We start from the raw sequence: 57,671 nt of genomic DNA, 5'->3' as shown, positions 1-57,671 counted from the left end.
TAGGCGGTCTGGACCAGTTCGGGACGTTTACCGTCGTTGAGCGTGCGATCCCACTGCGCCTGTGTCTGTGCCTTGATGTCGTCGACCGTGTGCGCGGGCAACACGTGTCGGTAGTCGGTGTCGGTACCGGTGAGGACGTCGATCGTCACGGTGATGACCTCCTCCGGGTCGAACTGCTCGTGCGGAAAGGCCAGCTTGCTGTAGTCGTAGAGTCGCGTCGACGGGTCGTCGACCCACGACTTCCACTCCTCGAACATCGTGTCGTTGAATCCGGTGAGGAACGGTCCGGGATTGATGGTGGCAACCGTGACTCCGTACTCGGCGAGTTCCTGATCCAACGCATCGGCAAACGCTTCGACGGCGTGCTTCGAGCCCGCGTACGCACCGGTGAACGGGTCGACGGTGAGTCCTGCGACCGACGACATGAATACGATCTTGCCGCCACCCTTGGCCACCATCCGCTTGGCGATCGGCTGCGTCAGCAGGATCGGGCCGAAGACGTTCACCTCGAACTGCCTGCGGAGATTCTCGGCGGGAATGTCGACCGACGAACCGCCCTCGGAGATGCCCGCGTTGTTCAACAGCACGTCGACGTCCCACTGTGCAGCCTTCCGGCGATCCCCCTCATCGGTGACGTCGAGCTTCTCGACACGCAGTTCGACGCCGCGCTTCTTCGCCTCCGCGCGCAGCACGTTCACCTGCGCGATGATCTCGACACCGGCGATCACGTCGTGTCCCTGCTCCGCCATGCGTAGCGCGACCTCTTTTCCGAAGCCGCTTCCGGCACCGGTGATCAGATACGTCGTACTCATCACTTCTCTCCTTCATCGTCGATGACCGGCGGACCGGTCGTCATGTCACACGCCGCTGGATTGCGGCTCACAGTGCGGCCGACGCCTCACGGGCGACCGTCGTGTCCTGTTCACGGGAGCCGCCGCTGACACCGACAGCTCCCACCACCATGCCGTCGACGATCAGTGGGATGCCGCCCGCGAAAACCAGGACGCGGCCGTGACCACTCAACGCCATGCCCCAGAACTGTTCTCCTGGAAGCGAATCGGCGGCGAGATCGCCTGTTGGCGACTGGAAGAACACTGCGGTGTGCGCCTTGTCGATCGAGTGCTCGATACTTCCGAGCTGGGCGTCGTCCATCCGAACGTGAGCGACCAGGTTCCCGCCGTTGTCGACGACGGCGATGTTGCTCGGCGAGCCGATCCGTTCGGCCGCGGCGATCCCCGCGTCGATCATGCGTCGTGCGTCGGAGAGTCCGACCGTTGTCAAACTTCGCACTGCTGCCTCCTCAACTCATTGATCGGAGTGCGCCGCTGTCACTGTTCGAGCGCGTATCACCCACGCTAGGCAGACCCCCGACGCCGTGCCTGGTTCTGTCGGAACCAGGCGGGTCGGCAGCGACGGGGAATCGCCTCGACGTCGCCCTGCGCTATGCTGCACCCGCAGCTGGTTCGCCCGCCGGGAGTCGCGATGGAGCCCCTCCGTCCCGCGCGCGGCGTCGAATCCGTTCGTCGCGCAGCTGCGCGACCTCGGGTGAGAGGGAATCCGGTGAGAATCCGGAGCTGTCCCGCAGCGGTATGTCGGAACGACCGCCGTCACACGCACTGGGCGCATGCCCGGGAAGCGACGGCCAGTAGGAACATCGCCGATGGCGAGAGTGCCGACAAGCCCGAAGACCTGCCTCCTGTACCGGTCGCGCCGCGACCGGTGGCTCACCGCCTCGTGGACCGGGCGCAGGTCGATCAGCGTTTTGTGATGCCCGCGCATCACTCGGGGCTCGTCGACTCTCCCTGCATGGCGGTGAACCATCCGTATCGAATGCAGGAGTTCACGAACTCATGTCCATCAGCACTCCCGGCACCTCACCCGCCGGCCACACCTCGGGGCCCGTGGCCGCCCCGTTCACCACCACCGTTCCCGGTGCACCCCGTATCGGCCCGCGACGCGAGCTCAAGCGGGCGATCGAGGGCTACTGGGCCGGGCGCGTCAGCGCCACCGATCTGGAGCAGACGGCCGCCGACCTGCGACGGGATACCTCAGCACAGTTGGTCGCCGCCGGTTTCGACTCGATCCCGATCAACACCTTCTCCTACTACGACCAGATCCTCGACACCGCTGTGCTCGTGGGTGCCCTACCCGCCCGGTACGACGGCATCGCCGATCCGCTCGACCGCTACTTCGCCGCGGCTCGGGGTACCGGCGAGATCGCACCGCTGGAGATGACGAAGTGGTTCGACACCAATTACCACTACCTCGTCCCCGAGATCGGACCCGACACGACGTTCACGTGCTACCCCGACAAGGTGCTCGCCGAGGTCTCCGAGGCGCACGCGCAAGGGGTCGACGCCCGTCCCGTCGTCATCGGACCGATCACCTTCCTCGCCCTGTCGAAGCCCGTCGACGGCGCTGCGGCACCGCTGTCGCGGATCGACGACGCTGTCGCCGTGTATGTCGAGTTGCTCCGCAGGCTCGCGCAGGCCGGTGTGGGCTGGGTCCAGATCGACGAGCCTGTCCTCGTCACCGATTACGCCGACGACCTCCCCGCCCTCGCCGGCGCTGTGTACTCGACGCTCGCCGACGCCACGAGCCGTCCCGCGATCTTCGTCAACACCTACTTCGGCGATCCCGGGGATTCTCTTGCGGCACTGGCACGTACACCGGTCGAGGCGATCGGTGTCGACCTGGTGGAGGGTTCTGTCGACACCGTCGTCTCGGTACCCGAACTCGCCGACAAACTACTCGTCGCCGGTGTGGTGAACAGACGCAACATCTGGCGGACAGATCTCGACAAGGCGCTCGCCACACTCGGGACATTGCTGGGATCGGCACGGGCGCTTGCGGTCTCGACGTCATGCTCCACTCTGCACGTCCCCTACACCCTCGACGCCGAGACCGGAATCGACGACGATCTGCGCGGCTGGTTGGCGTTCGCGGCACAGAAGTACGACGAGGTCGGGGTGCTCTCCCGCGCGCTACGCAGCGGCCGTGAGTCCGAGGCCGCCGCCTTCGACGCGTCGTCGGCAGCACTGGCGACACGCGAGTCGGATCCCCGCGTCCACGTCGCCGCCGTGCAGGAACGGTTGGCAGCCATCACCGACGACGACGTGACACGCGGTGACGCGACCGAGCGGATCGCCACACAGAATGCGCGCCTGGGCCTCCCGACGCTACCGACGACCACTATCGGCTCCTATCCGCAGACCTCGGCGATCCGTCTCGCGCGGGCAGCACTGCGGTCCGGCGAGATCGACACCGCCGAGTACGAGCGGCGGATGCGCGCCGAGATCGACGACGTCATCGCGTTGCAGGAGAAGATCGGGCTCGACGTGCTCGTGCACGGCGAACCCGAGCGCAACGACATGGTGCAGTACTTCGCCGAACAACTCGACGGCTTCTTCGCCACAGCGAACGGCTGGGTGCAGTCCTACGGCACCCGCTGCGTTCGCCCGCCGATCCTGTACGGCGACGTGGTGCGCACACATCCGATGACCGTCGACTGGATCACCTATGCACAGTCGCTGACGAACAAGCCGGTCAAGGGCATGCTGACGGGACCGGTGACGATTCTGGCGTGGTCGTTCGTTCGCGACGACCAGCCGTTGTCGGTGTCCGCCGACCAGATCGCACTCGCCATCCGTGACGAGACGGTAGATCTGGAGAATGCCGGGATCCACATCATCCAGGTCGATGAGCCTGCACTGCGGGAACTGCTGCCACTGCGTGACGCCGACAAGAGGGCATACCTCGACTGGGCCGTGCGGGCGTTCCGGTTGGCCACGTCGGGCGTGTCCGACACGTCGCAGATCCACACGCACCTCTGCTACTCGGAGTTCGGCGAGGTCATCGATGCGATCGCAGACCTCGACGCGGACGTCACATCCATCGAAGCCGCCCGCTCGGCGATGGAAGCGCTCGACGACCTCAACGAAGTAGGTTTCTCCAACGGGGTCGGCCCGGGCGTATACGACATCCATTCACCGCGCGTCCCGGGTACGGCGGAGATCGAGAAGTCGCTCCGCGCAGCACTCACTGCCGTTGGGCCACAACGTCTCTGGGTGAACCCCGACTGTGGGCTCAAGACGCGAGCAACGCCCGAGGTCATCGCGTCGCTGACCAACCTGGTCACCGCCGCCGCGACGGTGCGCGGCGACGTCGAGGACTGATAATGCGCTGAATCCGCCCCCGATCCGTCGGGGGCGGATTCTGCGCGCCGATACGGAACGTCACCACGATTCGCCGGTCACCCCGGACGTCGAACTGCAACGTCCACATCGTCGATTCGTACTGGCGGCAAAACCGCCCACTTCCCGACGGTGCCACCCGTATCGTCTGGGTCATGGTCATCGACGCGCTGGTCCGCGAGATCCTCGACCTCGCGACCAGCCGCTCCCGAGTGGTCGTCGGCTTCACCGGCCCGCCAGGAGCGGGTAAGACCACCGTTGCCCGACGAGCTACGCGCGAACTCGCGGAGCGGGTCGGCGATGCTCACGTGGGTTATCTACCGATGGACGGCTTCCACCTCGCGACTCCGATGCTGCGTCTCCTGCACCGCGTCGACCGCCGCGGCGCTGAGGACACCTTTGACGTCGACGGATTCGTCGCGACGCTCCGTCGAGCTGCCACGCCGGGAACCGAGGTGTACACACCCGATTTCGACCACACTCTCGGCGAACCGATCGCAGCGGCGTCGCTCATCGCCACCACAGCGACAATCGTTGTGGTCGAGGGCAACTACCTCGGGTTCGGTGGCGCGTGGGCGCCTGTTCGCGGCATGCTCGACCAGCTCTGGTTCGTAGACCTTCCCGATGCGATCAGACAGCAACGACTCCTCGCCCGGCATGTGGCGACAGGACGGAGCGTCGACGATGCACTCGAATGGATCAGAACAGTCGACGACCCGAACGCCGCCCTGATCCGAACGACCCGTGACCGCTGCGACGGCACACTGGACTCGACAGTGATCGAGTGACCTGCCGATCTGATCCGTATGACCACTGGCCCGCACAACCGGGCTCTGCGTCATACGGATCTACGCCCGGCCGACATCTCGTCCGGATCAACAGGCCGTTGCGCGTCAACCGATCTCGATGAGCAGATCCCCCGGCGCGACCTGCTGCACCTGCGAGACCGCGACGCGCGCGACCTTGCCGCCGACCGGCGCGGTGATGGTCGCTTCCATCTTCATCGCCTCGATCGTGCCGATCGCCGCGCCCGCCGCGACCTCGTCGCCGACACCCACCGACAGCGAGACCACGCCCGCGAAGGGTGCACCCACGTGATTCGGGTTGGCCCGATCGGCCCGCTCAGCGGCAGCGACCTTGGAGTCGACGGAGCGATCACGCACCGCAACCGGACGCAACTGCCCGTTGAGCACGCACATCACCGTACGCATGCCCTTCTCGTCGGCTTCGCTGATCGCCTCGAGTCCGATGAGGAGCTCGACGCCCGGTTCGAGTTCGACGCGGTGCTCGTCGCCGTAGCGCAGCCCGTAGAAGAACTGGTTCGCCGACAACCGCGAGGTGTCGCCGTAGGTCTCCTGATGCTCCTCGAATTCTCTTGTCGGGCCGGGGAACAACAGCCTGTTGAGCGTTTCCTGGCGGCCGCGCCCCGCGATGTCGAGAGCCGCGGAGTCGGCGCTGGACAACTCTTCGACCGGTCGCGGTGCCGTGCGACCGGCGAGCGCTCGTGTTCGCAGCGGTTCGGGCCAGCCACCGGCGGGTTCGCCCAATTCGCCGCGGAGGAAACCGATCACCGAGTCGGGGATGTCGTAGGAACCGGGGTTGGCCGCGAAGTCTGCAGGTGCGATGCCCTGACCGACCAACGCGAGTGCCAGGTCACCGACGACCTTCGACGACGGCGTCACCTTGATGAGCCGTCCGAGCATCGCGTCCGCGGCGGCGTACGCCTCCTCGACGGCTTCGAAGCGGTTACCGAGCCCGAGCGCGATGGCCTGCTGACGCAGATTCGACAGCTGCCCGCCCGGGATCTCGTGCGAGTACACCCGGCCGGTCGGTGCGGGAACACCGGATTCGAAGGGGGCGTAAACCTTTCGCACGGCCTCCCAGTACGGTTCCAGATCGCAGACCGCGCCGAGGTCGAGGCCGGTGTCGCGCTCGGTGTGTGCGAAAACGGCGACGATCGCCGACAGCGGCGGCTGGCTGGTGGTACCTGCCAGCGGCGCCGACGCGCCGTCCACGGCGTCGGCACCGGCGTCGACCGCAGCGAGGTAGGTGGCCAACTGGCCGCCCGCCGTGTCGTGGGTGTGGACGTGGATCGGCAGATCGAACTCGCGCCGCAACGCCGACACCAGCAGTTCCGCCGCCGGTGCGCGCAGCAGGCCTGCCATGTCCTTGATGGCCAACACATGTGCGCCCGCGTCGACGATCTGCGCCGCCAGCCGCAGGTAGTAGTCGAGGGTGTAGAGCTTCTCGTCGGGGTTCGCGAGATCGCCGGTGTAGCTCATCGCCACCTCCGCGACGGCACGATCGGTCTCCAGCACGGCGTCGATCGCAGGCCGCATCGCGTCAATGTTGTTGAGCGCGTCGAAGATACGGAAGATGTCGATGCCGACGTCGGTGGCCTCGGCCACGAATGCCGTCGTGACCTTCTGCGGATACGGCGTGTAACCGACGGTGTTGGCGCCACGTAGCAACATCTGCAGGCAGATGTTGGGCATCGCCTCACGCAACTGCGCCAACCGATCCCACGGATCTTCCTTGAGGAACCGCAGTGCGACGTCGTAGGTGGCACCACCCCAGCACTCGACCGACAACAGCTCCGGCGTCATGGCCGCCACGTACGGTGCGACCGCGAGCATTCCGCTGGTCCGTACCCGTGTCGCCAACAGGGACTGGTGAGCGTCACGGAACGTGGTGTCGGTGACCCCGACGGCCGACCGCTGACGCAGATCACGAGCGAAACCGGTGGGGCCCAACGCCAGCAGACGTTGACGAGACCCGTCCGGCGGGGAAAGCAGGCGGGAGCGGTCGACGACGGGGAGCTTGTCGCGCGGATACACGGTGCTCGGACGCTCTCCATGCGGCTTGTTCACCGTGACGTCGGCGAGATACGACAGGATTCGCGTACCCCGGTCGGCTGATCCACGCGAGGTCAACAGCCACGGACGATCCTCGATGAACGACGTCGTCACGCGTCCTGCGGCGAAGTCCGGATCGTCGAGAACCGCCTGCAGGAACGGGATGTTGGTGGCGACCCCGCGGATGCGGAACTCCGCCAGCGCACGACGAGCGCGTCGTACCGCGGTGTCGAAGTCACGCCCCCGACAACTGAGCTTGACCAACATGGAATCGAAATGCCCGCTGATCTCGCCGCCGAGCACCGCGCTGCCGTCCAGACGGATACCGGCACCGCCCGGTGTGCGATAAGCTGTGATCCGTCCTACGTCGGGCCGGAATCCGTCGGCGGGGTCCTCGGTCGTGATGCGACACTGCAGGGCAGCGCCCCGAATCGAGATCGATTCCTGGTCGAGGCCCAACTCCTGCAGTGACTGTCCCGAGGCGACCCGCATCTGGGCGCCGACGAGATCGACGTCGGTGATCTCCTCGGTCACCGTGTGCTCCACCTGGATGCGCGGATTCATCTCGATGAAGACGTGGTTACCCTGCTCATCGACAAGGAACTCGACGGTTCCCGCGCAGGAGTAGCCGATCTGCCGCGCGAACGCCACGGCATCTGCGCAGATACGTTCGCGCAGTTGCGGATCCAGATTCGGCGCCGGTGCCAACTCGACGACCTTCTGATGCCGCCGCTGCACACTGCAGTCACGCTCGAACAGATGGATGACGTTGCCCCGGGTGTCGGCGAGGATCTGCACCTCGATGTGCCGCGGATTGATCACCGCCTGTTCGAGGAAGACCGTCGGATCACCGAACGCCGTGTCGGCCTCCCGCGATGCCGCTGAGATCGCTTCGGCCAGATCCTCACGCCTGGCCACGCGGCGCATGCCGCGGCCGCCACCACCGGCGACCGCCTTGACGAACAGCGGGAACGTCATGTCCGCGCTGGCCGCGACCAACTCGTCGACATCGGCCGAGGGCTCCGACGATGCCAACACCGGCAGGCCCGCATCCCTCGCCGCCGCGACGGCTTGCGCCTTGTTGCCCGTCAGCTCCAGAACATGAGCAGGTGGTCCGACGAAGGTGATGTCGTGTTCGGCACACGCCGCGGCCAACTCGGCGTTCTCGGACAGGAACCCGTAACCCGGATAGACAGCGTCGGCGCCCGAATGCAGCGCGGCTCCGATGATCTCGTCGACCGATAGGTACGCCCGTACCGGATGCCCGGGTACCCCGATCTGATACGACTCGTCGGCCTTCAAGCGGTGCAGTGAATTGCGATCCTCATACGGGAAGACCGCGACGGTGCCCGCACCGAGTTCGTATGCAGCGCGAAACGCTCGGATCGCGATCTCACCGCGATTGGCAACCAGGACTTTCTCAAACATCTCGGGTCACAACTTCCATTCGTCGAGGTCACACCGTCAAGGCCGTGTGTGGCCGTGACCCGCAACGGGTCCGGTAACAATCGTCGCGGTCCAACATATCCTAAAGTGAGGTCGTTGCCTCACTTTTGTCTCACGATGTGAGCTCGCGCTGCGCTGGACCGGTGTATCCGCTCAGCGGGCGAATCAACGCGTTCGACGCAGCTTGTTCCATGATGTGCGCAGTCCACCCCGTGATGCGGCTCATCACGAATATCGGGGTGAACGACCCGATGTCGAATCCCATCAGGTGGTAGGCGGGTCCGGTCGGAAAGTCGAGGTTGGGCAGGATTCCGGTTCGGTCGGCCATGAGGTGCTCGAGTTCTCCGTAGATCCGCACCCACCGGTCATCGCCGAGATGCTCGGACACCTCCACGAGCGCGTCGCGCATCGTCGGGACCCGCGAGTCCCCATTCTTGTACACGCGGTGACCGAACCCCATCACCTTGTCCTTGTTCGCGAGCTTGCCCTCGAGCCAGCCTCGTGCACGCTCAGGGCGATCGATCTCGATCATGTCGTACATGACGGCCTCATTGGCGCCGCCGTGCAGTGACCCCTTCAGTGCGCCGATGGCCGCGGTGACCGCGCTGTAGATGTCCGACTGCGTCGAGGTCACCACGCGGGCCGCGAAGGTCGAGGCATTGAAGCTGTGCTCGGCGTAGAGCACCATCGACTTCTCGAATGCCCGAACGATGACCGGATCGGGAAGCTCGCCGAAGCACATCGTCAGAAAGTTCTCGGCGTAGCCGAGCGCGTGATGTGGTCCGATCGGGTCGAGGCCACGTCGTCGACGCATGTCCGCGGCGACGATCGTCGGCAGTACGGCGAACATCCGCAGCGATTTGTCGAAGTTTGCAGTCGGATTGGCGTCGTCCTCGTCCGGGTCTTCGGTGCCGAGATAGCTGATCGCCGTCCGTACGACGTCCATCGGGTGGCAGTTCTCCGGGATTCGGGCGAGAACGGCCTGGGTCGAACGGTCGAGCCGACGGCTCGCACGCTCCCGCTGGGTGAACGCTGCCAACTCGTTGTCGGTCGGCAGCTCACCGTGCCACAGGAGGTAGGCGACCTGTTCGAAACTGCAGTGCGCAGCCAAATCCTGCACCGCGTATCCACGGTAGGTCAACGAGTTGGTCTCGGGGACCACCTTGGAGATCGCGGTGGTGTCGACGACGACGCCTGCCAGCCCTTTGTGAATGGTCTGGTCAACCGATGGTGCGCTCATGACATTGTCTCCGTGGTTGTCTCGCCGGGCAGTCGGAAGGTGAAGAGTTCGGAATCGAAGTCGTTGTAGTCGGCGTAGCGGAGCAGCTCGTACAGGCGGCTGCGATGCTGCATGCCGTCGAGAAGACCGACTTGCGTTCCCGCCGTTGCCAATTCGCGCAGTCCTGCTTCGACTGCACCCATCGCGATCCGCAGCGTGGTGACGGGATAGATGACGGCGTTGTATCCGACATCGGAAAGCTGACGGGCGGTGAGGAGTTCGGACTTGCCGAACTCGGTCATGTTGGCCAGCAACGGAACGTCCACCGCGGCGCGAAACGCCTCGAACTCCGACAGATCGCGCAGCGCCTCGGTGAAGATCAGATCGGCACCGGCGTCGGCGTAGGCCCTGGCGCGGTCGATCGCGGCGTCGAGTCCCTCGATCGCCCGTGCGTCGGTGCGCGCACAGATCACGAAGTTCTCGTCACGGCGCGCCGTCACGGCCGCGGCGAGACGCTTGAGCATGTCCGCCGTGGGCACGACGTCCTTGCCGTCGAGGTGGCCGCACCGCTTCGGGTTGACCTGATCCTCGAGGTGGCATCCGGACAACCCCGCGTCCTCGAGCGCTGCGACCGTCCGCGCCGCGCTCATCGGTTCACCGAAGCCGGTGTCGGCGTCGACGAGAGTGGGCAGATCCGTCGCACGTGCGATCTGCCCGCCCCGGTCAGCCACCTCGCTGAGGGTGGTCAGTCCGATGTCGGGCAGTCCGATATCTGCCGACAGGACGGCACCCGAGACGTAGACACCCTCGAAACCCACATCGGCAATGAGCTTGGCCGCCAGCGGTGAGAACGCGCCCGGCCACCGCTGCAGTTCGCCGCAGGCGAGACCGGTTCGCAGTGCGCGACGTTTGTCGGATGCCGACACCGCCGAGGAGAACAATCCTGCTGTCGTGTTGGTCGCGGACATCAGAAGATCCCCGACCCGATGGTGGGCGCCTTGTCGAGAACCACGGGCAGCACTCTGGGAACCAGGGCGTCGAGCCCATCCGAGCCGAGCTCGGCGAGCCCCCGGGCTGCGGTCAGGAAGCGCTGCTGGTCGGCTACGTCGATGACGCCGTCGGCCATGGTGGCGAACTTCGCTTCGTACTGCGCACGCGCGAAGGGACGCGCACCGAGCGGATGGGCGTCGGCGACGGCGAGTTCGTCGGTGATCACCTCGCCGCTGCGCAGCGTGACGACCGCCTTGGCGCCGAACGCCTTCTCGGCAGGGTCGGTCGAGTGGTAGCGCCGCGTCCACTCCGGGTCTTCGACGGTGGAGATCTTGCGCCACAGTTCGATGGTGTCGGGACGGTTGGCGCGCTCCGGCGCATACGAGGACTCGTGGTGCCAGGTGCCGTCCTGCAGCGCCACGGCGAAGATGTACATGACCGAGTGGTCGAGCGTTTCCCGGCTCGCGGAGGGATCGAATTTCTGCGGGTCGTTCGAGCCGGTGCCGATCACCACGTGGGTGTGGTGACTGGTGTGCAGCACGATCGATTCGATGTCGTCGATATTCGCGATCCGCTCGCGCATTCGGCGCGCGAGGTCGATCGGCGCCTGACTCTGGTATTCGGCCGAGTGCTCCTTGGTGTAGCTGTCGAGGATCGCGCGCTTGGCCTCGCCGGGACCGGGTAGCGGGATCTCGTAGACCTTGTCGGCTCCACCGAGCATCCACGCGATCACACCGTCCTCGCCCTCCCAGATCGGTGCGGGCGAGCCCTCCCCGCGCATCGCCCGGTCCACGGCCTCGATGGCGATCTTCCCCGCGTGGGCCGGCGCGTACGCCTTCCAACTCGAGATCAGTCCCTTTCGGGACTGTCGGGTGGCGGTGGTGAGGTGCAGCGCCTGACCGACCGCCTGGTAGATGGTCTCGGCGTCGAGGTGCAGCATGGTACCCAGTCCCGCGGCGACCGAAGGTCCGAGATGGGCGACGTGGTCGATCTTGTGCTCGTGCAACGACATTCCGCGGACGAGGTCGATCTGGATCTCGTATGCGGTGGCCAGGCCGCGGATCAGATCGGCGCCGGTCGCGCCCACATGCTGGGCGACAGCGACCAGCGGTGGGATGTTGTCGCCGGGATGTGAGTACTCCGCTGCCAGGAACGTGTCGTGGAAGTCGAGCTCACGAACGGCGACTCCATTGGCCCACGCGGCCCACTCGGGCGAGTACGAACCCCCGACCCCGAACACCCCGGCACCGTTCTTTCGGGCTGCCGGTGGGTGAGCGAGTGCTTGCGCACGCGCGGTTGTCACGGGTCGTCGGATCACCGACGCCGCGCTGACCGCAGCGTTGTCGATGATGCGGTTGATCACCATGTCCGTCGTGTCGACCGGTACCTCGACCGGGTCGGCGGCAACCTCGGCGATCTTCTGAGCGAGGTGCTCAGACTGTGGAAAAGTCTCCGCGCTGCGATGGGTACGCACGTTGTGAATGATCATGTTCGCACCGTACGCAGAAGGGGTTCACCCTCGAAAGTGCTGGACAGTGCGTATTTTTGCGGACTCTTGGTCCGAATTGTGCAAAGGTTGCGGATGGCGATGGCGCTACACTCCCGAGATGGCTGCTTCGACATCGAGACGACTGCTGGTCGGCGCTCGCCTGCGACGTCTCCGCGACGAGCACGGGCTGTCGCAGGCAGCGCTGGCACGCCGGATCGACAAGTCCACCAGCTACGTCAACCAACTCGAGAACGACCAACGCCCCATCACGGTCTCGGTCCTGCTCGCACTCACCCACGAGTTCGATCTCGACGCCGACTACTTCGCCGCGGACACCGACGCGCGACTCGTCGCCGACCTCGCCGAAGCGCTGTCCACGCATCCTGATGCCGGCGACGTCACGCGCGCGGAGATCACCGAGCTCGTCTCCAGGATGCCCGCGGTCGGCCGCACGATCTCGACGCTGCACCGCCGCCTCGCCGCGGCCGAATCCGAGCTCGAGACCTACCGGGGCAGCGCCTCGCACTCCGACGGCGCGTCGTCGATCCCGATGCCGTTCGAGGAGGTTCGCGACTTCTTCTACGACCGCAAGAACTACATCGACGTCCTCGACCGTGCCGCCGAGGACATGTTCGATCGGCACCACCTACACATCGGGGGCCTCGACCTCCAATTGGCGACACTCCTATCGCGCGAACACGGCATCTCGGTGTCGATCGCGCACGACGACGATCCCGCCGGGGCCGCGCGTCAACCCAAACGCGTCTACGACCCCGCGCAGCGTGTCGTCCATCTCGCCGGTCGACTCACGTCGGGGCAGCGTGCCTTCCAGCTCGCGACGCAACTGGCACTGATCACGCAAGGCGACGTGGTCGACGCCGTCATCGCCGAGGCGACAGAACTCAGCAAGGAGTCGCAGTCTGTCGCCCGGATCGGCCTGGCCAACTACTTCGCCGGCGCATTGTTGCTGCCGTACGGGCGTTTCCGCGCAGCTGCGGAGGATGCGCGGTACGACATCGAATTGCTCTGTGTCGGGTTCGACGTCGGTTTCGAGACCGTGTGCCATCGGTTGTCGACGCTGCAGCGCCAGGGACACCGGGGCATACCGTTCATCTTCGTGCGGACCGACCGAGCCGGGAACATCTCGAAACGGCAGTCCGCCACAGCGTTTCACTTCTCGAGGGCTGGCGGGAGTTGCCCGCTGTGGGTCGTTCACGACGCCTTCGCGTCTCCCAGCCGCATAGTCACCCAGGTCTCGCAGATGCCCGACGGCAGGTCGTACTTCTGGCTGGCACGCAGCACCGACGAGGGACAGGGTTATCTCACGCAGCACAAGTCCTTCGCGATCGGACTCGGCTGTGACCTCGCACACGCCGACCGCCTGATCTACTCCACAGGTGTCGACCTCGCCGAAGACCGTCGAACCGTGCCGATCGGCGCCGGATGCAAGGTGTGCCCGAGATCCGCGTGTCCACAGCGGGCGTTTCCCCAGATCGGCCGACCGATCGACGTCGATGTGACCGTGAGCGATTCCATTCCGTACCGTCCTGCGCGCGGCCGGTGACCTCCCCGAGCACGCCCGCTACCCACGCACCCGGTGTCTGCACCGACACGGGTAGGAACTGCCTCTCGTCCGGTCTGCGGTAACGTCGGACGAAATGATATCGGTTGCCAAGAAGCAGGGTCGTGGTCACACGACGAGGTCGCTCGTGCTCGGATACGCGTGGCCCGCTCTCGCGGCGGTAGCGGTGCTGGCTGTCACGATCGCCACGATCACCGGCCTCACGCAGCGTTCGTCCGCGTCGGCCGAGTCGGCACAGCATCCGAAACCCTTGCCGGTCGTCACCGCACCTGCTCCTCCCCTGCCGTCATGTCCCGCGAACGCGACGGGTAAAGCGATCGTCGTCGGCCTCGCGTCGCAACACATGGCCCTCTGCGAGGACGGACGTCAGATTTCCGACGTGCCCGTCACCACCGGAAGCGTCGACCGCGGTGCAGGTACCCCGCTCGGAACCTGGCAGATCGAGAGTCACGACGTCGACCGCACGCTGAGTGGACCGGGATACACGGTCTTCGTGCACTACTGGCTGCATCTCTTCGGCGACATCGGCTTCCACGACTCGCCCTGGCAGAAGTTCCCCTACGGCGACACCACGAAGTACAGGACGCAGGGTTCCGAGGGCTGCATCCATGTGCCCGGCGACCAGATCAAGCACCTCTACGAGTGGGCGGGCGACGGCACACCGGTCACCATCACCGCCTGATCCCGGCGACCACCCGGCGCACGTAACCGACGCCACAGGGGTGCGTAGCCGGGCACCCCGACATGCCGCGCAGGCCCATTCGTCGTAGCGTGTCGCTGTGCCCTCAGCAACCCTCATCGAGAACGCCGCCGTCGTGACCGTCGACCCGCGGCGGCGGGAACTGTCGCGGGCATCGGTACTCTTCGAGGGCACTACGATCACCGCGATCATCGACGACGAGGTCGCTGCACCACCACTTCCGGCCGACGTCGCCCGAATCGACGGCTCGGGCTGCGTCCTGACACCCGGCCTGATCAACACCCACCACCACCTCTATCAGTGGATCACCCGCGGGCTCGCCGCCGATCACACACTGTTCGAATGGCTCACCACGCTGTACCCGATCTGGGCGGGTATCGACGAGAACGCCGTGCACACCGCAGCTCTCGGTGGCCTCTCGCAGCTGGCACTGTCGGGATGCACGACGACAACCGACCACCACTATGTGTTCCCCCGCGAAGGAGGCGACCTCCTCGGCGCGGAGATCGAGGCGGCCCGCACCACCGGTCTGCGCTTCCACCCCACACGCGGCTCGATGGATCTGTCCGAGAAGGACGGCGGACTCCCCCCGGACACGGTGGTGCAGGGTATCGACGAGATCCTCGCCGCGAGTTCCGATGCCGTTACCCGCTGGCACGATCCGGCACCGGAGTCGATGCTGCGCATCGCACTCGCACCGTGCTCACCCTTCTCGGTCACCACCGACCTGCTGCGCGAATCCGCGGCTCTCGCGCGGGAACTCGGCGTGCGCCTGCACACACACCTCGCCGAGTCAGTCGACGAGAACATCTACTGTGACGAGCATTTCGGCTGCACCCCACTGCAATACATGGAATCGGTCGGCTGGATCGGCGACGACGTATGGTTCGCCCACGGCATCGAGTTCGCCGACGACGAGATCGTCCGACTCGCCGCGACGTCAACCGGTGTGGCCCACTGCCCCACCTCCAACGCCCGACTGGGCAATCGCATCTGCCGCACCCGTGATCTTGTCGACGCCGGGGTACCCGTCGGTCTCGGCGTCGACGGCGCGGCGTCGAACGAATCCGCTCGACTGCTCGAGGAAGCACACCAGGCTGTGCTGATGGCCCGCGCCAGGGGTGGCCCCACCGCATTGACCACGCGTACGGCGATCGAGCTGGCCACCATCGGCGGGGCACGAATATTGGGACGCGACAAGGAGATCGGCTCGATCGAGGTCGGCAAACTCGCCGATCTGGTCCTCTGGGATCTGAGCAGGCTCGCACACGCCGACATCGATGACCCGATCGCGGCCCTGGTACTCGGCGCCATTCCACCGATCAGGGCATCCTGGGTCAACGGGGCCCAAGTCGTCGCCGATGCCGAGATGCTGACCGTCGACACAGACGCAGTCGCCGCCGACTGCGCTCATGAGCACCGTCGGCTCCTCGACAAGGCGACCGGAGTGCACTCATGATCACTGCGAGCAGTACAGCTTGGTGGATCTGATGGATCTACACACCATCTCGACCTACCGTTACGCACACGATCGCGACGACCTCCGACTCGCCGACGGCGAACGCATCGTCGCGGGTGGCACCTGGTTCTTCTCCGAGCCCCAGGTGGCCTCGACCGGCGTCGTGGACATCAGCAGGATCGGTTGGAAACCGTTCGAGGACCTTCCCGACGGCGGTCTGCGGATTGCGGCGACGGCGACGGTGGCCCAGCTCGCCGAATTGCCCGCACAACGTGGCTGGCATGCCCACCCGCTGCTGTTCCAATGCGCCACAGCGCTTCTCGCTTCCTTCAAGATCTGGAACGTGGCAACAGTCGGCGGTAACATCTGCCGATCGTTCGCGGCCGCCTCGATGGTGTCACTCGCGTCGGGCCTCGACGGACGGGCACTCGTCTGGCGTGCCGACGGCACCGACTACACCGTCCCCGTCGCCGAACTGGTGACCGGCAACGGCACCAACACATTGGGCGACGGAGACGTGTTACGCGCGATCGACATCCCCGGCTACGCACTGCGCGCCCGAACGGGTTTCCGCAAGATCGCACTCGCGGAGCTCGGCCGGTCCGGAGCGGTGATCACCGGCCGGCACGACGAGGACGACACAGCTGTCTTCGGTATCACCGCCGCAACCCTCTGGCCGACGGTACTGCGCTACGAGGGATTACCCGACGCCGACCGCCTGCGGGCCGACATCTGGGCGGCCGACGGCTACTACACCGACCCGCTCGGTGCCGCCGACTGGCGACGCAGCGTGTCGGCAACTCTGGCAGAACAGATCCGTGTCGAGCTCTCACGCTCGACGAAAGACAATGGTGCGCGGTGAAATTCGAGATCAACGGCGATGCCGTGGAAGCCCAGCCCGCCGCGGGACAGTGCCTGCGGACGTTCCTGCGCGAGCAGGCACATTTCGAGGTCAAGAAGGGGTGCGACGCGGGTGACTGCGGTGCGTGTTCGGTCTTGGTCGACGGTAAGCCGGTGCACTCGTGCATCTTCCCGGCACAGCGTGTCGACGGTCGCTCCGTCACGACGGTATCCGGTCTCGGAACCGTCGACGACCTCCATCCCATGCAACAGGCGTTCGTCGACAACTTCGGGTTCCAGTGTGGTTTCTGCACCGCGGGGATGATCGTCACCGCGTCGACCCTCGACCCGCAGACAGTCGCCGACACCGACGAACTGCAGCGCACCATGAAGGGAAACCTCTGCCGCTGCACCGGATATCGCGCGATACGCCAGGCCATTCGGCAGGGAGCCTCCCCTGCGATCTCGCCGTCCTCGACGCCTGCTGGTCGAGCGGACACCGCTGACGGGTGCGGTGGCCAGACCATCCCCGCGGTCGGCAGCTCACTCGCCCCGCCGGCGGCACGTCGTGTGGTCACCGGCAACGAGCCGTACACCTTCGACGTCGCGGTCCCCGGCATGCGTTACCTGCGCGTCCTGACCTCTCCGCACCCGCATGCCAAGATCCTCTCGATCGACACCTCGGCGGCCGAGGCCCTGCCCGGCGTCGCGCTGGTCCTCACCCATGAGAACGTCAGCACGCGAAGGTTCTCCACCGCGCGACACGAATCCCGCGCCGACGACCCCGATGACACGTTGGTCCTCGACTCCGTGGTGCGGTTCGTCGGTCAGCGGGTTGCCGCGGTCGTCGCCGACACCGCCGGAATCGCCGAGGAGGCGTGCCGACTCATCGACGTCGAGTACGAGATCATGCCGGGCGTCTTCGATCCGGAGGAGGCCAGGAGTTCCGGCGCGCCGATCGTCCATCCCGACCGCACGCCCGAGGACAGGGTCTTCGAGGCCGGCCGCAACGTCATCTCCTCGTTCCACGAGGGCTTCGGCGGTGATGTGGATTCCGCACTCGCCGACTCCCCGGTGACCGTCGGCGGAACGTGGCGCACCGCGCGGATATCGCATGCGCAGTTGGAAACACATGGCTCCATCGGCTGGCTCGACGACGACGGTCGCCTGGTGATCCGCACCAGCACCCAGGTTCCGTTCCTTGTTCGCGACGAACTGGCGTTGCTGCTCGAACTACCGCCGGAACAGATCCGGGTGTTCAGTGCGCGCGTCGGCGGCGGCTTCGGCGGCAAGCAGGAACTGCTCACCGAAGACCTCGTCGCGATCGCGGTTCTACGCACCGGCGCGCCGGTCGGTTACGAGATGACCCGCACCGACGAGATGACCCGCACCACGTACCGTCATCCCTTCCGCGTCGCGGTCGACCTCGGCGCCGATGACGACGGCCGGCTCCGTGCGATGAAGGTCGACGTCCTCTCCGACACCGGCGCCTACGGCAATCACTCGATGGGGGTGATGTTCCACGCCTGCGCCGAATCGGTGTCGGTGTACAACTGCCCGGTCAAGCGCATCGACGCCGAGGTCGTCTACACCAACAACCCGCCGTCCGGCGCGTTCCGCGGTTACGGGCTCGGGCAGGTGATCCTGGCGGTCGAGTCCGCGATGGACGAACTGGCCCTCGCGCTCGACATCGACCCCTTCGAACTACGCCGGATCAACGCGGTCCGCGACGGCGACCCGCTCCTGATCGCACACCCGGAACCGGAGGACGACCTCGTCTACGGCAGTTACGGCCTCGACCAGTGTCTCGACCTCGCCCAGAATGCGCTGGCGAAGGGGAACGGAGCGGCTGTGCCGCAAGGGGATTCGTGGCGTGTGGGCGAGGGCATGGCCATCGCCGCCATCGCGACCATGGCACCGCGTGGACATTTCTCCACCGTCGAGGTGAGTGTCGGCGTCGACGGCCGATATCACGTCGGGGTCGGCACGGCGGAGTTCGGCAACGGCACGACGACGGTCCTCACGCAGATCGTCGCAGAGGCGGTGGGCACCGATCCGTCGCGCATCATGTTGCACCACGGCGACACCGACGCGGCGGTGTACGACACCGGCGCGTTCGCATCTGCAGGAATCACAGTGGCGGGCAAGGCGACCCACGGTGCCGCTCTTGCGCTACGCACTCTCCTGCTCGACGCCGCGTCCTCGATCACCGCAACCTCTCCCGACGCCGTTCGGCTGGTACCCGACGGCGCGCTGGTCGGCGAAAGACTCGTCGGTTTCGGCGAACTCATCGCAGCCGTCGATCCCACTCATCGTGTCGGGGACCGTATCGCCGCCAGCGGGTCGGAGAGCGGTGCACTGCGGTCGATCGCGTTCAACGTGCACGCATTTCGCGTTGCAGTGGACACCGCCACCGGCACAGTCCGCATACTGCAGTCGGTCCAGGCCGCCGACGCCGGCACGGTCATGAATCCGCAACAGTGCCGCGGACAGGTGGAGGGCGGTGTGGCCCAGGCGATCGGATCGTCACTGTACGAAGAGATCATGCTCGACGGAAAGGGCGTGCCGCTCACCCCGGTGTTCCGTACCTACCGGGTGCCGCAGATGGCCGACGTCCCCGAGACCGAGGTCTACTTCGCCGATACGTCCGACGACCTCGGTCCCTACGGCGCGAAGTCGATGAGTGAGTCGCCCTACAACCCGGTGGCACCGGCTCTGGCCAACGCGATCAGACGGGCCGTCGGCTGTCGGCCCTACGAGCTGCCGATGTCGAGGGATCGGGTGTGGCGCCTCCTCCAGTGACCATCGGCGCCCCACACGCGGTCCGAGCATGTGAACGCGGCTGGTGCACCAGCCGCGTCTGCCAACTCAAGCCGCGTCTGGGATGGCACTGGTACCGGGTTTCGGTCACCCGAACTTTTTGATTCGCGTCGGTTGAACTCGGCGCCGAGCTGTGCGAGATTGGTCAGGTGAGCACGGTCGAAGAACGTGAGCAACCCGGGTCGCCGGCAACCCGTGGCCGCGTACGTCGTCCGCGCACACTGCTGCGGAACGTCGCTCTACTGGGCCCCGCATTCGTGGCCGCCATCGCCTACGTCGATCCCGGCAATGTCGCCGCCAACATCACAGCGGGTTCCCGCTACGGGTTCCTGCTGGTCTGGGTCCTGGTCCTGGCCAACGTGATCGCAATGCTGATCCAATACCAGTCGGCGAAACTCGGAATCGTCACCGGCAAGGGACTCCCCGCGCTCATCGGTGAGCGCATGGGCCGCCGATCCCGGTTGGCCTTCTGGATGCAGGCCGAGGCCGTCGCGGTCGCCACAGATCTCGCGGAGGTTCTCGGCGGGGCGATCGCGTTGAACCTCCTGTTCGGACTCCCACTCGTTCTCGGTGGAGTGATCGTCGGCGTGGTGTCGCTGCTGATGCTGCTGCTGCAGAACCCGCGTCAGCAGCATGTCTTCGAGCGGGTCATCCTGGGGATGCTCGCTATCATCGTGGTCGGGTTCCTGGCCGGGCTCGTTGTGGAACCCCCGCCTCCGGGAGAGGTTCTCGGCGGACTCGTGCCACGGTTACAGGGGCCCGAGACGGTCCTGCTCGCCGCGTCCATGCTCGGCGCCACCGTCATGCCACACGCGATCTACGTGCACTCCTCGCTGGTCGTCGATCGACACGGAATCAGTACCAGCCCCTCGCGGACCCGACGCCTCATCAGGGTGACACGGTGGGATGTCGTGATCGCCCTGATCGTCGCGGGAGCGGTCAACATCGCGCTACTGCTGCTCGCGGCCACCAACCTTCGCGGCAAAGAGGGCACCGACACCATCGAAGGGGCCTACGATGCGGTGCGCGACTCGCTCGGCCCCTCGGTCGCAACAATATTCGCCATCGGGCTGCTGGCGAGCGGCCTCGCCGCGACGTCGGTCGGGTCGTCGGCGGGTTCGGCGATCATGGATGGGCTGCTGCACATCCGGATACCTCTCGTGCTCCGCAGACTCGTCACACTCGTCCCGGCGCTGGTGGTCCTCGGAGTCGGGGTCGATCCGACCTGGGCACTGGTCATCAGTCAGGTGGTGTTGAGCTTCGGAATCCCGTTCGCGATCATCCCGTTGGGCCGCCTCACCGCCGACCGTCGACTCATGGGCGACTACGCCGACGGGTGGACGCTCCGCATTGCCGCAACGGCTTCGTCGATCCTCATCGTCGTGCTCAATCTGGCTCTGATCGTGCTGATATTCACCGGGGCCTGACACCTCGGGACCCGCGTTGGGTCCACCACTGTTCATGGCGATGGGGGCGTTTCATTTTCCACGATCCCGACGCCGCCCTCATCCCTGTCCGGATGGACAGGGTCACCCCTCGACCGACAGTCTGATCATCTTTTCATCTGAGCAGGTGATCTTGTATGTGCGTGACGTCGACCACACAGTGGAACAGGACACACCGTCACGTCACTAGGAGATCGCCACATGGCCATCGAGCTGAACCAGATCTGGGACTTCCCGATCAAGGACTTCCACCCGTTCCCGAACGCCAAGCTGGGCGTCGGCGCGCACGACATGCTCGGCGTCGAAGCCAAGGACCTCGGCATGACACGCGTGCTGCTCATGACGACGGGCCTGCGCGGGTCGGGCATCATCGAGGAACTCAAGGGAAAGATCGAGTACCAGGGTGTCGACGTCGTGCTCTACGACAAGGTCGAGTCGAACCCCAAGGATTACAACTGTATGGACGCGGCCGCGCTCTATCAGTCGGAGAAGTGCGACGGCATCATCTCGGTCGGCGGCGGCTCGAGCCACGACGCGGCCAAGGGCGCCCGGATGGTGATCGCGCACGACGGCCGCAACATCAACGAGTTCGAGGGCTTCTCCAAGGCGACCAACAAGGAGAATCCCAAGCACATCGCCGTATCCACCACCGCGGGAACCGGTTCGGAGACGTCGTGGGCCTACGTCATCACCGACACGTCGGACATGAACAAGCCGCACAAGTGGGTGGCCTTCGACGACACCTGCCTCGTCGACCTCGCCATGGACGATCCGCTGCTCTACTACAGCTGCCCCGAGCACTTCACCGCGTTCTGCGGCTTCGATGTGCTCGCGCACGCATCCGAGCCGTACGTGTCGCGGCTGGACTTCGCGCCGTCATTGGGTAATGCCAAGTACGCGATCGAACTGATCCGCGATCATCTGCGCACCGCCGTGTACGAGCCGCGCAACCTCGAAGCCCGCACCGGCATGATGAACGCGCAATACATTGCGGCACAAGCATTCAACTCCGGTGGCCTCGGTCTCATCCACTCGTTGTCGCACGCCGTCAGCGCGTTCTACGACAGCCACCACGGCCTGAACAACGCGATCGCCCTACCGCGCGTCTGGGAGTACAACCTGCCCAGCCGGTACGAGCGCTATGCCGACATGGCCGCCCTGCTGGGTATCGACACCACCAACATGTCGACCGTCCAGGCCGCCGATGCCGCTGTCGAAGAAGCCATCCGACTGTCCAAGGATCTCGGCATCCCGGACAACTTCGGCCAGGTCACCGTCAACAGTTACGAAAAGAACCGGATGAACACGGGTAAGTACGAGGGTCGCGGAGAGACCATGGACACCTCGGACAAGCAGATCCGGGCGATCGCCGAGCACATGATGGATGACTGGTGCACACCGGCGAATCCGCGCGAATGCTCCGTCGAATCACTCATCCCGATGGTGAGCCACGCCATGACCGGCACGTACTGATGGGCACGTACTGATGGGCGCTGCCAGGAGACCCTCGGGAGACTGAGCACCTCCCGAGCACGCTGATCGGTCCGGGTGAGGTCGCGACCTGACCCTTCACCTGGACCGATCCGCACCCCCGAGTTCACACCACACCCGCGAGCACTGATGTCACGAGGAGCCATGCCGGACGTGTCCGAACTGTCCAACGCCCCACTGTCGAACACCCGACTGTCGGAAGCCGAATCATCGCCCTTCTCACACGGATTCGACACCGTGGAGGAGCTGATCGAGAGTCTCGACGCCCAAGGCTATGTCATAGATGACGACCTCGCGGTGGTCGTCCACCTCGCCACACTGCTCGACCGACCACTTCTTCTGGAGGGGCCCGCAGGCGTCGGAAAGACCGAGTTGGCCAAATCCCTTGCTGCGGCGTCGGGTCGGGAATTGATCCGTCTGCAGTGCTACGAAGGACTCGACGAGTCACGCGCACTCTACGAATGGGATTACGCCCGCCAACTCCTGCACGTGCAGATGCTGCGCGACCGGATCGGCACCGAACTCGCCGCCCAGCCGACACTGTCCGCCGCATCCGCGGCGCTGACCCGCGCCGACGTCGGCGTATACACCGAGGACTTCCTCGTCGCCAGGCCGCTGCTCGCCGCGATCACCGCGGCCTCACCGACGGTGTTGCTGGTCGACGAGGTCGACCGCACCGACGAGGCGATGGAAGCGGTCATGCTCGAGGTGCTCGCAGAGCGTCAGGTGACCGTGCCGGAACTGGGAACCTTCACCGCGCGGTCGTCGCCGTGGGTGATCCTCACCTCCAACGACACTCGCGAGCTCTCCCCCGCACTCAAGCGTCGCTGTCTGCACTTCCAGGTCGATTATCCCGATGTCGAGCGCGAACGACGCATCGTCGCGGTCCGCGCACCGGAGGTCGAGCCCGCGGTGATCGCCGACGTCGTCGACCTCGCGCGTCGCCTGCGAGAGTTGCCGCTGCGTAAGAGTCCCTCAATCGCCGAGGTCATCGACGCCGCACGGGCGGCGTCGTATCTACGCGCGACGACTGCCACGCACGCTGCGGACACGGCACACGATCAGGCGTCCACCGATCGCGCCCTGCTCTCGCTGCTGGTGAAGTTCGGTAGTGATCTCGACACCGCGCGAGCCGCGATGGGCACCCCGGAGTCGTCCGCATCCACCCTCGATGCACCGACCCCGATCGCAGCCGACGGCTCGAGTCCGCGAGGATCTGTGACCGCGACCGCGTTCGGATCAGGTCGCGCACGTAGCGCCGGTCGACGCTGAGCGCATGGCGACCTCTCGAGCGCGAAGTGCCACTGCGACCCGCGATCACGTACTGGACGCGATCGCGGTGGTGTTCGGACACGCGCTCCGCCGCCACCACGTCACCGTCTCCCCCGCCGAGGTCATCGAGATCAGACGCACGCTGGCACTTGTGGGGGCCGGCCACCTCGACCGGCTGCGGGCAGCACTCCGCGCGGTGAGCGTGAAGTATGCGCACGAGGTCGACGGCTTCGACACCGCCTTCGACCTCGTGTTCGTCGGCGCACAGAAAGCAGATTGCGCCGCCGACCTCCCGCGTCCCCGCGGCGCTGCGGCAGAGCTACCCGAGGACGTCGCCTGGGACGACGACTTCGACGGCGCGGCACGGCGCATCGGCGCCGACGAGCACACCGACGAGATCGGCGATCTGATGGCCGACGACCCCGATGCGCGTGAACGCCACGGGGAGAGCGCACATCGCGAAGAGAACGATTTCTCGGTGTCGGCGGGGACAGAACAGTTGGCCGTCGACTCCGAAAGCAACAGCGTCGCAGGCGGAATCACCTACACGGTCGAGATCGACGGAGCGGCAGCTGCCCAAGCCGGTGAACTGGTGGGGTCGACGGCGCGCGTGAGCGGAACGTCGATCACGATGGCCGACGCGGCTGAGATTCTCGCCGCTTTCGACTCCGCCGACGCACGCAGCGTCTACGGCGACGACGGCGCGAAGGACCTCAGCGACGAACAGCGTGCGGAACTCGAACATGCACTGTCCCAGTTCATCTCAGCACTCTCCGAACGCCTCGTCGGCGTAGCTGCAGAAGCCGTACTCGATTCCGCACCCCTACACGGGAGCGATCAGGCACAGATCGACCGAGCGTGTCACCGACTCATCCAACGTATTCGGGGTGCGCCACGCACGGTGGCGCGCAAAGCTGATCGTGGGGCGCTCAACATGCGTCGAACGATGCGTTCCGCCGTCCGCACGGACGGGGTCCCCCTCACGCTGTGGCGCAGTGTTCGCTCGCCGGGCCCGGTGCGACTGCTCATCCTCGTCGACGTCTCGTTGTCGGTGCGACCTGTCGCGGGTTTCATACTGCGACTCGCACAGACGCTGTACGCGTTCGGTGACCGGTGTGAGGTCGTGGCTTTCGTGGACAGACCGGTGCTGGTCACGTCCGCGCTGAGAACAGCCGCCGCCGACGACGCACTCGCGGCCGTCCTGGCCACCGACGACCTCGACCTGTCGGCGACGAGTGATTACGGCCGCATGCTCGCCGAGTTGCTCGAGAGCCATAGCGGTCTCATCACCGCGCGCACGTCGGTCCTCGTCGTCGGCGACGCGCGCAGCAACGGCTTCGATCCCCGCGTCGACCTGCTCGCCGGATTGGCTCGGCGGGTCCACCGGATGGCATGGGTCACCCCGGAGCCGCGCCGATACTGGACCCAAACGGGCTGCGCTCTCAGTGATTACGCGCAGCACTGCACCGGCGCGGTGAGCGCCCGCGACGGAACAGAACTCATCGAGAAGGCCGACGAACTCGGAAGTGCGCTGGCCTGACAACCCTCAGGCAAGCAGCCCCTTTGCCACATGTGTCACCTGGATCTCGTTGCTACCCGCGTAGATCATCAGCGACTTGGCATCGCGCGCAAGCTGTTCCACGCGGTACTCGGCCATATAGCCGTTTCCGCCGAACAACTGCACCGCCTCCATCGCGACCTCGGTCGCCGCCCGTGACGAGTAGAGCTTCATCGCCGACGCCTCGGCCAGCGACAACGGCTTGCCCGCCTTCGCGCGTTCGAGCGCGTTGAACAGCATGTTCTGCACGTTGATACGGGCGATCTCCATCTCGGCGAGCTTGAGCTGGATGAGCTGGAAACGACCGATCTCCTGGCCCCAAAGTGTCCGTGACTTGGCATATTCGATCGACAGCCGCTGAGCCTCGTTGATGATGCCCATCGACAGCGCCGCGATCCCGATGCGTTCGGCGGTGAACCCCGCCTTCACTCCGTCGTCGCCCCGGCTGCTCGACCCGGTGTCCTCGGTCTCACCCAGCAGCCTGTCGCGCCCGAGACGCACGTTGTCGAAGAAGAGTTCACCGGTCGGGCTGCTCATGATGCCCATCTTCTTGAACGGCTTGCCCTGTGTGAGTCCCTCCATGCCCTTGTCGAGCACGAAGGTCAGCACCTTGCGGTCGCGCATCGGTGTGCCGTCGCCCTCGTCGAGTTTCGCGAACACGACGATGGTGTCGGCATACGGACCGTTGGTGATGAACGTCTTCTGCCCGTTGAGCACGTAACCGTCGCCGTCGCGACGGACCGTCGTCTTCATGCCGCCGAGTGCGTCCGAACCCGAGTCCGGCTCGGTGATCGCCCAGGCACCGACCTTCTCCAGGGTCACCAGCTCCGGCAGCCACCGCTTCTTCTGCGCGAGCGTGCCTTTCGAGCGGATCGTCGACACCGTGAGTCCGACGCTGACCCCCATCGAGACCACCATGCCGAGACTCGCCGCGGCCAGTTCCATGTTGAGGATCAGCGCCATCGAGTTCATCATTCCGCCGCCGGACCCCTTGGGCTTGGACTCACCCGAGGCCTCGGCATCGAGTTCCTTCTCGAGCCCCTCGCGCGCCATTGCGTCGACGCCGAAGGAGGTCATCAGCTTCCGCAGGATGTCGTATGGCGGCAACTGCCCACTCTCGAGTTCGTCGGAGTGCGGCCGGATCTCCTTGTCGACGAACGACCGCACCGCGTCACGCACCATGAGGTCTTCTTCGGACCACTCGAACATAGCCACCTACCCATCAGCGATAACTAGAACACGTTTCAATACAGCTTTGCACGCCGGCTTCCCTCGATCCACATGTACCCGGATACTGCCCACCGGTACCCGCGTGAACTGCACTCACGCAATCGACCGCGGGCGGCTTCGGGCACCCGTGCCGGCCGCCGACCCGCCGCGTGTGTGGACACCGTTCACCGTCGTGCGCTACGCAGAGAGGATGACCGAGTCAGTTCACGCCGCTTTCGGCCCCTTCTTCGAGGTCGAGGTCCACGAGGCGGACGCGCCGGTCGGGGCGAGCTGGTTGACCATGGCAGCCGCGCTGGTCGACGACGACGTCCTCGTCGACCGGGTACGACGAGTACGTCGAGCACTCACCGCCAGCGCTCCCGCGGAGGTCGAAGCACGCGTCGCGGCATCGGTGACGCACCTCGGCCTCACCGCGCGACTGGTGGCGCCCGCGCTGGGCGCCGCGGTCACCGGAGCAAGCATCTCGCTGCAGCCCGAGCACGTCTGGTGGCGCGACGAACTCGGCGGACCGTTTCCACTCTCCGTCGTGTTGCTCGGTGCCGCCGACGCCAATCCCGGTGCCGCCGACGCGAAACCTGGTGCCGTCGAGGCGAAACCTGGTGCCGTCGACGCGAAACCTGGTGCCGCCGACGCCAATCCCGGTGCCGCCGAGGCTGAATACGGTGCCGTCGACGTGGATCTTGGTGCCGTCGGCGAACTGAGCGAATGGTTCGCCCGGCGGTATCCGCTCAGCACGCGAGTGCTGGGCGGCAACGTCGCCTCGGCGATCAACTCCGCGGCACGGATGATCGGGATGGCGGTCCCGGACCTCGCGGACGCCGCACTACTGCACGCGGATCGGTTTCTCGCACACCCCGACATCGAGGACGGACTGTTGCGGTCCGGTCCGACTTTCAAGCGTCGGAGCTGCTGTCTGATCTACCGGGTGTCGGGCGATCGCACTGCCGTGTGCGGCGACTGCGTGCTGGCCAGATAAGCCAAACGCGGCCCGAGCTGGTGAACGCGGCTGGTACACCAGCCGCGCTTGCCAACTCGAGCCGCGTGTGGGAACGGAGGAAGGTCAGGCGACGGTCTGCGTCTCCGTTTCGTCGACGCCCTGGTTCGCTCGAGAGCGTGACAGCAAGCCCAGCACGAGCGCGAACACGACGGTCAGGACCATCCACAAGATCACCTGATTCGCAATCGCGTAGACCCGGAAGTCGCCGATGACGTCGGCCGGGAAGCCCGGGTAGACGATCTGGCCCGCGTCGTTGGTGACCGGGGTCGGCACCTCGTCGAAGCTCGGCAGCAGGGCGATCGCGACAGTGACCGCGACGAGATACCCCACCGCGCCCGCGATGGCACCGAGCAGTCCGCCGATGCGCGGCCGCAGCCAGAGCGCGAACACCACGGCAGCGATCATGAACACCAGCGACAGCACCGTCATCGTCAGATACGCGCTCGACCGGTCGGCGATCGTGTCGTCGTTGCCGACAGCGGGCGGGTTTGCCGGGTACGCGAAGAAGGGCACGCCGAAGAAGGTGACGAATCCCAGCGCGCCGACACCTGCCGCTGCCCAGCGGGGATCGGTAGCGGGATAGCGACGACCGAGGTAGGTCCAGAGGATGGTGAACGCGACGGCGAAGAACGCACCCATCGCCACCGCGAAGACCACGGTGCCGACGCCCGCTCCGATGTTCTCCTGCACCGAGCGCGTGAACACCTCGTGCTCGTGTCCGTGCTCGCCGGTCAACATCTCCTCGGCGTGGCCACGGCCTTCTTCGTAGTCGATCGCCTTGGCGACCTCCGGCTCGATGAAGATCCTGGCGAAAACGTACGCGAAAATACCAGCGATCAGGCCGGAGAGCAGGCCTGCGCCGATGAACTTCTTTTCCATTGTTCTGTTGTCTCCCGGGTCAGATCAGTGGCAGGGGAAGCCGAGGAAGTGACGGGAGTCGTGGACGAACTCGTGGATGTGCGTGTCGCTGCCGAACACCGACCAGGCGCCCTGGTCGTATCCGATGAAGTAGTAGGCGAGAGCGGCGACGAGCACCGTCGCGGTGAGCCACAGCGCGGCCGACGCCGCGGAGAGGTTCGGTACGGCGAGGGCCGCAGGCTTTCGTGCTGCTCGTGTCGAGGCAACCATGGGGCAATTCCTTTCGGGGATGACGCGTCCCTGACGTGTTCCGGAAGCAGGCTGACCGTCACGTCCTGACTCGTCACGACGGGCACATGTCCGTCGGACTCACAGTGGCGCGACCGTTCCGGACTCTCACCGGATTCCTGACAATCAGCGTGGATCTGACCCTATACCAGATCGTCGTCGACGAACCAGCGTGTCGGACCCGTACGGAACAATGGAGGGGTGGCTCGTTCGACTCCCATCCTGAACCGCTTCACCGACCCGACGCGTCGGTGGTTCAGCGGCGCATTCCCCGCGCCGACTCCCGCCCAGGAGGGCGCATGGAGGGCGATCGCCGACGGCGAGAACACGCTGGTCATCGCTCCTACCGGCTCGGGGAAAACGTTGTCGGCGTTTCTGTGGGCACTCGATACACTCGCCGCGAGGCCCGAGAGGTCCAACGGCACCCGCGTCCTCTACATCTCGCCGCTCAAGGCGCTCGCGGTCGACGTCGAACGCAACCTCCGCGCACCTCTGGCGGGAATCACACGAGCGTCGCAGGAACTCGGGGTGCCCGAGCCCGCGATCACCGTGGGCGTCCGCTCAGGCGACACCCCGGCGGCGCAGCGTCGACTTCTCGCCAAGACGCCACCCGACATCCTGATCACCACACCCGAATCGCTGTACCTGATGCTGACGTCGTCGGTGCGGGAATCGTTGACCACGGTCGAGACCGTCATCGTCGACGAGGTACACGCCGTCGCAGGCACCAAACGCGGCACCCATCTGGCGCTCTCACTCGAGCGACTCGACGAACTGCTCGACTCCCCCGCGCAGCGCATCGGACTGTCCGCGACGGTCCGTCCGCCCGAACTCGTCGCGCAATTCCTCTCCGGATCGCGCCCGTGCACCGTCGTACGACCGAAGGCGGCGAAGACATTCGATCTGCGCGTCGACGTACCGGTTCCCGACATGGCGAACATCCCACCCCCGCCGGATGCTCCCGACGGCGACGACCTCGACGACGCGTTCTCGCCTACCGCGGGTTCGCTGTGGCCCTATGTCGAGGCCTCGATCGTCGACCTCATCGAGACCAACCGCACGACGATCGTCTTCGCCAATTCTCGACGCCTCGCCGAACGTCTCACCGCACGGCTCAACGAGATCCACGAACAGCGCACGGCGCCCGGCCGCGAACCGCCGCGCAACGAGCGGGTGGGCGGGGGTGCACCGGCGCTGGTGATGGCGTCGGGAGCGAGCACCGGGGCCGCAACCGTGCTGGCCCGCGCCCACCACGGATCGGTCAGCAAGGAACAGCGCGCCGAGATCGAGGACGATCTCAAGAGCGGACGGCTGCGCTGCGTGGTCGCGACCAGTTCCCTCGAACTCGGCATCGACATGGGCGCGGTGGATCTGGTGATCCAGGTGGAGACGCCGCCGTCGGTGGCCAGCGGACTTCAACGGATCGGCCGCGCCGGTCACCAGGTCGGCGAGATCAGCCAGGGCGTGCTGTTCCCCAAACACCGCACCGACCTGATCGGCTGCACGGTCGCGGTCTCCCGCATGCGCGAGGGCGCGATCGAGGAACTGCAGGTGCCGCGCAATCCGCTGGATGTGCTTGCGCAGCAGACGATTGCGGCCGCCTCCGTCGACATCCTCGATGTCGACGAATGGTACGACGTGGTCCGTCGCGCCGCGCCGTACCGCGAACTCGGGCGGTCGGTCTACGAGGCGACGTTGGATCTGATCTCCGGCCGGTTCCCGTCGGACGAGTTCGCCGAACTGCGTCCACGGGTCACCTGGGACCGTGAAGCGGGAACGCTGACCGGACGACGCGGCGCACAGCGACTGGCGGTCACCTCCGGCGGCACCATCCCCGACCGCGGGCTATTCGGTGTCTTCATGGTGGGCGAGAAGTCCACCCGGGTCGGCGAACTCGACGAGGAGATGGTGTACGAGTCCCGGGTCGGCGACGTCTTCGCGCTCGGTGCGACGAGTTGGCGGATCGAGGACATCACGCACGACCGCGTCCTCGTGTCGCCTGCCTTCGGCCAGCCGGGCAGACTCCCGTTCTGGATCGGTGACGCCCAGGGACGTCCTGCCGAACTCGGTGCCGCCATCGGCAAGTTCGTCGGCTCCCTCACCGACGAAGCCGAACTCGACCGCCGAGCAACGGAACTCGGCCTGAGCGGCTACGCCCGCGACAACCTGGCATCGATCATCTCCGAGCAGCGCGAGGCCACCGGCCACGTCCCCACCGACCGCACACTCGTCGTCGAGCGATTCCGCGACGAACTCGGCGACTGGCGGCTGATCCTGCACTCCCCGTACGGCTTACGTGTGCACGCCCCCTGGGCGTCGGCGATCTCGGCACGCCTGCAGGCAACCCTCGGACTCGACGGAGCGGTCACCGCGTCCGACGACGGCATCATCGTGCGCCTTCCCGACACCGACGACAATCCGCCCGGCGCCGACGTATTCGTCATCGATCCCGACGAGATCGAGCAGATGGTCACCGACGCACTGGCCGATTCCTCGATGTTCGCATCACGTTTCCGAGAATGCGCGGCACGTGCGCTGCTCCTGCCCCGACGTGATCCCGGCAGACGTGCCCCGCTATGGCAGCAACGTCAGCGCAGCGCCCAATTACTCTCCGTCGCATCGCAGTTTCCCGATTTCCCGATCATCCTCGAGACCGTCCGCGAATGCCTGCAGGATGTCTACGACCTCCCCTCGCTCACCGATCTCCTCACGCGCATACGCTCGCGCCGGGTGCGGCTGACCGAGGTAGAGACGCCGAGCCCGTCGCCGTTCGCGGCGTCGTTGCTGTTCGGCTACGTCGGCGCGTTCATGTACAACGACGACGCCCCGCTCGCGGAACGGCGTGCCGCGGCGCTCTCGCTCGACACCGCGCTTCTCGCCCAGCTTCTGGGCCGAGTCGATCTCCGCGAACTGCTCGACCCCGGTGTCATCGCCGAGGTCACCGCGCGTCTCCAGCGACTCGACGACCACCGCAAGGCACGCGATGCCGAGGACGTCGTCGACCTGCTGCGCTGGCTCGGCCCGCTCACCACCGACGAGGTGGCGCTGCGCTATCGGCGCGGCGACGACGGCCCGCCCGCGCTCGATGTGCTCAACTCGCTGCACCGCCAGGGCTCGATCATCTCGGTCGCCATCCGCGGGGTGCCTCTCTGGGCCGCCATCGAAGACACCGCGCGCCTGCGCGACGGACTGGGCGTCCCCGCGCCGCTCGGGGTTCCGGCCGCGTTCACCGAGTCGGTCGCCGATCCGGTCGGCGACCTCGTCCACCGCTACGCCCGCACACACGGCCCGTTCACCGTCGACGAGGCCGCCGAGTCGATCGGGATGGCACCGGCGGTGGTGCGCGACACCCTGATCCGACTCGCCGCCGACCGCAAGGTGGTCGAGGGCGACTTCCTGCCCGCGACCTCCGACAACCCCGACGGCTCACCGACGTGGACGACGCAGTGGTGCCACAGTGAGGTCCTCTCCGCGATCCGGCGCGGGTCATTGGCGGCCAGCCGCGCCGAGATCGCGCCCGTCGACGGCCCCACCCTCTCCCGATTCCTCGGCGCGTGGCAACACGTGACCGATGGAGAGCGACTCACGGGAGTCGACGGCCTGGCAGTCGTTCTCGATCAGTTGGCGGGCCACCTCATCCCCGCGTCGGCGGCAGAGTCGTTGATCCTGCCTGCCCGGATCAGCGACTATCAGCCGGCGATGCTCGACGAACTGCTCTCCAGCGGAGACTTCATGTGGGCCGGACACGGTCGCATCGGATCGTCGGACGGCTGGATCAGTTTCTTCCACGCCGACCTCGCTCCGCTGTTCCTACCCGCCGACGTCGAGATCGATACCACCCCTGTGCACACCGGGCTGCTCGAGGCATTCTCGTCGGGAGGTGGCCTACGATTCGCGCAGTTGCTCGACGCGACGTCGACGGAATCCGCGACCGTCACGCGGCAGCAGATCGAGGATGCGCTGTGGGATCTCGTCTGGGCCGGGCACGTCAGCAACGATTCGTTCGCGCCCGTTCGGGCGGTTCTCGCCCCGCGTCGGACCTCGTCGTCGAGCCGGGCGACACCCGCGCACCGTTCCCGCGGGCAAGCACCCCGGCTCCGCCCCGGACGACTCAGTACCCGGCATCTGTTGTCGCAGACCGGTGCGTCGACGACCCCCTCGACGGCGACGGGTCGTTGGTTCGCGACGCCGGGTTCGCTGCTCGAAACGACCGTCGCCACGCAGGCGTTGTGCGAATTGCTGCTGGCACGGTACGGAGTGGTCACCCGCGGCAGCGTGATGGCCGAGGACGTCGTCGGCGGGTTCGCCCGGATCTACAAGGCGCTCAACGTCTTCGAAGACACCGGCCAGGTGCGCCGCGGCTACTTCGTCGACGGTCTGGGCGGGGCGCAGTTCGCCGGAACCTCCACGATCGACCAACTGCGGCGACACGCTCTCACCGACGACGTTCCGGGCAGTCACCGTGCCCCCGACACCGCTGTCGTGCTGGCGGCGACCGACCCGGCCAATCCCTACGGAGCAGCGCTGCCCTGGCCGGATACCGCAGCAGGTGCCGGAGGCCACCGACCGGGCCGCAAGCCGGGAGCCCTGGTGTGCCTGGTCGAGGGGGCACTCGTGGCTTTCGTCGAGCGCGGCGGGAAGACGGTCCTGACCTTCAGTGACGACACCGCATCGCTCGAGGCCATGGCAGCCTCCCTCACCGGGGTGGTGCGGGCCGGACGCGTCGCACGGCTGACCATCGATTCGATCGACGGCGTCAACGCGCTGCGCTCCGAACTGCAGCCGGTTCTCGTCGGTGCGGGCTTCGCGACCACACCGCGCGGACTACGAATCCGCTACGGACACCATGCCTGAAGGCGACACGGTCTATCAGGCCGCTGACCGATTGCGCCGTGCACTCGAAGGCAACACGCTCGAGCGCACAGACTTCCGCATCCCGTCGCTGGCCACCACCGATCTCACCGGCGGAGTCGTGACCGGCGTCCGTTCACGCGGCAAGCACCTGCTGATCGATGTGGCTTCTGTCGCCGGAAGCGCGACGCCGACATCTGAGGGGGTGAGTATCCACAGCCATCTCAAAATGGAGGGCGCGTGGCATGTACACCGCATCGGCACCAGGTGGCGACGGCCGGCACATCAGGCGCGAATCATTCTGCGGGCGAACGGTTACGAAGCTGTCGGATTCGACCTCGGGGTGCTCGAACTGCTTCCCCGCGCGCGCGCCGACCTCGACTACCTCGGCCCCGATCTGCTCGCCGACGACTTCGACGCCTCGCTGGCCGTGGCGAACATCGAAGCACAGCCGACGACCGCGATCGGAGAAGCGCTCCTCGATCAACGCCTCATGGCGGGAGTCGGCAACGTCTACCGTTGCGAAGCGTGCTTTCTGCGGGGCGTCCGACCGGACCGGACCGTCGCAGACGTGGACGTGCCGCCGCTCGTCGAACTCTGTCGGAAGATGTTGTGGGCCAATCGGTTACGAACAGCCAGAACAACAACCGGACGGACCGCGCACAACGCCCGCACCTGGGTGTACGGCAGGATCGGAGCACCCTGTCGCCGATGCGGGACACTGATCGCCCGCGAATTCTGGTCCGACCGCCCCGAATCGACGAGTGAGGATCGCGTCGTCTACTACTGCCCCAACTGCCAGCGTTGAGGGATGGGCGACCCGAGGAGTCTGCACGGTGACTGACCAGCGCTGAATCAGCAGCGTTGCCGGAGCCGACTCTCCGGAGCCCCTCAGACCGGGTAGCGCTCCGGCTCAGGACCGAACTCGAAGCGACGCGCGCTGATCTCGTCCGGCACGATCTCGATGTAGTTGTACTTCAGCGTCGGGATCAGCGGTCGCAGCGGGGCTTCGTCGGCCTTCGCGATCTCGGCACCCGTGCTCAACACACGGGCGCTCCCCTTCACCACGACGCTCCAGCCGCCGTCGGCGTCGTACGCATCGGCCTCGAAGGCAACCTTGCCGTTGACGGCGAGTTCGGCGAGCTTGGTGCCCTCCGCGGTGCGCATGAGCACACGTCCGTCACCCGCGTAGTAGTTGATGGGGAAGATGTCGGGCTGTCCGCCGACGCTCAATGCGATCCGACCGACATCGGAGGTTGCGAGCAGTGCCCATGCCTCGTCCGCGGAAAGCTCCTGAATGGGATTGTCCACCATGACTTCTCCTCTGCTCATGAGTCCATTGTCGCGCCGCCGACGTTACGCCGCTAGGAGCATTTGGTCCTGTCGAAGGCGCAATCACTCTGGCACCGGGACGGGTTCCAGGATGTCGACGCGCGACTCCGGGGCCGCCGCGCGCAGGGCGTCGGCCGATTCGTCGTCTGGCTGCTGTTGCGAGGCGACCTCGGCCTCGACGCGCGCCCGGTAGGTGCTGACCTCGAAGTCGACCTTGTCGCGGTCCCACCCGAGTATCGGCGCGATCAGGTCGGCGACCTCCTGTGCGCAGTCGACGCCGCGGTGCGCGTATTCGATCGAGATCCGCGTTCGGCGGGCCAGGACGTCCTCGAGATGCAGCGCGGCCTCGTCGATGGCCGCATAGACGACCTCGACCCGCAGATACTGCGGAGCGGCGGCCAGCGGCCGCAACAGCGAAGGATCGTCGGCGGCGTAGGACAAGACCTCGTCGATCAGCGAGCCGTACCGGTTGAGCAGTCGGCGGACGCGGTAGGGGTGTAACCCGTACTTCTCGCCGAGCGACTCACACTGGTTGATCAGCGCGAAGTAGCCGTCCGCACCGATCAGCGGGACCCGCTCGGTGATCGATGGCGCGACCCGGGTCGGGATGAAGTCGACACAGGCGTCGACCGCGTCGGCAGCCATCACCCGGTACGTCGTGTACTTGCCGCCTGCGATCGACACGAGTCCCGGCGCGACCACGGCCACGGCATGTTCCCGGGAGAGTTTCGACGTCGCCTCGTCCTCGCCCGCCAGCAGCGGACGCAGCCCTGCATACACACCCTCGATGTCGTCGTGACTCAACGGCGTCACGAGCACCTCGTTGACCCGCTCGAGGAGATAGTCGATGTCCTTACGGGTGGCGGCCGGGTGCGCGAGGTCGAGGTGCCAGTCGGTGTCGGTGGTCCCGATGATCCAATGCGTCTCCCACGGGATCACGAACAGGACCGATGTCGCGGTGCGCAGGATGATGGCGGTTTCGCTGACAATGCGGTCACGCGGCACCACGATGTGGACGCCCTTCGACGCACGTACCGAGAAGCGTCCCCGCTGCTTGGACAGTGCCCGGACCTCGTCGGTCCACACGCCTGCCGCGTTGATGACGCAATGCGCTCTGATCTCGGTGGTCTCGCCGTTCTCGGTGTCGCGCACACGCACACCCATGATGCGGTCGGCGTCGCGGAGAAAACCGACGACCTGCGTCGACGTGCGGACGACGGCCCCATAATTGGCTGCGGTCCGTGCGACGGTCAAACTGTGCCGCGCATCGTCGACGACGGTGTCGTAGTAGCGGATACCCCCGATGAGCGAGTCACGCTTGAGTGCGGGGGCGACGCGGAGTGCACCGGAGCGGGTCACGTGCTGCTGTCCGGGCACCGACTTGGCGCCGCCCATCGTGTCGTAGAGGAAGATTCCAGCGGCAACGTATGGGCGCTCCCACACGCGGTGTGTCAGCGGATAGAGAAACGGTAGTGGTTTGACCAGATGAGGTGCGAGCAGACTCAGCGAGAGTTCCCGCTCGTGGAGTGCCTCTCTGACCAGGCCGAATTCAAGCTGTTCGAGGTAGCGCAGTCCGCCGTGGAACATCTTCGACGATCTGCTCGACGTGCCGGACGCGATGTCGCGTGCCTCGACGAGAGCCACCCGCAGACCCCGCGTGGCGGCGTCGAGCGCAGCACCGACGCCCACGACACCGCCGCCGATCACCACGATGTCGAACTGTTCGGCACCCATCCGACGCCACGCCTGCTCGCGGTAGAGCGGCCCCAGGTCGGCGGGTCGGTCCGGATCGAACTCCGTCTCCATGACAGCCGAGCGTAATCGAGACATCCGACATGCACCGGGCATTCCTGCGGTGCGAGCGGTCAGGGGTGTCAGGTCACGCGAACTCGGTCAGTACCGCGACGACACCCGCGCCGCCACCCAGAGCGGCCGAGGCCTCGTACACCGCTTCTCTCAGGCGATAGCGGACAGCGGCGTCGGAATCGAATATGACTGCCAGACAAGTCAATCCGCGTGCAGCACGAAAGTGCGCACGCTGTGTGGTCACATCAGAGGACCGGTGAGCGGCGAATCCGTCGACATCGCGCTGCACCATCAGTGCCTCGAGCCGTCTGCGCGTGTCCACCGACACCCGCCGTGAGGTCTGCCATTGCGCCAGCGCGTCGCGCACCGGGTCGCACGCACCGATGTCGCTGACGTCGATGACGACGAGGGCGAGACGTCCCAGACAGTCGTCGACATCGTCGTCGGGGATGCGGTCGGTGAGACTTCGGACGTCCGCCGACAACCGGCCGATCCGACCCGATGCGGTGGTCATCGCCCGTCGCCCCTGGTCTTGTCTTTCGGATCTGATCTCTCGGCGTGTGACCGGTCCGCATCGGAGCGTCCGTCGGCACGTACCGCGCCGACGTTCGGCTCTGCAGCGCTGGTGTCGGACCCGGGGTCGCGCGGGGGCATCGATTGCGGACTCCAGTCGCCGATCACCGGTGGGCCGACGAGCGGCAGGTCGCCGACGATCTCCTCGCCGTGCTCGCGGGTGTTCAGATAACGAGCCGACTGATGCTTGTTGTCGCCCCGGTCGCGCGCGCCGGCACCGGTCGTCGGCGGAATCCCCGTGTGCGGACCCGGTCTCACGGCAGGAGCGGACGCCGGAGTCGCCGACGTGCCCGGTGCCGACGGGCCAGTACCCGCTCCAGGGAGCACAGTCGCACCCCAGGGTGGCGTCGCCGAGTTCACCGGATTCCCGCCGCCACCGCTGCCATCCTCAGCTCCTGCCGAACTTCCGTGGTCGATGGCCTCGCCCGCGACCACCGAACCCGACCTCCCCGACTCCGTGCCGTCGGCGGCGTGACGGCTGCTCGTCCCGTCGCGGTCGGAGCCCGCGGTGCGCCGCAGCCCGGTGGCGTCGGCCGTGCCGAGCCCACCCCGGGTCAGCCCCTCTGCGCCGGAACCAGCGGCATCACCGCTCGTCTGCGCTGAACCACCGCGCGAGCCGACCGGTGCCTGACCGGCGGTGCCGCGAGTGGAAGTCGTAGGCGTCGACACCGGGGTCGCGCTCTCGGCGGAACTCGGACCCGATGGCCATCCACCCTGGTCGGATTCGCTGATCCCTACCGCCTGGGTGCGACCCGACCGACCACCCATGCTCGGGATCACACTCTGACCTGCATCACCGGCACCGGGCGAATCCGAGGCAGCACCCGGCAGTTCGGGAAGCCACGTCTGGACGTCGACCATCGGGGTCGTGTACACGCTCTCCATCAACGAAGCGACCCGTGAACGTAGCTGTGCGGCGTCCTCCGGTCGCGCACGCATCTGCACTGCGATCCCGCTGACGACACCCCGCTGCTGCGAGGTGTTGGTGAGCACGGCCTGGGCCTGTTCGAGTGCGTCGATCGCCGGCCGTACGGATTCGGCTGCAGCTGCAATGTCTCGCCCGACACCGGCGCCTGCGGTACGACTGCCGTCAGCAGCGAGCCCACGCATCGGGTCGTCACCAAAGGTCGCGGTCAGGCTCTGCACGACTCTCTCGACGGCGGCGAGCGCAGCCTTGATGGCGTTCGCATCACCACTGGCCGAGCTGTCGGTCATGCCCGAGATCTTCGCGAGGATGTCGGCGATGCTCATCGACGACCAATCGGTTCGTCCGCCGCTCGTCGCGTTGGCACCCGAGGGCATGAGCGCTTGGGCTTTCCACGTGGTGTCCTCCGCTTCGGGACGCACGTGGGGTCCCTCGTACAGTGGACTGCTCACGCGGCCCCTCCCCGTTCACCCGTCGCCTCGATCTGGCCGAAACCCTACCGTGGCGTCACGGCGATCGGCGTCCGTCGAACGCGGCTGTGCACTACCTCGAAGTGAGCGCGCCGCCGCCGGGGCTGATCAGTCCAGGTCGTCGTGGCGGACCAGCTGGCGCGCGGCCTCGGTGATCGACCCCGACAGGGAGGGATACACGGACAGAGTCTGCGCGAGATCACTCACGGTGAGCTTGTTCTGGACGGCCAGCGCGATGGGCAGGATCAGCTCCGACGCCGTCGGCGCGACGACCACACCGCCGATCACCACGCCGGTCGCGGGGCGACAGAAGATCTTGACGAACCCGCGCCGCAGACCGCTCATCTTCGCGCGCGGGTTGGTCGACAGCGGCAGCATCACCGTGCGCGCCGGATACTCACCGGCGTCGATCGCCTGCTGGGAGACACCGACGGTGGCGATCTCGGGACGCGTGAAGATCGCAGACGCAACGGTTTTCAGCTTGATCGGACTCACACCCTCACCGAGGGAGTGGTACATCGCGATACGGCCCTGCATCGCAGCGACGGAGGCCAGCGGGAACAGACCCGTGCAGTCGCCCGCGGCGTAGATGCCCGGTACCGACGTTCGCGATACGCGATCGACCGTGATGTAGCCACCCTTGTCGGTTGCGACGCCGGCACGATCGAGACCGATCTTCGAGGTGTTGGGCACCGAACCGACGGTCATCAGGACGTGCGATCCGGTGACCGTGCGGCCGTCGGCGAGGTGGACGGTGACAGAGCCTCCGGTGCGTTCGACCTTGTCGGCGCGCGCATGCTTGACCAATTCGACGCCGCGTTCGGCGAGTGCGTCCTCGAGCACGAGGGCGGCGTCCTCGTCCTCTCCGGGCAACACCCGATCACGGCTCGACACGAGCGTCACCTTCACACCGAGCTCGGTGTATGCGTGCACGAATTCGGCGCCTGTCACACCCGAACCGACGACGACGAGATGTTCGGGAAGCTTCTCGAGGTCGTAGAGCTGCCGCCAGGTCAGGATGCGCTCACCGTCGGGAACCGCGTCGGGCAGGATGCGCGGCGAGGCGCCGGTGGCGATGAGGACGACATCGCCGTCGTAGTGCTCGGTGCTGCCGTCGGCGAGCGTGGCCACGACCCGATGCGACGCGATCCCGGGATGGGTCTCCTCCAGCGAGGCGTAGCCCGACACCAGGGTCACGCCCTCGCTGAGCAACCGGTCGCGGATGTCGGCCGACTGCGCGAACGCGAGGTCGCGCACGCGCTGGTGGATCTGCGGCAGGGTCACCAGGGCGTCGTCGGTACGCAGGTTGATGCCGAGGTCGACGGCGCGTCGAACCTCGGTGCGGATACCGGTCGACGCGATGAAGGTCTTCGACGGGACGCAGTCCCACAGGACACATGCACCGCCGACCCCATCGGAGTCGATCAACGTGACGTCGGCTCCGTAGGCTGCCGCGACCAGCGCAGCCTCGTATCCGGCGGGGCCACCGCCGATGATCACGATCCTGGTCACAGAGCACACTCCTGTTCGACGAGCGGGGCCATCGGGCACGACACATCAGGGTGCCGATCAACACCTCCAACGTAGTCCCACCGCGGTGCCCGCGCCGCGACCGGGCACGTCACGTACCTCACCGTCCGCTTTCGTGACGAGCCGCGACCATCTAGAGTTTTCCGACGTGCCGATATATGCCGCGTACGGGTCCAACATGAGTCCGGATCAGATGACCGAGCGCGCGCCCCACTCCCCGATGTCGGGAACCGGCTGGCTGCGCGGGTGGCGACTCACGTTCGCCGGCGCCGACATCGGCTGGGAGGGCTCCCTTGCGACTGTCACCGAAGACCGCGACGATCCCGAGGCCAAGGTCTTCGTCGTGCTCTACGACGTCCCCGACGAGGACGAGGCGACCCTCGACCGCTGGGAGGGGTCGGAACTAGGAATCCACCGCAAGATCCGTGCCCGCGTCGACACCACCGACGGCCCGGTCCTGGCATGGCTGTACGTGATGGACGCCTACGAAGGCGGTCTGCCGTCGGCACGCTATCTCGGCGTGATGGCCGACGCGGCCGAAAGCGCAGGCGCCCCAGCCGAATACGTGCAGGACATCAGGCTGCGCGAGGCGCGCAACGTCGGGCCGGGTCCCGGACCGGTCGATTCCTGACCCGTCGACGGTCAGGCCACGCCGAGTACGACGCCCGCGAGCGTGCGCACCCCGACCTCGAGAGCGCGTTCGTCGAGGTCGAAATTGGGCTGGTGCAGATCCATCTGCGGACCGATGCCATCCCACACGCCGAGCCTGCCCATCGCACCCGGAACGTGCTCGAGGTACCACGAGAAGTCTTCTCCACCAGGCGATTGCGGAGTATCTGCGATGGCCTGCGGGCCGAGCGTTTCGACCGATTGCGCCAACATGGCGATCGCGGTCTCGTCGTTGACGACCGGCGGCACACCGCGGAAATAGGACAGGTCGTAGGAGACGCCGAGCGGCCCGAGTAGCTGGCCGACGACGCTGCGCACGAGCGGTTCGAGCTCGCCCCATGTGGCGTGGTCGCCTGTGCGGACGGTGCCGCGGAGCATGCCCTCCTGCGGAATCGCGTTAGGAGCGTTGCCCGCATGAGCCGCACCCCACGCCATCACAGTGCCGGAGCGTGGATCGACGCGACGAGACAACACGCCGGGCAGTCCGGTGATCACCGTGCCCATCGCGTACACGATGTCGCCGGTGAGATGGGGCCGCGATGTGTGCCCTCCGGGCGAATGCAGTTGCAGCTCAATGTGATCGGCGGCAGAGGTGAGAGCACCCGCACGCAGGCCGACCGAGCCGACCGGCAGCCGCGGATCACAGTGCAGCGCGAATATCCGACTCACCCCCTCCGTCACACCGGCGGCGACGGCGTCGAGCGCTCCGCCCGGCATGACCTCCTCCGCCGGTTGGAAGACCAACCTGACACCGACCGGCAGCACGGGCACCGAGGCGAGCAAGCGGGCGACCCCGAGCAGGATCGCGGTGTGCGCGTCGTGGCCACACGAGTGCGAGACGCCCTCGACGGTCGACGAGAACGGCAGGCCGGTGTGCTCGGTGATGGGTAGGGCGTCCATGTCGGCACGCAGTGCGATCCGCTGGCCCGTATCCGGCCCGAGATCGCAGACGACGCCCGTTCCCAGGGGCAGCCGTTTCGGGGTCAACCCCGCCTCGATCAGTAACGCCATCACCATCTCGGTGGTCTTGACCTCCTGCCGGGACAGTTCCGGCAGCTGGTGGATGGCGCGCCGCCACCCGACGACGTCGGCGCCGTTGTCGGCCCACCACTCGCCGATCACCGACGAACCGTCCTGACTCACGCCGACTCCGTCATCACAACAACGATGCCGGGGTCGGCGCGGCCAGGTCGTCGAGGAGGTGAAAGCGCAGCGCCCGCTTGATGGTGGCGAGGTTCGCCCCGGCGAGTCCCGAGCGTTCGGTGGCGACCGCCCGTGCACGCGCGAGGAGGTCGTCGACGGGCACCGCCTCGTCGACGATTCCGGCCGATACCGCGTCGTCGGCACCGTAGCGGCGGCTGGTCAGCATGGCCTCCGTTGCGGTGTGGTCGGGCAGCCGCGTGGTGAGCAGCCCGGCCATCCCACGCGGGAACGGCATGTTCAGGGCGGCCTCCGGCAGCGACCAGAACCCGCGCTCGGTGCGCATCAACCGGTAGTCGGCACACAATGCCAGCATCGCGCCGGCACCGAAGGCGTGTCCGTTGATCGCGGCGACGGTGGGCACCGGAAGCGTCAGCACCTTGGCATACAGGGCATGCACACGATCGAGATACGCAGGCAGTTCGGACGCGTTGGCGAACACGAAGTCGGTGTCGAGGCCGTTGGTGAAGAACTTACCGGTGGCGGTGATCACCAGCGCTTTCGCGGAGCTCGCGGCAACGTCGTCGAGCAGCTTCTCCGTCGCGTCCAGCCATGCCGGACCGAAGCGGTTCTCGGGGTTGGCTTCGTCGAGTTCGACGCCCGGCGAGCCGAGATAGAGGTGCGCGATCTCGGCGGCGTCGGCGTCGGCCGTGTCAGAAAGATAGGGCATGGATCGACCTTATCGCCTGGGCGCACCGACCTCGCACGATGCCCTTAGGGTGATGCCCATGGATCCCACTGTCGACGCCGACGCCGCTGCCACCGCCGCTGCCGCGACAATCGCTGCAGAGACCGACGCCTCCACGCATGACGTCGCAGTCGTCCTCGGCTCCGGTTGGGCACCGGCCGCGGACGCCTTCGGCGCTCCGATCGCCTCGGTACCGATGTCGGAGATCCCGGGCTTCTCGCCGCCGACAGCGGCTGGGCACGGCGGCGTCGTGCATTCGATCCGCATCGGAGATCACCGGGTCCTGTTGATGCTGGGCAGGATTCACGCATATGAAGGCCATGGTCTGGCGCGCGTGGTACATCCGGTTCGTACCGCCGCGGCGGCGGGAGCACGCACAATCGTCTTGACCAACGCCGCGGGCGGCCTGCGTGAGGACATGTCGGTGGGTCAACCGGTACTCATCTCCGATCATCTCAATCTGACCGGCCGGTCGCCGCTGGTCGGCGCACAGTTCGTCGATCTCGTCGACGCGTACTCGCCACGGTTGCGCGACGTCGCGCGCGGGATCGAGCCGTCGCTGGCCGACGGTGTGTACGCGGGTTTGCCGGGCCCGCACTACGAGACACCCGCCGAGATCCGCATGCTGCGCACCGTCGGCGCCGATCTGGTCGGCATGTCGACAGTGCACGAGACGATCGCCGCCCGCGCGGCAGCCATGGACGTACTGGGCGTGTCGCTGGTCACCAATCTGGCAGCGGGAATCACCGGAGAGCCCCTGAGCCACGCAGAGGTGCTCGAAGTAGGACGTTCGTCGTCTCGTCGGATGGGCACCCTGCTGGCGGCCATCATCGAAGAGCTCGGCACGTCGAACGGTCCGGCGTGAGTGCTGAGGTCGACGCCGAGCGCGTGGCCGAGTGGATCGCCGCCGACCCCGACCCGGCAACGCGCGCCGAACTCGCCGCGGCATCCGACGTCGAACTCGCCGAACGGTTCGCAGCGGAGCTGCGTTTCGGCACCGCCGGATTGCGCGGCCCCGTGCGCGCGGGCCCCAACGGGATGAACGTCGCCGTGGTGACCCGCGCGTCCGCCGGGCTGGCCGCGTGGCTCCGTGCGCACGGACACGGCGGCGGGACGGTCGTCGTGGGGCGCGACGCACGCCACGGCTCCGAGAAGTTCGCGATCGCAGCGGCCGAGGTCCTCACCGCGGCGGGCTTCCACGTGATCGCGATGGGGTCCGCGGGTCCGACGCCGCTGGTGGCGTTCGCGTGCCGCCATCTCGACGCCGTCGCGGGTGTGCAGGTCACGGCGTCCCACAATCCGCCCCGCGACAACGGCTACAAGGTCTATCTGGCAGGGGGCGCACAGATCGTGCCACCGGCCGACGGTGAGATCGAGGAGTTCATCGCCGCGTCCGGCCGGGCGGCCGACATTGCCCGAGCCCCCGTCGAGCACGATCCGCGAGCGGACGAAATCCTTCCCCGCTATCTCGATCGGCTCCGCATACGATTCGGCAGGGTCGCCGACACCACACTGCGGATCGCGCTCACCCCGATGCACGGTGTGGGCGGCGCGCTCGCGCTGGACGCGCTCGCCCAGGCCGGGTTCACCGATGTCCACGTCGTCGACGAACAGTTCGCACCAGACCCCGAGTTCCCCACGGTCGCCTTTCCGAACCCCGAGGAGCCCGGGGCGAGTGACCTGCTCCTCGCGCGCGCGTCCGCCGTCGGCGCCGACATCGCGATCGCTCTCGACCCCGACGCCGACCGGTGCGCGGTCGGCACACGGGTCGACGGCACCTGGCGGATGCTCACGGGTGATGAAACCGGCGCATTGCTCGGCTCGTTCGTGCTCGCGGAGATCGGCGGCGCCCCCGGCACACCCGTGACCGTCGCGGCGTCCGCCACATCCGACGCCCGGCCGCCGGTCGTGGCGAGCACCCTCGTGTCGGGCAGTCTGCTGGAGAAGATCGCGCGAGATCACGGCGCCCGACACGTCACAACCCTCACCGGTTTCAAATGGCTTGTGCGCGCGGGCGAACCGCTTCGCTACGCCTACGAGGAGGCCATCGGGCACTGTGTGGATCCCGACGCGGTACGCGACAAGGACGGGATCAGCGCTGCGGTGGCGCTCGCGGTGTTGGCCGAACGGTGTCATCGCGACAACATCGGTCTCGATGACGTGCTGCTGTCGCTGTACGAGAGGTATGGCGTGCATGTGACCCGCCAGCACTCGGTGCGCGTCGACGATCTCGGACGCATCGCCACACTGATGCACCGATTGCGCACGTCACCTCCGACGACACTTGCGGGTATCGCGGTGACTGCAGAAGACTATGCCCGACGCGCAGACCGTCTGAGTACCGATGCAGTCGCACTGCGGGGTGTCGATGACCTCGGGATGTCGGTGCGGGTCATGGCGCGTCCCTCGGGCACCGAACCCAAGCTCAAGTACTACATCGAAATGACGACACCGCCCGATTTCGGATCGTCGGCAACACATTCGTCGCCGATGACGACATACCGTGCAGACACACGTGAATTGGTTGGCATGCTCGACGACCTGACGATGCGCGTCGTCACCGAACTCGCCACGTTCGGTGAGACCGTGGCACCGCAGGCCGACTGAGCGGAGCGCATACGCAAAGGACAAGGACACGCCGCATGACCTATCCCCCGCCGCCCCCGCAGCGTTCGCCGTGGTCGTCACCCGCAGTGCTCGTCGCAATCGCGACGGGCGTGCTGCTCGTCGTCCTCGGCGTGCTGGCGGCGCTACTGCTGCTGCCGCGTCTCGACGGCAGCGACTCCGACTCCGCGGCAGCCGATTCGAGCGCTCCGGCGAGCAGCGCCGGTCCACCTGCACCGAGCACCGTCGTGGTGACGACCACCCCCGGCGGCTCCGCAGGAGCTCAGGGCGGCAACGGCAATTCCGCGCCCCGGGACACCGGAGCCGATCAGACAGACGCCGCGGACACCCCCCATGCCACGCCGGACATTGTGGGGACCGACTGGCAGGGATTCACCGCAGGTCCCCGATGTAACGCCTCCGACGACCCCGCCGTGGTGATCGCGCAAACCAATCGCTCACAGGTCGTCATCTGTCAGGTGGGGTCGCAGACAGGGCGCTGGTATTACAAGGGGTTCGCTGACGGAAGCTCTGTCGAGGTCGGCTATCCCACCCGAAGCGGCAACACCTACAGCGCCACCAACGGGAACGTGACCTACGTCGTCGGTCCGGGTCAACTGGAGATCGAGAAGAACGGCGAGACCATCAGCACCGAGCCGATGTCGGCGTACTGGACCAGGTCCTGAGTATCACCAGGTCCTGAGTATCACCATGTCCTGAGTATCACTGGCGCCTACCCCGGGTGACCGACCGGCCGCGTCACTGGTTTAGAACTGAGTGGTGACCCCGGTTCTGAACGCTTCCTCCGTCGACGTCGTCCGCAGCGGACGTAAGCTCCTACACGACGTGAACCTGACGGTGTCGCCGGGTGAGCACTGGGCGCTGCTCGGACCCAACGGCGCCGGCAAGTCGACGCTGATGGCCATTCTGGGCGCACGCAGTCACCCGACCACCGGGACCGTCGATGTGCTCGGCCGACGCCTCGGTCGGGTCGACATGCGCGAACTGCGAACCCATATCGGGCACGTCGACCCGCGCTGGCGCATCGACGTCCCGATCACCGCGCACGACGTGGTGTTGACGGGCCTGACCAACACCCCGGAACTCGATCGTCGCCACGTCTACACCGAGGACGAGCACCGCCATGCCGACGAACTCCTCGAGATGCTGGGGATGAGTGCGCGCCGCGACTCCGCGTGGCCGTTCATGAGTCAGGGTGAGCGAGGTCGGACACTCATCGCGCGTGCGCTCATGCCGCGGCCGGCTCTCCTGCTCCTCGACGAGCCCGCAACAGGCCTCGACCTCGCCGCGCGCGAGAGGTTGTTGTCCGCGATCGACCGCCTGCGCTCAGAAGTCGACGACCTCGCCAGCGTGCTGGTCACCCACCACCTCGAAGACCTTCCCAGTTCCACGACGCACGCGATGTTGCTCCGTGACGGCGAGGTGACCGCATCGGGCCCGGTCGAACAGACACTGACGTCACAGGAGATCAGCGACTGCTTCGACCATCCCGTGGCGGTGCGGCGTCACGAGGGACGCTGGTCGGCCACAGCCGCCTGAGCACGCTCGACGCCCGCGGGCCGTCGGTGACATCCGCTCACCTTCGGCCGCGAGACCCTCGGGAGGCGTCGTCAGCGCGGACCGAACTGCCGGTCACCCGCATCACCGAGTCCCGGCACGATGTAGGCGGCGTCATCGAGCCCCTCATCGACCGACGCAACGACCAGCCGCACCGGATGGCCTGAATTCTCCAGCGCTGTAACACCTTCCGGGGCCGCTACGACACAGACGGCAGTGATGTCGGTGGCGTTGCGCGCGACCAGCAGCTCGATGGTGTGGAGCATCGACCCGCCGGTGGCGAGCATGGGATCGAGCACGAACACCGGAAAGCCGGAGAGATCGTCCGGTAACGATTCGAGGTACGGCACCGGTTGCGCGGTCTCCTCGTCACGCGCGATCCCCACGAAGCCGACATGTGCTTCCGGCACCATCTCGAGCGCCTGCTCGATCATGCCGAGCCCCGCGCGCAGGACCGGGACGAGCAGCGGTGCGCACTCCAGCCTCGACCCCGTGAAGGGCTTCAACGGGGTCTCGATCTCGACCGCCGCAGACTTCGCGGAGCCGAGGGCCTCGTACACCAGCATCTGAGTGAGACTCGAGAGTGCTGCACGGAATCCCGCGTTGCCGGTCGTCTTGTCGCGCAACGTGGTCAGGCGGGCCGCGGCGAGCGGATGGTCGACGATCTGTACCTGCATGCGGACAACTGTATGGTGCCTCCGACAGCGCCGCGCGGTGGTGTCGCGGCAGATCATCGTCGAACAGATGGAACCGAACCGGCTTTCGCGCCGTCTCAGTTCGCATGACGGAGCTCACTCCCTATTCCACCTCCCTGTCCCCGCACGCCCTCGACTCGTACGCACGCGTACAGGAGGCTGCAGCACAGCGCGTGACCGCCCACGCGGCAAGCAGTCGACGTGATCTCACCGCACTGACGCCGACCTTCGGTGTGATCGGGTCCGACTTCCTCGCGGCACTGTCGGCGACCATGCAGTCACGGGCCGATCGCCTCGACTCACTCGCCGCCACGCATGGTCGGATCGGCACACACACCACGACCGCCGCAGTTGCCTACTCCGACGCCGATGCCGACGCCGCCGACCTGCAGTTGCGGCTGCCATGATCACCGTCGACATCCTCATCGCACCCTTGCGAATCCTCATCACCGCGCTCGGCACCGGCGTGCTGCCGACGGACAATCCCGCGGCAACGATCCGCTCTGCGGGCACCGATCTCGACGATGTTCGTGCCACAGCGGCAACGGCGACAGCATCGGTGCGCAGTGAGTGGCAGGGCGTGGGCGCCGCGGGAGCGAGTGCAGCCGACGAGCGATCGGCCCGAACCGCACTCGACGTCGACGACGACAGCCGACAGATAGCGATGCTCGTGGAGACTGCAAGCGCTCGGGTCAACCTCGCCGCCCGCCAACTGCGCGAGGTGGTCGATTCCTTCGAACGGGCAGCCACCGCGCTCGGGCCCGCACTGTCGACGCCCGCGGGGCTGCTGGCCATCGTCCCCGTCGCGGTCGAACACGTCGAACGGGGTTTCAGGATCGTGCAGCGGGCGCAGGCCGATCTCGCCGACGACACCCGCGCCATGACCGAGCTCGCACGTCACGAGACACCAGCCCGGGTAGCGCCGCCGACCCCACCGGGACCTGCAGCCACTCCGGCCGGCAACGGCGTGGCGGTCACCCTCCCCGACGGCTCGGTCGCCTACGCACCGAACGAGCGCGCAGCCACCGCTGTCCGCGCCGCGCTCGGCCAGCAGGGGGTGCCCTACGTCTGGGGCGGCACCACCCCGGACGGCTTCGATTGCAGCGGGTTCACCCAGTGGGCCTACCGGCAGGCGGGAGTCGAGCTTCCCCGTCTCGCACAGGACCAGGACACCGCGGGAGTGGCGGTCACACAGGATCAACTCATGCCGGGAGATCTCGCCGTCTGGGACGGGCACGTCGCGATGTACATCGGCAACGACCAACTCGTGGAGGCGGGCGACCCGGTCGGGGTGTCACCGCTGCGCACCACCAACGCCGGTCAGGGATTCCAGGGCTTCTTCCGGCCGAGGTGATCACGGCCATGTGGGGCAGGTACCGGGTTCACAGTGATCATCGCTACGCTGTTGCCTCATGGCCGGAGACATCGTTCCCATCGAACTCGGACTCACCAACGGAAACGGTTTCACCCTGTGGGCGCCCCGGTGGCGCGAGGGAGACGACGAGTGGGAGGCGTTCCTCGGACTCGACGAGGATCTCTACGTTTTCCCAGGTGTCGCCGAGCTCGCCGGGTTCGTCCGGACCGACACCGACAACGATCTCGTCGAGCATCCCGCGTGGGACACCATCAAGCAGGTCTCCGCCGACGAGTTGATTCCCGACGATCGCCACACCTATGACCTCGTGGGTGTGCCGGAACTCGCGGCCGAGGACCCGACTCCCGAGGTCATCGCCGAGCTGGAGGACGCACTCGAGATCGTCCGCATCCTCGGTGAGGTCTGCGAACTGGTGACGATCACCAAGTTCTTCAACGGCAACCCGATCCTCGGTGCGGTCACCACGGGGACCCGCAACTTCGAGGGCCGCGACGGCGTCGACCTGTGGGTCCGCATCGGCCGTCTGATCGCCAAGCACTGGGACGACGTCCTCGACGCCATCGACGACGTCATCACAACTCCCGACGTCGACGCGGCAACGGTGGCGATCGCCGCCGACGAACTCGAAGCCGCGGCGTCCGCAGAAGACGAGGACGAGCCCGAGGACGACGACATCGATCTGCTCGACGAGGATTCCGACGTGGCGGAGTCCTCGGCTGTTGCGGCGTCGACGATCGACGACACCGACGAGGAGCTCGACGAGGACGAGATCGACGACGACGATTTCTGGGCGACCGTCGGCATCGACCCGATCAAGATCGTCACCGGCACCGGCGAGTACTACTCGCTGCGATGCTATCTCGGCGACGATCCGGTCTTCCTCGGTTCACGGGGCAGGATCTTCGTCTTCGCCTCCACTCGCACGCTGTCGAAGTTCCTGGCGGAGAACTCCGACCACGACCTCGCCGATCTGTCGACGTTCACCGACGTCCGCACCGAAGCGACCGATGGCGCACTCGAGTTCGACGTCATCGACGACAACGTGTACGTCCTGCCGGGGTTGGCCGAGGACATCATCGACGGTCCCCGTCGCATCGACCGCAACCAGCTCGACCTGGCGGTCGAATTGTTCTCCGACGCCGCCGATTACGCCGATGACGACGCGGTGTCGGAAGCGCTGGCCAGCACCACGCCGCTCGGGTGGTTCGTCGACTATGCGATCAACCCCGACCCGAAGCGGCTGGCTCCCAGTGCGCCCTTCGACAACGAGGCCGAGGCATGGCGAGCCCTCGAGCACGACTTCGAGGACCGCCTGGAGATCAAGCGCTGATCACCCGATCAGAACCGCGTAGCCGGGTTTGATCACCTCGTCGATGAAGGCCAGGCGCTCGTCGAAGTGAATGAACGCCGACTTCATCGCGTTCACCGTGAAGCGCTCGAAATCTGCCCAGCCGTAACCGAACTGCTGTGCCAGCCGGTAGAACTCCTTGCTCATGGTGGTGTCGCTCATCAGCCTGTTGTCGGTGTTGACGGTGACACGGAAACGCAGGCGCGCGAGTGCGTTGAACGGATGGTCGGCCATCGACGCCACCGCACCGGTCTGCACATTGGAGCTCGGACAGAGTTCCAGCGGAATCCGCTTGTCGCGCACGACATTCGCGATTTCGCCTAGTTCCGCGCCTGCGAACGACGATGCCGCGAGATCGACACCGTCTGGCAACCTGATGTCGTCGATCACACGCACACCGTGTCCGAGTCGGTCGGTACCGCAGAACGCGATCGCCTCGTGGATGGACGGTAGCCCGAACGCTTCCCCCGCGTGGATGGTGAACGGCGCACTGTTGGCCCGCATGTACTCGAACGCGTCGAGATGCCGGGTGGGCGGGTTGCCCGCCTCGGCGCCCGCGATGTCGAAACCGACGACGCCGTCGCCGCGATAGCGGACCGCGAGTTCGGCGATCTCACGCGCACGCGCCGCGTGACGCATCGCGGTCACCAGACATCGCACCGTGATCGGTCGCCCACCTGCCGCGGCGACAGCCTCGCCTTCTGCGAAGCCTCGCAACACCGCCTCCACGACCTCGTCGAGCGTCAGTCCCTGCTCGAGGTGCTGCTCGGGTGCATAACGAATCTCGGCATACACCACGCCGTCGGCGGCGAGGTCCTCGACGCATTCGCGGGCCACCCGCTCGAGTGCGGGCGCGGTCTGCATCACTGCGACGGTGTGCGCGAACGTCTCCAGGTAGCGTTCGAGCGATCCGCTGTCTGCCGCCTCGCGAAACCATCGCGCGAGTGAGTCCGCGTCGTCGGCGGGCAGATCGTCGTAGCCCACCTCACGGGCGAGGTCGAGCACGGTGGACGGTCGCAGCCCGCCGTCGAGATGATCGTGGAGCAGGACTTTGGGCGCGAGGGCGAGCGTGCTCAGATCGAGTGGCTGTCCACCGGTACCGGGGAGTCCTGCTTCTGTGTTGATTGCGCTGCCCGTCACTGCACTGTCCGTCGCTGGCGTCATCACTCGAACCTAACGCGATCGAGCACAACTGGTCGGGTATCCGACGGCGGTTCGGGCACGATCACAGCCGCGTTCTCCAATGCCCGCCGCGCGCCGTCGAATCGCGCCGGAGCATCGGTGTGCAATGTGTACAGGGGCGCACCCGCCGAGACCCGGTCGCCGGGCTTCGCGTGCAGCACCACGCCGGCGCCCGCCTGCACGCTCTCGCCGGGACGAGATCGTCCGGCACCGAGTAGCCAGGCCGCATCGCCGACCGCCCGCGCGTCGAGTCGCCGGACGTACCCGGTCGTCGTGGCGGTCACGTCGTCGGTGTGCCGCGCGCGAGGCAGCGGAGCGTCGGGGTCCCCGCCTTGGGCGGTGATCATCTCCCGCCACGTGTCCATCGCGGTACCGTCGCTCAGCGCGGCTGCCGGGTCGGCATCGGGAAGACCCGCGGCGTCGAGCATCTCGCGCGCGAGTGCGAGTGTCAGCTCGACCACGTCGGCTGGACCGCCGCCCGCCAGCACCTCGAGTGACTCCACCACTTCGACGGCGTTGCCCGCTGTCAATCCGAGGGGACTGTCCATGTCGGTCAGCAGCGCGGTCGTCGGCACACCCGCATCGGCACCGAGCGACACCATCGTCTCGGCGAGCCGCCGGGCCACGGCTTCGTCTGGCAGGAACGCGCCGGACCCGACCTTCACGTCGAGGACGAGCGCGCCGGTCCCCTCGGCGATCTTCTTGCTCATGATCGAGCTGGCGATCAACGGCACCGACTCGACCGTCCCCGTCACGTCGCGTAGCGCATAGAGCTTGCGATCGGCGGGCGCCAGATCGGCGCCTGCGGCACAGATGACGGCGCCGACGCGGCTGAGTTGCGCGACCATCTGAGCCGTCGACAGATCGGCGCGCCAGCCGGGAATCGATTCGAGTTTGTCGAGTGTCCCTCCGGTGTGACCGAGGCCTCGCCCTGACAACTGGGGCACGGCCACCCCGAAGGAGGCGACCAGCGGCGCCAACGGCAACGTGATCTTGTCGCCCACACCGCCGGTCGAGTGCTTGTCGACGGTCGGCAACGCCATGCCGTTGCGGTGCAGCCCGGAGAAGTCCATGCGCGTTCCGCTGTCGATCATGGCGCGGGTCCAGTCGCCGATCTCCCTGCGGTCCATACCCCGCAGCACGATCGCCATCAGCAGGGCCGACATCTGTTCGGGGGCCACGTCACCGCGTGTGTAGGCGTCGACGATCCAGTCGATCTGCGCCGTCGTCAATTCGGCGCCGTCGCGTTTGGTCGCGATCACCGACGTCGCGTGGATGATCTCGCTCACCGGACGGCGTCGAGGTCGTCGGGACCGAATGCGTCGGGGAGGAGCCGTGCAAGCGTCGTCGGTCCTGCGCGATGGTCGACGAGCAGATCACCACCACCGTGTTCGTAGAGGACTTGCCGACACCGTCCACAGGGCATCAGAATCGAGCCTGCGGCGTCGCACACGCTGACTGCGCAGAGTCGACCGCCGCCAGTCGCGACCAGCGATGCGACGAGCCCGACCTCGGCGCAGATTCCGAGTCCGTATGAGACATTCTCCACATTGCAACCAACCACGACGCGGCCGTCGGCTGTGAGTCCCGACGCCCCGACGGGAAATCTCGAATAGGGCGCGTAGGCGTGCTCGATCATGCCGGTTGCGCTGTCCCGCAACAGCTTCCACTCGATGTCGTGGCTCAAGGCGCCCTCCTGCCGGACGGTCGTGATCGGGGTCGATGTGATGATGGCCGCCCCCGAAAGGATGGTAAGGCAAACCTAATTCGTAATGCCTTGTCCCGCAGATCGGTTCGGGCAATTTAACGACTCACTCAGCATAGGTTTAAAGTCTCTTGCATGGGTCCAAGGTGACACCCAGCCGGTGCCACCGCGTCCATCGACGATGTTGGAGGCCAATTCCCCGATGAGTTCCGAGACCGAGGTCGCACCGGAGCCGGTGCGCAAACGTTCGCTGTATCGCGGCGATCCAGGCATGTGGTCCTGGGTGCTGCACCGCATCACCGGCGTCACGATCTTCTTCTTCTTGTTCGTCCACGTGCTCGACACCGCGGTCATCCGCATCGACCCGAACAAGTACTCGGAGATCATCGACACCTACAAGACCCCGATCATCGGTCTCATGGAGATCGCGCTCGTGGCCTGCGTGCTGTACCACGCACTCAACGGCCTGCGCATCATCCTGATCGACTTCTGGTCGAAGGGGCCCAAGTACCAGCGGCAGATGCTGTGGGTGATCCTCGGACTGTTCGTGGTTGTGTTCGCCGCCGCGGCCGTCCGTCTCCTGCAGATCCTCATCGAGTACTCGTTCTAGGAGATCAGACAATGACCACATCTCCTGCTTCGCAGAACATCGCCAAGACGCTGGGTACGCAGTACGACCGGCCTGCCAGCCTCGACAATCCCCGCTCGCCCCGCAAGCCGAAGGGTGGCAACTTCGAGAAGTGGGCATGGCTGTTCATGCGCTTCTCCGGCCTGGCGCTGATCATCCTGACCATCGGTCACATGTTCATCATGCTGGCCTGGGACAACGGCGTGCACCGTATCGACGCCTCGTTCGTCGCCGCTCGCTGGCGCGAGCCGTTCTGGCAGATCTGGGACCTGCTCATGCTCTGGCTCGCCCAACTCCACGGCGGCAACGGCGTGCGCACGGTGATCGCCGATTACTCGCGCAAGGACTCCACCCGCTTCTGGCTGAACGTGTTGCTCGGGATCTCGATGATCCTCGTGCTGACGCTGGGCACGTACGCGCTGCTCACCTTCGACGTGAACAGCGTCAACTAAGGAGACCACTGAAGATGCAGGAACACCGTTACGACGTCATCATCGTCGGTGCAGGCGGCGCCGGAATGCGCGCAGCGATCGAGGCAGCGCCCCGCGCCCGCACCGCAGTGCTGACCAAGCTCTACCCCACTCGCAGCCACACCGGCGCGGCGCAGGGCGGTATGTGTGCCGCACTGGCCAACGTCGAGGAGGACAACTGGGAGTGGCACACCTTCGACACGGTCAAGGGCGGCGACTACCTCGCCGACCAGGACGCGGTGGAGATCATGGCCAAAGAAGCCATCGACGCCGTCCTCGATCTGGAGAAGATGGGTCTGCCGTTCAACCGCACGCCCGAGGGCAAGATCGACCAGCGCCGCTTCGGCGGTCACACCCGTGACCACGGCAAGTCGCCGGTGCGTCGTGCCTGCTACGCCGCCGACCGCACCGGCCACATGATCCTGCAGACCCTCTACCAGAACTGCGTCAAGCACGACGTCGAGTTCTTCAACGAGTTCTATGCGCTCGACCTCTGCCTCAGCGAGAACGAGAAGGGCGAACCGGTGGCCACCGGAATCGTCGCCTACGAGCTCGCGACCGGCGAACTTCATGTCTTCCACGCGAAGTCGATCATCTTCGCCACCGGTGGATCGGGACGTATGTACAAGACGACGTCGAACGCGCACACGCTGACCGGCGACGGCGTCGGCATCGTGTTCCGTAAGGGCCTGCCGGTGGAGGACATGGAGTTCCACCAGTTCCATCCAACAGGTCTCGCAGGCCTCGGCATCCTCATCTCCGAGGCGGTCCGCGGCGAGGGCGGCATCCTGCGCAACGCCGACGGCGAGCGTTTCATGGAGCGCTATGCGCCCACGATCAAAGACCTCGCCCCCCGTGACATCGTCGCGCGGTCGATGGTCCTCGAGGTGCTCGAGGGACGCGGCGCGGGCCCGAACAAGGACTACGTCTACATCGACGTGACCCACCTCGGCGAGGATGTGCTCAACGAGAAGCTCCCCGACATCACCGAGTTCGCCCGTACCTACCTCGGTGTCGACCCGGTGAAGGAGTGGGTGCCGGTCTACCCGACATGCCATTACCTGATGGGTGGCATCCCGACCAACATCGAGGGCCAGGTTCTGCGCAGCAACAACAACGACGACGTGGTCCACGGCCTCTACGCCGCCGGCGAGTGCGCCTGCGTGTCGGTTCACGGGGCCAACCGCCTCGGCACCAACTCACTGCTCGACATCAATGTCTTCGGTCGTCGCTCGGGTATCGCCGCCGCCGACTACGCCAACAGCCACGACTTCACCGACCTGCCGGAGAACCCCACCGACATGGTCACCGGGTGGCTCGAGACGATCCTGTCCGAGCACGGTCACGAGCGCGTCGCCGACATCCGCACCGCTTTGCAGCAGACGATGGACGACAACGCGTCGGTGTTCCGCACCGAGGAGACGCTCAAGCAGGCGTTGACCGACATCCATGCACTCAAGGAGCGTTACGACCACATCCGGGTGCACGACAAGGGCAAGCGCTTCAACTCCGATCTGCTCGAGGCCATCGAGCTGGGCTTCCTGCTCGAACTCGCCGAGGTGACCGTCGTCGGCGCGCTCAACCGCAAGGAATCTCGCGGCGGTCACGCCCGCGAGGACTACCCGAATCGCGATGACGTGAACTTCATGCGCCACACGATCGCCTACAAGAAGGGTGACAAGCTCCTTTCCGACATCGAGCTCGACTGGAAGCCTGTCATCCAGACCCGTTACGAGCCGATGGAGCGTAAGTACTGATGACCGCCACCATTGAGGCGCCGCACACAGACGAGCCGCCGTTGCCAGAAGTCCCCGACGAAGCGACCATGGTCACGCTGAAGATCATGCGCTTCAACCCTGAGGAGCCCGACGCTCAGGGCTGGGAGAGCTTCCGGGTTCCGGCGCTGCCCACCGATCGTCTGCTCAACCTGCTGCTGTACGTGAAGGGCTACCTCGACGGAACCCTCACCTTCCGACGCAGCTGCGCCCACGGCGTCTGCGGGTCCGACGCGATGCGCGTCAACGGCGTCAACCGCCTGGCCTGCAAGATGCTGATGAAGGACTTCCTGCCCAAGGACAAGTCCAAGGAGATCACCATCACCATCGAGCCCATCAAGGGCTTGCCGGTGGAGAAGGATCTCGTGGTCAACATGGAGCCCTTCTTCGACGCGTACCGCGCGATCAAGCCGTTCCTGATCACCACCGGTAACGAGCCGACCCGTGAGCGCATCCAGAGCCAGAAAGACCGCGCGCGTTTCGACGACACCACCAAGTGCATCCTCTGTGCGTGCTGCACCACGAGCTGCCCGGTGTTCTGGAACGAGGGCAGCTACTTCGGTCCGGCCGCGATCGTCAACGCCCACCGCTTCATCTTCGACAGCCGTGACGAGGGCGCCGTCGAGCGCATGGACATCCTCAACGACTCCGACGGCGTGTGGCGCTGCCGCACCACCTTCAACTGCACCGACGCATGCCCGCGTGGCATCCAGGTGACCCAGGCGATCCAGGAGGTCAAGCGCGCGCTCATGTTCTCGCGCTGATCCCGGCATCACCGACGCAGACTCTCTCTGCAGCCCCGGCGAACCCACCATCCTCCCGCGGATGGTGGGTTCGCTGTTTTTTTCGACTCCGATGCAACCGATCGGCGTTCGCGCGCGTCCAAGTCCACAAGGCCACAGCCGTGGACTCGATACGACGAACGGAGCTACCCATGACCCTGCGATCGACACTCGTCAGCCTGTTGGCCCTCGTGTGCGGTGCGCTAGTGAGCACCGCAACGCCGGCCGCGGCGTCGACCCGATTCCCGAGCACCGGCGACGTGGTGACCATCGTGGTGAGTTCCGACCGCGAGTGGAACGAACAACTCGTGTGGTTCGACGCGAACAACCGGCTCCGCAGACAGTCCGACGTCCGACTCAGCCGTCACGACGACGCGACCGGACTGTGGTCGGCGACGCTCACCCTCGTGAGCCGGTCTCGCGTCCAGAACGTCGACGTCACCTTCGGTTCGGCAGGCCGCTTCGCGCGCTGCGAGATCTGGGTCGGAGAGGTGAGGGTCCGCGACGACTCCGCCCGCGGCGCCCATGCTCTCGCGACGTGCGACCGTCCGCTCTCACGTCGTGACAGCTGAGCCCGCGTCGCAACCCTTCCTCGGGTTTCTGCCCCTTCCCCGAGAAGTTCCCCGCGGAAACGCACAGAACCCGCGGAAAAGAGCCCTTCCCCTATTTCCTGCACGGCGTAGACACTCTTCCCCCACTTCCAGCACCGCGCCGACGCTCCTCCCCCACTTCCTACACCGCGCCGACGCTCTT

At 66.5% G+C, this 57,671-nt stretch carries 47 protein-coding genes and 2 riboswitches (1 of these 49 running past the window's edge); of the genes, 27 read left to right on the top strand and 20 right to left on the bottom strand.

What is annotated here, in order from left to right; all coding sequences use genetic code 11:
* Together GOOTI_RS21920 and GOOTI_RS21915 are read right to left on the bottom strand one after the other, a co-directional pair.
* On the bottom strand, positions 1–812 hold the 5' portion of the coding sequence (locus tag GOOTI_RS21920; protein WP_007240794.1) for an SDR family oxidoreductase. The gene continues 40 nt to the left of window position 1, outside the view; 812 of the gene's 852 nt are visible here — the first part of the coding sequence; its start codon is at positions 810–812; its stop codon lies beyond the left edge, outside the window.
* A gap of 67 nt (positions 813–879) precedes the next feature.
* Positions 880–1,290: a GlcG/HbpS family heme-binding protein gene (locus tag GOOTI_RS21915; RefSeq protein WP_007240793.1), complete on the bottom strand. Its 411-nt coding sequence runs from the start codon at positions 1,288–1,290 to the stop codon at positions 880–882.
* A gap of 222 nt (positions 1,291–1,512) precedes the next feature.
* Positions 1,513–1,711, top strand: a riboswitch (cobalamin riboswitch).
* Between the two features lie 139 nt (positions 1,712–1,850).
* Between GOOTI_RS21915 and metE the strand changes: the two genes are divergently transcribed.
* Both metE and GOOTI_RS21905 read left to right on the top strand, forming a co-directional pair.
* The gene (gene metE, locus GOOTI_RS21910; RefSeq protein ID WP_007240792.1) at positions 1,851–4,175 is read left to right on the top strand and encodes a 5-methyltetrahydropteroyltriglutamate--homocysteine S-methyltransferase; all 2,325 of its coding nucleotides are present in this window, start codon (positions 1,851–1,853) and stop codon (positions 4,173–4,175) included.
* 173 nt (positions 4,176–4,348) lie between these two features.
* A complete protein-coding gene (locus GOOTI_RS21905; protein ID WP_007240791.1) occupies positions 4,349–4,981 on the top strand; it encodes a nucleoside/nucleotide kinase family protein in 633 nt (210 codons plus the stop codon).
* A 105-nt stretch (positions 4,982–5,086) separates the two neighbouring features.
* On the opposite strand, the gene GOOTI_RS21900 is transcribed toward GOOTI_RS21905, so the two are convergent.
* The 4 genes from GOOTI_RS21900 to prpD all read right to left on the bottom strand — a co-directional run bounded on the left by GOOTI_RS21900 (position 5,087) and on the right by prpD (position 12,192).
* On the bottom strand, positions 5,087–8,476 hold the full coding sequence (locus GOOTI_RS21900) for a pyruvate carboxylase (RefSeq protein ID WP_007240790.1): 3,390 nt from the start codon (positions 8,474–8,476) through the stop codon (positions 5,087–5,089).
* Between the two features lie 130 nt (positions 8,477–8,606).
* On the bottom strand, positions 8,607–9,734 hold the full coding sequence (locus tag GOOTI_RS21895) for a bifunctional 2-methylcitrate synthase/citrate synthase (protein WP_007240789.1): 1,128 nt from the start codon (positions 9,732–9,734) through the stop codon (positions 8,607–8,609).
* On the bottom strand, positions 9,731–10,681 hold the full coding sequence (gene prpB / locus GOOTI_RS21890) for a methylisocitrate lyase (RefSeq protein WP_007240788.1): 951 nt from the start codon (positions 10,679–10,681) through the stop codon (positions 9,731–9,733). The genes GOOTI_RS21895 and prpB overlap by 4 nt, the downstream gene beginning before the upstream one ends.
* Positions 10,681–12,192 carry a 2-methylcitrate dehydratase PrpD gene (prpD, locus tag GOOTI_RS21885; protein ID WP_007240787.1) on the bottom strand — a complete coding sequence of 504 codons (1,512 nt, stop codon included), beginning with the start codon at positions 12,190–12,192 and terminating at the stop codon, positions 10,681–10,683. Before prpD ends, prpB begins: the two co-directional genes overlap by 1 nt.
* Before the next feature lie 118 nt (positions 12,193–12,310).
* Here prpD and GOOTI_RS21880 point away from each other — a divergent pair, with 118 nt between their 5' ends.
* The 9 genes from GOOTI_RS21880 (at position 12,311) to madC (ending at position 25,341) form a co-directional block, all read left to right on the top strand.
* Positions 12,311–13,756 (top strand): short-chain fatty acyl-CoA regulator family protein, encoded by a 1,446-nt coding sequence (locus GOOTI_RS21880; RefSeq protein WP_007240786.1) that lies wholly within the window; start codon positions 12,311–12,313, stop codon positions 13,754–13,756.
* A 94-nt stretch (positions 13,757–13,850) separates the two neighbouring features.
* On the top strand, positions 13,851–14,456 hold the full coding sequence (locus GOOTI_RS21875) for a L,D-transpeptidase (RefSeq protein ID WP_007240785.1): 606 nt from the start codon (positions 13,851–13,853) through the stop codon (positions 14,454–14,456).
* A gap of 97 nt (positions 14,457–14,553) precedes the next feature.
* Positions 14,554–15,933: an 8-oxoguanine deaminase gene (locus GOOTI_RS21870; protein WP_007240784.1), complete on the top strand. Its 1,380-nt coding sequence runs from the start codon at positions 14,554–14,556 to the stop codon at positions 15,931–15,933.
* A 31-nt stretch (positions 15,934–15,964) separates the two neighbouring features.
* Positions 15,965–16,795, top strand: coding sequence for an FAD binding domain-containing protein (locus GOOTI_RS21865; RefSeq protein WP_039994557.1), 831 nt, complete (start codon positions 15,965–15,967; stop codon positions 16,793–16,795).
* On the top strand, positions 16,792–19,575 hold the full coding sequence (locus GOOTI_RS21860) for a molybdopterin-dependent oxidoreductase (RefSeq protein WP_007240782.1): 2,784 nt from the start codon (positions 16,792–16,794) through the stop codon (positions 19,573–19,575). The genes GOOTI_RS21865 and GOOTI_RS21860 overlap by 4 nt, the downstream gene beginning before the upstream one ends.
* A gap of 167 nt (positions 19,576–19,742) precedes the next feature.
* Positions 19,743–21,020: an Nramp family divalent metal transporter gene (locus tag GOOTI_RS21855; protein ID WP_007240781.1), complete on the top strand. Its 1,278-nt coding sequence runs from the start codon at positions 19,743–19,745 to the stop codon at positions 21,018–21,020.
* Positions 21,021–21,239: 219 nt separating this feature from the next.
* The gene (mdo, locus tag GOOTI_RS21850) at positions 21,240–22,511 is read left to right on the top strand and encodes an NDMA-dependent methanol dehydrogenase (RefSeq protein WP_005173993.1); all 1,272 of its coding nucleotides are present in this window, start codon (positions 21,240–21,242) and stop codon (positions 22,509–22,511) included.
* Positions 22,512–22,673: 162 nt separating this feature from the next.
* The gene (locus GOOTI_RS21845; protein WP_007240780.1) at positions 22,674–23,801 is read left to right on the top strand and encodes a MadB family AAA-type ATPase; all 1,128 of its coding nucleotides are present in this window, start codon (positions 22,674–22,676) and stop codon (positions 23,799–23,801) included.
* 4 nt (positions 23,802–23,805) lie between these two features.
* Positions 23,806–25,341 (top strand): MadC family VWA domain-containing protein, encoded by a 1,536-nt coding sequence (gene madC, locus GOOTI_RS21840; protein WP_007240779.1) that lies wholly within the window; start codon positions 23,806–23,808, stop codon positions 25,339–25,341.
* A gap of 6 nt (positions 25,342–25,347) precedes the next feature.
* Here madC and GOOTI_RS21835 read toward each other — a convergent pair whose 3' ends face one another.
* Positions 25,348–26,568 (bottom strand): acyl-CoA dehydrogenase family protein, encoded by a 1,221-nt coding sequence (locus tag GOOTI_RS21835; protein ID WP_007240778.1) that lies wholly within the window; start codon positions 26,566–26,568, stop codon positions 25,348–25,350.
* Between the two features lie 211 nt (positions 26,569–26,779).
* Here GOOTI_RS21835 and GOOTI_RS21830 point away from each other — a divergent pair, with 211 nt between their 5' ends.
* The gene (locus GOOTI_RS21830; protein WP_039994556.1) at positions 26,780–27,565 is read left to right on the top strand and encodes a (2Fe-2S)-binding protein; all 786 of its coding nucleotides are present in this window, start codon (positions 26,780–26,782) and stop codon (positions 27,563–27,565) included.
* Between the two features lie 84 nt (positions 27,566–27,649).
* Here the strand turns inward: GOOTI_RS21830 and GOOTI_RS21825 are convergent, their stop codons facing one another.
* Both GOOTI_RS21825 and GOOTI_RS21820 read right to left on the bottom strand, forming a co-directional pair.
* Complete coding sequence (locus GOOTI_RS21825) at positions 27,650–28,465, bottom strand: CbtA family protein (protein ID WP_007240776.1); 816 nt, start codon at positions 28,463–28,465, stop codon at positions 27,650–27,652.
* Positions 28,466–28,489: 24 nt separating this feature from the next.
* Positions 28,490–28,714, bottom strand: a complete 225-nt coding sequence (locus GOOTI_RS21820; protein ID WP_005174000.1) for a CbtB domain-containing protein — start codon at positions 28,712–28,714, stop codon at positions 28,490–28,492.
* Between the two features lie 62 nt (positions 28,715–28,776).
* Positions 28,777–28,852: riboswitch (cobalamin riboswitch) on the bottom strand.
* An 81-nt stretch (positions 28,853–28,933) separates the two neighbouring features.
* Here GOOTI_RS21820 and GOOTI_RS21815 point away from each other — a divergent pair.
* Entirely contained in the window at positions 28,934–33,586 is a 4,653-nt protein-coding gene (locus tag GOOTI_RS21815; RefSeq protein WP_007240775.1) for an ATP-dependent helicase, read from the top strand.
* Positions 33,579–34,391: a DNA-formamidopyrimidine glycosylase family protein gene (locus GOOTI_RS21810; RefSeq protein ID WP_007240774.1), complete on the top strand. Its 813-nt coding sequence runs from the start codon at positions 33,579–33,581 to the stop codon at positions 34,389–34,391. The genes GOOTI_RS21815 and GOOTI_RS21810 overlap by 8 nt, the downstream gene beginning before the upstream one ends.
* A gap of 83 nt (positions 34,392–34,474) precedes the next feature.
* On the opposite strand, the gene GOOTI_RS21805 is transcribed toward GOOTI_RS21810, so the two are convergent.
* The 5 genes from GOOTI_RS21805 to GOOTI_RS21785 all read right to left on the bottom strand — a co-directional run bounded on the left by GOOTI_RS21805 (position 34,475) and on the right by GOOTI_RS21785 (position 40,201).
* Positions 34,475–34,897 (bottom strand): pyridoxamine 5'-phosphate oxidase family protein, encoded by a 423-nt coding sequence (locus GOOTI_RS21805; protein WP_007240773.1) that lies wholly within the window; start codon positions 34,895–34,897, stop codon positions 34,475–34,477.
* An 81-nt stretch (positions 34,898–34,978) separates the two neighbouring features.
* The gene (glpD, locus tag GOOTI_RS21800) at positions 34,979–36,721 is read right to left on the bottom strand and encodes a glycerol-3-phosphate dehydrogenase (protein ID WP_007240772.1); all 1,743 of its coding nucleotides are present in this window, start codon (positions 36,719–36,721) and stop codon (positions 34,979–34,981) included.
* Positions 36,722–36,794: 73 nt separating this feature from the next.
* Positions 36,795–37,235, bottom strand: coding sequence for a hypothetical protein (locus GOOTI_RS21795; RefSeq protein ID WP_007240771.1), 441 nt, complete (start codon positions 37,233–37,235; stop codon positions 36,795–36,797).
* Entirely contained in the window at positions 37,232–38,671 is a 1,440-nt protein-coding gene (locus tag GOOTI_RS21790; protein WP_007240770.1) for a hypothetical protein, read from the bottom strand. Before GOOTI_RS21790 ends, GOOTI_RS21795 begins: the two co-directional genes overlap by 4 nt.
* A gap of 126 nt (positions 38,672–38,797) precedes the next feature.
* Entirely contained in the window at positions 38,798–40,201 is a 1,404-nt protein-coding gene (locus GOOTI_RS21785; protein ID WP_007240769.1) for an NAD(P)H-quinone dehydrogenase, read from the bottom strand.
* A 166-nt stretch (positions 40,202–40,367) separates the two neighbouring features.
* Between GOOTI_RS21785 and GOOTI_RS21780 the strand changes: the two genes are divergently transcribed.
* Entirely contained in the window at positions 40,368–40,850 is a 483-nt protein-coding gene (locus GOOTI_RS21780; RefSeq protein WP_007240768.1) for a gamma-glutamylcyclotransferase family protein, read from the top strand.
* Between the two features lie 11 nt (positions 40,851–40,861).
* On the opposite strand, the gene GOOTI_RS21775 is transcribed toward GOOTI_RS21780, so the two are convergent.
* Both GOOTI_RS21775 and GOOTI_RS21770 read right to left on the bottom strand, forming a co-directional pair.
* Positions 40,862–42,031: an amidohydrolase gene (locus GOOTI_RS21775; protein ID WP_007240767.1), complete on the bottom strand. Its 1,170-nt coding sequence runs from the start codon at positions 42,029–42,031 to the stop codon at positions 40,862–40,864.
* 13 nt (positions 42,032–42,044) lie between these two features.
* Positions 42,045–42,758: an enoyl-CoA hydratase/isomerase family protein gene (locus GOOTI_RS21770; RefSeq protein ID WP_007240766.1), complete on the bottom strand. Its 714-nt coding sequence runs from the start codon at positions 42,756–42,758 to the stop codon at positions 42,045–42,047.
* Between the two features lie 58 nt (positions 42,759–42,816).
* On the opposite strand from GOOTI_RS21770, the gene GOOTI_RS21765 reads away from it, so the two are divergent.
* The 4 genes from GOOTI_RS21765 (at position 42,817) to GOOTI_RS21750 (ending at position 46,940) form a co-directional block, all read left to right on the top strand.
* Positions 42,817–43,641: a purine-nucleoside phosphorylase gene (locus tag GOOTI_RS21765; RefSeq protein WP_007240765.1), complete on the top strand. Its 825-nt coding sequence runs from the start codon at positions 42,817–42,819 to the stop codon at positions 43,639–43,641.
* On the top strand, positions 43,638–45,383 hold the full coding sequence (locus tag GOOTI_RS21760; protein ID WP_007240764.1) for a phospho-sugar mutase: 1,746 nt from the start codon (positions 43,638–43,640) through the stop codon (positions 45,381–45,383). The genes GOOTI_RS21765 and GOOTI_RS21760 overlap by 4 nt, the downstream gene beginning before the upstream one ends.
* Positions 45,384–45,418: 35 nt before the next feature.
* Positions 45,419–46,066, top strand: coding sequence for a hypothetical protein (locus tag GOOTI_RS21755; protein ID WP_007240763.1), 648 nt, complete (start codon positions 45,419–45,421; stop codon positions 46,064–46,066).
* A 94-nt stretch (positions 46,067–46,160) separates the two neighbouring features.
* Positions 46,161–46,940, top strand: a complete 780-nt coding sequence (locus tag GOOTI_RS21750) for an ABC transporter ATP-binding protein (protein ID WP_039994555.1) — start codon at positions 46,161–46,163, stop codon at positions 46,938–46,940.
* A 71-nt stretch (positions 46,941–47,011) separates the two neighbouring features.
* On the opposite strand, the gene upp is transcribed toward GOOTI_RS21750, so the two are convergent.
* On the bottom strand, positions 47,012–47,635 hold the full coding sequence (upp, locus tag GOOTI_RS21745; protein ID WP_007240761.1) for a uracil phosphoribosyltransferase: 624 nt from the start codon (positions 47,633–47,635) through the stop codon (positions 47,012–47,014).
* Positions 47,636–47,739: 104 nt separating this feature from the next.
* Here upp and GOOTI_RS21740 point away from each other — a divergent pair, with 104 nt between their 5' ends.
* From GOOTI_RS21740 to GOOTI_RS21730, 3 genes are read left to right on the top strand one after another with little or no spacing between them, the layout of a single operon-like run.
* Positions 47,740–48,060, top strand: a complete 321-nt coding sequence (locus GOOTI_RS21740) for a type VII secretion target (RefSeq protein ID WP_007240760.1) — start codon at positions 47,740–47,742, stop codon at positions 48,058–48,060.
* A complete protein-coding gene (locus GOOTI_RS21735; RefSeq protein WP_007240759.1) occupies positions 48,057–49,007 on the top strand; it encodes a C40 family peptidase in 951 nt (316 codons plus the stop codon). Before GOOTI_RS21740 ends, GOOTI_RS21735 begins: the two co-directional genes overlap by 4 nt.
* A gap of 58 nt (positions 49,008–49,065) precedes the next feature.
* Complete coding sequence (locus GOOTI_RS21730) at positions 49,066–50,358, top strand: SatS C-terminal domain-containing protein (protein WP_007240758.1); 1,293 nt, start codon at positions 49,066–49,068, stop codon at positions 50,356–50,358.
* On the opposite strand, the gene GOOTI_RS21725 is transcribed toward GOOTI_RS21730, so the two are convergent.
* The 3 genes from GOOTI_RS21725 to GOOTI_RS21715 are packed head-to-tail and all read right to left on the bottom strand — an operon-like array spanning position 50,359 to position 53,245.
* Positions 50,359–51,540, bottom strand: a complete 1,182-nt coding sequence (locus GOOTI_RS21725) for an adenosine deaminase (protein WP_007240757.1) — start codon at positions 51,538–51,540, stop codon at positions 50,359–50,361.
* Positions 51,540–52,847: a thymidine phosphorylase gene (locus GOOTI_RS21720; protein WP_007240756.1), complete on the bottom strand. Its 1,308-nt coding sequence runs from the start codon at positions 52,845–52,847 to the stop codon at positions 51,540–51,542. The genes GOOTI_RS21725 and GOOTI_RS21720 overlap by 1 nt, the downstream gene beginning before the upstream one ends.
* Positions 52,844–53,245 carry a cytidine deaminase gene (locus tag GOOTI_RS21715; RefSeq protein ID WP_007240755.1) on the bottom strand — a complete coding sequence of 134 codons (402 nt, stop codon included), beginning with the start codon at positions 53,243–53,245 and terminating at the stop codon, positions 52,844–52,846. Before GOOTI_RS21715 ends, GOOTI_RS21720 begins: the two co-directional genes overlap by 4 nt.
* Before the next feature lie 220 nt (positions 53,246–53,465).
* On the opposite strand from GOOTI_RS21715, the gene sdhC reads away from it, so the two are divergent.
* From sdhC to GOOTI_RS21690, 5 genes are all read left to right on the top strand, one after another.
* Positions 53,466–53,873 (top strand): succinate dehydrogenase, cytochrome b556 subunit, encoded by a 408-nt coding sequence (gene sdhC / locus GOOTI_RS21710; protein WP_083835989.1) that lies wholly within the window; start codon positions 53,466–53,468, stop codon positions 53,871–53,873.
* Between the two features lie 11 nt (positions 53,874–53,884).
* Positions 53,885–54,343 (top strand): succinate dehydrogenase hydrophobic membrane anchor subunit, encoded by a 459-nt coding sequence (locus GOOTI_RS21705; RefSeq protein WP_007240753.1) that lies wholly within the window; start codon positions 53,885–53,887, stop codon positions 54,341–54,343.
* Between the two features lie 14 nt (positions 54,344–54,357).
* The gene (gene sdhA, locus GOOTI_RS21700; RefSeq protein WP_005174038.1) at positions 54,358–56,118 is read left to right on the top strand and encodes a succinate dehydrogenase flavoprotein subunit; all 1,761 of its coding nucleotides are present in this window, start codon (positions 54,358–54,360) and stop codon (positions 56,116–56,118) included.
* Entirely contained in the window at positions 56,118–56,900 is a 783-nt protein-coding gene (locus GOOTI_RS21695; protein ID WP_005174040.1) for a succinate dehydrogenase iron-sulfur subunit, read from the top strand. The genes sdhA and GOOTI_RS21695 overlap by 1 nt, the downstream gene beginning before the upstream one ends.
* Before the next feature lie 170 nt (positions 56,901–57,070).
* Positions 57,071–57,490, top strand: a complete 420-nt coding sequence (locus GOOTI_RS21690; RefSeq protein WP_007240752.1) for a hypothetical protein — start codon at positions 57,071–57,073, stop codon at positions 57,488–57,490.
* Positions 57,491–57,671 lie beyond the last annotated feature (181 nt).

The organism is Gordonia otitidis NBRC 100426, from assembly GCF_000248075.1.
In the GTDB taxonomy this organism is placed as follows: domain Bacteria; phylum Actinomycetota; class Actinomycetes; order Mycobacteriales; family Mycobacteriaceae; genus Gordonia; species Gordonia otitidis.
The sequence above is the reverse complement of the archived record's forward strand: the minus strand, read 5'-3'. Positions and strand labels throughout refer to the sequence as shown.

What these genes read in the sequence shown, in the direction of transcription:
- glpD (WP_007240772.1), bottom strand. Translation starts at nt 36,721, where the DNA reads ATGGAGACGGAGTTCGATCCGGACCGACCCGCCGACCTGGGGCCGCTC.
- GOOTI_RS21770 (WP_007240766.1), bottom strand. Translation starts at nt 42,758, where the DNA reads ATGCCCTATCTTTCTGACACGGCCGACGCCGACGCCGCCGAGATCGCG.
- GOOTI_RS21830 (WP_039994556.1), top strand. Translation starts at nt 26,780, where the DNA reads ATGACCGAGTCAGTTCACGCCGCTTTCGGCCCCTTCTTCGAGGTCGAG.
- GOOTI_RS21875 (WP_007240785.1), top strand. Translation starts at nt 13,851, where the DNA reads ATGATATCGGTTGCCAAGAAGCAGGGTCGTGGTCACACGACGAGGTCG.
- GOOTI_RS21695 (WP_005174040.1), top strand. Translation starts at nt 56,118, where the DNA reads ATGACCGCCACCATTGAGGCGCCGCACACAGACGAGCCGCCGTTGCCA.
- GOOTI_RS21705 (WP_007240753.1), top strand. Translation starts at nt 53,885, where the DNA reads ATGACCACATCTCCTGCTTCGCAGAACATCGCCAAGACGCTGGGTACG.
- GOOTI_RS21825 (WP_007240776.1), bottom strand. Translation starts at nt 28,465, where the DNA reads ATGGAAAAGAAGTTCATCGGCGCAGGCCTGCTCTCCGGCCTGATCGCT.
- GOOTI_RS21690 (WP_007240752.1), top strand. Translation starts at nt 57,071, where the DNA reads ATGACCCTGCGATCGACACTCGTCAGCCTGTTGGCCCTCGTGTGCGGT.
- GOOTI_RS21730 (WP_007240758.1), top strand. Translation starts at nt 49,066, where the DNA reads ATGGCCGGAGACATCGTTCCCATCGAACTCGGACTCACCAACGGAAAC.
- GOOTI_RS21810 (WP_007240774.1), top strand. Translation starts at nt 33,579, where the DNA reads ATGCCTGAAGGCGACACGGTCTATCAGGCCGCTGACCGATTGCGCCGT.
- GOOTI_RS21865 (WP_039994557.1), top strand. Translation starts at nt 15,965, where the DNA reads ATGGATCTACACACCATCTCGACCTACCGTTACGCACACGATCGCGAC.
- sdhC (WP_083835989.1), top strand. Translation starts at nt 53,466, where the DNA reads ATGAGTTCCGAGACCGAGGTCGCACCGGAGCCGGTGCGCAAACGTTCG.
- GOOTI_RS21820 (WP_005174000.1), bottom strand. Translation starts at nt 28,714, where the DNA reads ATGGTTGCCTCGACACGAGCAGCACGAAAGCCTGCGGCCCTCGCCGTA.
- GOOTI_RS21905 (WP_007240791.1), top strand. Translation starts at nt 4,349, where the DNA reads ATGGTCATCGACGCGCTGGTCCGCGAGATCCTCGACCTCGCGACCAGC.
- madC (WP_007240779.1), top strand. Translation starts at nt 23,806, where the DNA reads ATGGCGACCTCTCGAGCGCGAAGTGCCACTGCGACCCGCGATCACGTA.
- GOOTI_RS21835 (WP_007240778.1), bottom strand. Translation starts at nt 26,568, where the DNA reads ATGTTCGAGTGGTCCGAAGAAGACCTCATGGTGCGTGACGCGGTGCGG.
- GOOTI_RS21845 (WP_007240780.1), top strand. Translation starts at nt 22,674, where the DNA reads ATGCCGGACGTGTCCGAACTGTCCAACGCCCCACTGTCGAACACCCGA.
- GOOTI_RS21740 (WP_007240760.1), top strand. Translation starts at nt 47,740, where the DNA reads ATGACGGAGCTCACTCCCTATTCCACCTCCCTGTCCCCGCACGCCCTC.
- upp (WP_007240761.1), bottom strand. Translation starts at nt 47,635, where the DNA reads ATGCAGGTACAGATCGTCGACCATCCGCTCGCCGCGGCCCGCCTGACC.
- GOOTI_RS21765 (WP_007240765.1), top strand. Translation starts at nt 42,817, where the DNA reads ATGGATCCCACTGTCGACGCCGACGCCGCTGCCACCGCCGCTGCCGCG.
- GOOTI_RS21755 (WP_007240763.1), top strand. Translation starts at nt 45,419, where the DNA reads ATGACCTATCCCCCGCCGCCCCCGCAGCGTTCGCCGTGGTCGTCACCC.
- GOOTI_RS21805 (WP_007240773.1), bottom strand. Translation starts at nt 34,897, where the DNA reads ATGGTGGACAATCCCATTCAGGAGCTTTCCGCGGACGAGGCATGGGCA.
- mdo (WP_005173993.1), top strand. Translation starts at nt 21,240, where the DNA reads ATGGCCATCGAGCTGAACCAGATCTGGGACTTCCCGATCAAGGACTTC.
- GOOTI_RS21900 (WP_007240790.1), bottom strand. Translation starts at nt 8,476, where the DNA reads ATGTTTGAGAAAGTCCTGGTTGCCAATCGCGGTGAGATCGCGATCCGA.
- prpB (WP_007240788.1), bottom strand. Translation starts at nt 10,681, where the DNA reads ATGTCCGCGACCAACACGACAGCAGGATTGTTCTCCTCGGCGGTGTCG.
- prpD (WP_007240787.1), bottom strand. Translation starts at nt 12,192, where the DNA reads ATGATCATTCACAACGTGCGTACCCATCGCAGCGCGGAGACTTTTCCA.
- GOOTI_RS21880 (WP_007240786.1), top strand. Translation starts at nt 12,311, where the DNA reads ATGGCTGCTTCGACATCGAGACGACTGCTGGTCGGCGCTCGCCTGCGA.
- GOOTI_RS21725 (WP_007240757.1), bottom strand. Translation starts at nt 51,540, where the DNA reads ATGACGCCAGCGACGGACAGTGCAGTGACGGGCAGCGCAATCAACACA.
- GOOTI_RS21735 (WP_007240759.1), top strand. Translation starts at nt 48,057, where the DNA reads ATGATCACCGTCGACATCCTCATCGCACCCTTGCGAATCCTCATCACC.
- metE (WP_007240792.1), top strand. Translation starts at nt 1,851, where the DNA reads ATGTCCATCAGCACTCCCGGCACCTCACCCGCCGGCCACACCTCGGGG.
- sdhA (WP_005174038.1), top strand. Translation starts at nt 54,358, where the DNA reads ATGCAGGAACACCGTTACGACGTCATCATCGTCGGTGCAGGCGGCGCC.
- GOOTI_RS21795 (WP_007240771.1), bottom strand. Translation starts at nt 37,235, where the DNA reads ATGACCACCGCATCGGGTCGGATCGGCCGGTTGTCGGCGGACGTCCGA.
- GOOTI_RS21895 (WP_007240789.1), bottom strand. Translation starts at nt 9,734, where the DNA reads ATGAGCGCACCATCGGTTGACCAGACCATTCACAAAGGGCTGGCAGGC.